Here is a 57671-nt window from a genome sequence, read left to right as displayed (position 1 = left end):
AGACGAAATCGCCTTTTTTAAGAGACAAGCTGATATCAGTCAATGCTTTTGCTTTCATATCTGGATACTGTACAGATAGATTTTTCACTTGAATCATATCGCCACTCCTTTAAATTACACGATTTCGAACCGTACTGGCCAAAAAATCGATAGCGATGACCATAATCATGATAATCAATACGTCTAGTGAAACAGAAGCGTATTGAAAGGTTTTAAAATCATTGAATAACCGTTGTCCGATTCCACCACCACCGATAAAGCCCAAGATAAGCGATGTCCGTATAGCTACTTCAAAACGATAAAAAAACTGCGACAATACGTTTGGCCAAATTTGTGGCAGAATGCTGAACAGATTCGCCAGCCATCTTTTTGCACCAACCGCTCGCATGGCTTCTTGGGGACCAGGATCTGCTGCTTCAATTAATTCAGAAACCAGTTTCCCGAAAACCCCCACGTTATGGAACATGATGGCAATAACGGCTGGAAAAGGTCCGAGGCCAAGTGTTGTTAATAAGATAAGACCGAAAACAATTTCCGGAATCGATCGCACAAAACTAAGTGCCACACGTGTGATATGGAAGAGCGACTTAGAAGGCGCTGTATTGCGTGCCGCCATAAAGCTGATTGGCAAAGCAATCAATAAACCAAAAACACTGCCAAGAAAGGCCATTGCCAATGTTTCAAACGTATCTTCTACCATACCTGGAAGCTTAGAAAAGTCCATTGGCCACCATTGAGACAGAAAATCGATCATATTGCGAAAATCTTTAAACTTGGACAGATCGAATTCTGTAATGCGCATGCTGAAATAAACGAGTACGAGAACAATTATGAGTGTAATGAAATTTCTTTTTTTAAACCACAAGCTAATCAACTCTATTCTTCAATGATTCCTTGCTTTATAGCGGCTTGTTTAATGCTTTCATAATCGGCATTCGTAGCTTCTGTAAAACCGGTTGCGCCAAACGCGTCCAGGATCTCAGGATCTTCAATCGCCAAAAATGCTTTCCGTAATTTTGCGATCGTTCCATCATCTGTACTTTCAAGAACAGCCCATGGGTATTGGAACAACGGCTCAGATTCCCAAACGATTTTTAATTGGTCCGCATCGATTTTGCCCGATTCTATTAATTGATTGTAAATAGCGCTATCAATAGCACCTGCATCAACTTGTTTGTTTTGAACGGCTAAGGCAGTAGCGTCGTGTGATCCAGTAAAACGAACATTTTTAAATTGGTTTTCTTGTTCGGACTCATAGACGCCTCGATCTTGTAATTCAATAGAAGGAATTAATGACCCGGAAGTAGAATTGAGATCACCAAAAGCAAATTGAACTTCACCAGGAGTTTTTAATAGTTCATCTAGAGACGTTGCTGGATTGTCTTTATGAGTGATGACATAGGAATGATAGAAAGGTTCGCCTTCGACCAGTTGGGTAATGATGGCTTCTGCATTGCTGTTCGCTTCAGCGATTACATAAGTCAATGGTCCAAGATAAGCCATATCAATCTGGTCGTAGTTCATCGATTCTACTACGCCGTTATAATCGGGATAAACTTCAATCTCAACTTTGCGATCCAGTTCTTTACTTAGAAGGGCTTGTAATTTTTCCATCGCGACTTCCATTTCACCTTCTGTTTGAGCAGGAATGACGCCTATTGTAAAGGGTTCTTGTTCATCTGAGGAGCTGTCATTTTCAGCTGACTCATTGCTACAGGCAGACAGGAATAACACAAGAAAAAGTGCAGAAATCGTACCAATCCATTTTTTCAATAAAATCACCTCTTTTTGAATTTGGGCATTGAGTTAACAGTAAAACAAGGACTCAAGCAGAGTCCTTGTAAAAAGCTTAAATAAGTTGTGCCTGACCTTTAAATAACACGAATACGTCCAGCATGTTCACTTGTTACATGACCAATGATAGCGGATTGAACTTTATTTTTTACTAACTCATTTTGTAATGCATCCGCATCTGCTTCAGGAACTGAAATCAGCAAGCCTCCTGAAGTGACCGCATCGCACAGAATCAATTGATCGATTTCACTAATGTTTTCAGCATAATCGATGTCATCAGCAAGCCATTTACGATTTTTACGAGTTCCGCCTGGAATGACGTCTTGTTCGGCAAGTTCTCTAGCGCGAGCCAGAACAGGAACATCTCGGTTAGTTACGGTCACGCCAACATTGCCGCCTTTAGCGATTTCCATTGTGTGACCAAGCAGGCCAAATCCAGTGACATCGGTGCAGGCATTAACGGTGAAATTTTCCATCACTTCTGCTGCAGTTTTGTTTAACGTAGCCATTACATTCATAACTTCATCCAAAGATTTTTGATCCAAAGTTCCTTGCTTGATGGCAGTAGTCAAAATACCGACGCCAATAGGTTTGGTCAAAATTAGACGATCACCCGGTTTCGCACCAGCGTTAGAGCGGATCCGATCGGGGTGGATTGTTCCTGTAACGGAAAGTCCAAATTTAGGTTCTTGATCATCAATTGAATGACCACCAACTAAAACAGCGCCAGATTCCTTCACTTTGTCAGAAGCACCAGCCAAAATATCAGCTAAAATACTTTTGTCTAAAGTATTGATTGGGAAAGCTACAATATTCATAACTGTTAAGGGTTTGCCACCCATAGCGTAAACGTCGCTTAAGGCATTAGCTGCACCAATCTGACCAAACATATAAGCGTCATCGACAATCGGAGTAAAGAAATCTAAAGTTTGAACCAATGCAGTTTCGTCATTAATTTTATAAACTCCCGCATCATCAGCTGTTTCCAAGCCGACCAGCAAGTTTGGATCGTCTACATTTTTCGGTAAGTGGCGCAGAACCTGCGCCAGGTCCTCAGGACCAATTTTGCAGCCTCAACCGCCTTTTGTAGATAAAGAAGTTAAGCGTACGTTTTCTTTTTCAACCATATTAATCTCTCCTTTTTCTCATCAGATTTATAAGTTAAATGAATCATTTTAGCCTGTGGATATTCCGCTGGGTTACTCCAACTCTCAATGACCATTGCTTCAATTCAACTTACTATTGTTTAATACTGACCAAAACCAAAATTACTTTAAGATGTTTTGATAAACTTTCAAGAACGTTTCAGCTTCGCGTTCACTTGAGTGATGTTGTTTCACATAAGCTTTAGCGGCATGGCCAATAGTTTCTCTTATTTTGTTATTATTCATGAGCTTTTCAGCATAATCAAGAAATTCGATCCGAGTTTTATATAAAAACCCTGTTTCCCCATCGGAAATGATGCTGCTGTTGCCTGGAATGTCTGAAGCGAGGACAGGTAAGGCATATCCCATGGCTTCTAAAATCGTAGCAGGCTGTCCTTCTGATAAAGAAGTATTTAAGACAACATCGGCCTGTTGGTAAATAGAACCCATGTCTTCGTGTGGTACTTGCCCGAGATAGCGAATCCAGTCTTCGTGCTGCTTGACGAGAGCCATCACGCGTTCGCTTTCCATTTCTTCAAGAACGGGGCCAATGAGCCACAATCGAAGTTGCGGGTTTCGCAGATATAAATCATGGAGCATCAGAATTGCTTCAGGAATATTTTTGACTTTCCGAATACCGGCAGGCAAAAAAAACAAAAAGCTACCTGGCTCTTTTGTAAAAGAAGATGTACCTGCAAAAGAAGGCTGATTGCCTTGTGGCATAATAAAAATTTTATCAGTCAACCAAGGAACTTCCTTTACGAGCAAGTCCTCTGCTTTTTTATCGAACACATGAATTGCGTCTGATTCATGCAAACAGGTTAAGACGTCCGTTCGTCTATCTGGATTAAACAAATCTTGATTCAAATCAGTACCAGTCATGGTCACAATGTAATGCGCAGGTTTTGTGTCTAGTTGTTGCAAGAACTGATAAAAATTATAAGCATGGAAACCGTGAACGATATCGGCAGGTGGAAAACAGCGAATGACGTCTTCGTCTGTCGTTGAAATGATTTCTGTGTCGATTCCTAATTTTGTTAGATTGTCTGAGATGCGTTGGACCGTTATGGTATTTCCGCGAAGTTGCGGATAGTTTGGTGAAGCTAAAACAATTTTCATTTTCATCCTCCTTTACTCCACAAATTGAAGGTTTGTTCACTTCTATTAAATTGAATTATCCTAAAGCCTAGTAAGTTTGTCACCTAACTTACCTTTCTGTTTGTAAAAAAAAGATTGCCTATAAGGCAATCTTTTTGGTGAATAGCAGTAGATACTAGGTCTAGGGCGCTGTCGCTTTTCTATGTCTAACTCAAGCGCCTAGCTCCTCGGGTCTTAAGCCAACCCGACTGTGTGGCAAAGAGCGCCACTTCGTCGGTCTGTCTTAAGCCTGTCGGAGCTACATAGGCGCTGTCGCTTTTCTATGTCTAGCTCAAGCGCCTAGCTCCTTGGGTCTTAAGCCAACCCGACTGTGTGGCAAAGAGCGCCACTTCGTCGGTCTGTCTTAAGCCTGTCGGAGCTACATAGGCGCTGTCGCTTTTCTATGTCTAGCTCAAGCGCCTAGATTCTAGGGTCGTAAGTCACCCCAGCTGCGTGGCAAAGAGCGCCACACTGCTGTGCTGCCTTACGCCCGTCGAATCTACATAGGCGCTGTCGCTTTTCTATGTATTTGGCGGGATTGTATGGGAATCGAACCCACCGAGCCTGACACGCAGGCCCCTCAGGGTTTTGAAGACCCAGGAGGACACCAGTCACCCATCCAACCCCAAAGTTCGTAATGGTGAACCTGTACAAGTTTATACCGAAAAAAAGATCTTCGCAAGAAAGGCGCTTAGTGAGAATCGGTGAAAGCGGTGCTCAGGCTTGAAACAGCCCTTCTTGAAGACTAAAGTAAAGAGAACAGCGATAAGAGAAGGCGTGTGAAAAAAATGGAAGAACGTTATTATACAATCGGCATGGCAGGACATATTGATCACGGCAAAACCACTTTGACAAAAGCATTGACTAACGTAGAAACAGATCGATTAAAAGAAGAAAAAGAACGTGGGATCTCTATCGAACTGGGCTACGCACCTTTAAATTTAGAAATGGGTGTTGCTATTTCGATTGTCGATGTACCAGGACATGAACGGTTTGTTCGGCAGATGATTGCCGGGGTTGCGGGAATTGATTTAGTTGTTTTGGTTGTAGCGGCAGATGAAGGCATCATGCCGCAAACCGAAGAGCATTTGGAAATTCTGCAGTTTTTAGGCGTGGAACATTGCATCGTGGCGATTTCGAAAATCGATCGTGTCGATGAAATTATGCTCGAATTGGTCATGGATGATGTTAAAGAACGGCTGTCAGAAACCATTTTTCGTGACGCACCGTATGTTGCGCTCGATAGTTTATCGGGAATCGGAATAGACGAATTAAAGCAAACGATTTTAACGAAACTGAAAGCAATCGATTTTCGTGACGCTTATGGTTCATTTCGTTTACCAATTGATCAAGTGTTTTCAGTCCAAGGTCAAGGCACTGTCGTCAGAGGAACCGTATACGAGGGGGTTGTCCAGAAATCCTCGCAGCTTCGTCTTTTACCAGAAGGGATTTCTGTGAAAGCGAGACAAATTCAAGTGCATCACGAAGAACGTCAGCAGGCGCGTGCAGGGCAGCGAACGGCGATTAATTTAGGCGGCATGGATCAGACAGCTGTAAAACGCGGAGATGTACTTGTCGATTCAGAACATTTTCTCGTGACAGATACGATCGATATTGCATTGCAAGTGATTGGTCGAAAGTTCGCACCACTTAAACAGCGGACGGCTGTCAGGCTTCACGTCGGAACCTCTGAAGTGATGGGCAAAATCGTCTTTTTTGACCGTAACGAACTGACGCAAACACCAAACGAAGTATTATGCCAAATTCGGTTAGAAGAAAAAATAGTCGTGCGTCGAGGAGATCGTTTTGTATTGCGGCGCCCGAGTCCCGTTGAGACCATTGGTGGCGGCTGGGTCATACAACCAAATGGTGGGAAATACTGCTTTGGTGAGGAGACAATCGAGATGCTTCGTCACCACCAGCAAGGAACACCGAAAGATTTAGTCGTAGATGCCTTAAGTAAATACTTATTGCTCGACGAGAAAAGCCTCATGCAACACACTTCATTAAACGAAAACACATTGGCGGAAATCTTAGAACAAGGAGTAGAATCGGATAGTTGGTTAGAAATTCCTCGCCAAGGCTATAGTTTGACCAAAACGTTTATCAAGATAAAAGATGAATTGTTCGACAGGTTGCAGCAGTATCACGAAGATTTTTCAATGCGTATGGGTATGAGCAAGGCCGAACTAATTCAGTCAGTGAGCATAAGCTATCCTAAACCATTACTGGAATTTAGTTTAAATTTATTGGTTGAACAAAATGAACTAAAGCGATTCGAACAGTTTGTAGCTCTACCTCTTTTTAACCCACATCTGCCACAAAAATGGCGCGTCCGAATGGAGCAGGTTATTAGTTCGCTGGAGCAAGACGCTTTTCAAGCGAAGAAATGGGAAGACTATTTTTTAGGTACACCCTTACCGAAGATGGAAATTGCTGAACTCACTGCCCATTTGATTGGAAGTAATCAAGTTTATCGTTTGAGAGAAGATACGTTGATTCACCATACTGCTTTCGATGACGCATTAAATCAACTGCGGCATCAAACAGATACTTGTTTTGATTTAAAGCAGGCCAAAGAAGTGCTAGATTTATCGAGAAAGTACATGATCCCGTTTCTCGAATTACTTGATGAACTTCATTATACGAAACGATCAGAAGATCAGCGTTATTGGACGGAGGATAAACGATGAAACAGTATTTGCGACTACTTCCAGCGGTTCATGAATTACAGAAAGATCCACGATTTGAAACGCTAAAAAAGAAATTTGATCTCCACGAAATGCAGTTGACTGAATTTCTACAACAAGAAGTTGGCAGTTTGCGAAAAAGCTTGTTAGCAGAAGAGGCTCTAATCGAAAAAGCAACTCCAGATTTCACTGGACAGATTTTCAAGTCTGCGGAACTTCATATACAAATATGGCAAGAAGACCGATTAGAAAGAGTAATTAACGGAACCGGGACCGTGCTGCATACGAATTTAGGACGGTCACGACTGAGCGATGCGGCCATTGCTCACGTAGTAAGAACAGCAGAGAATTACTCGAATTTGGAATATCAATTAGTAGCAGGAAAGCGAGGATCGCGCCATCAGATTATCGAAGATTTGGTAGTCCAAGCTACAGGCGCGGAAGCTGCGATGGTGGTGAACAATAATGCTGCAGCGGTATTTCTCATTTTGAGTGCGCTAGCAAAAAAACAGGAAGTGATTGTTTCCCGGGGACAATTGGTCGAGATCGGAGGTTCGTTCCGTGTGTCTTCCATTATGGAAGAAAGCGGGGCTCGACTAGTTGAAGTGGGAACTACCAACAAAACCCATTTAGTTGATTATGAACAGGCCATAACAGAAGAAACCGCTATGATGATGAAAGTCCACACGAGTAATTTCAAAATGATTGGATTTACAGAAACAGTAGAGACTGCTAAGCTCGTTGAACTTACTGGCAAACATCAACATGTTATCTTTTATGAAGATTTGGGGAGCGGTGCGCTTTATGATTTTAAACAACATGGTATTGGAGATGAACCGCTTGTTCGGGAAGTAATTGAAAGTGGCGTAGATCTTGTGTCTTTTAGTGGCGATAAATTATTAGGTGGACCACAAGCGGGATTGATTGCCGGTAAAAAAGAGTTGGTCGAGCGATTGAAAAAGCACCAATTGGCGCGTGTCTTAAGAGTCGATAAAATGACTCTTGCCGCAATGGAAGAAACCTTAAAAAGCTATTTAGCGGGGGCAGAGAAAATTGCTGAACTTCCCACAATCCGTGATATCATTCGCCCAGCAGAAGACATTAAAGTTCAAGCGCAATTATTTATCCGTAATTTACAGTCAAAGTCTAGTAACTATCACAGTGAACTTCAAGAAAGTACATCTCAAATAGGCGGAGGCACTATGCCAGGAGTAGAAATTCCGACGTATATTGCGGCTATAACACATAAACGGTTAAGTGCAGCGCAATTGTCGCTTTGCCTGAGAAAAGTAAAACCAGCCATCGTGTCGCGAATTCAAGAAGACCGGGTATGTATTGATTTCCGGACTATCAACTTTTCTGAGCTAGACGATTTATTGGCAGGATTTATCGCTTGCCAATAAATACAGTGAACAGACTCGTGACACTAGAAATCGTTGCTAAGCTTAGCGTACATCAATCGAAAAAGCACCTTTACTAATGTAAAGATGAACAAAAGGAGTCGGCGACTAGCTGACTCCTTTCATCTATCGGCAATCATCTATTCAAGTAGGAGTCGTTCCTCATAATCGATAACAAGATCAGGAAGAATAGAAGGTGTGACGTTGTCCCAAATCAGTTGTTCACGTGTTTTTTTATCTAGTCGGAAAGACAAGACACTTTGATAATCTACCTCGTTTTGTTCGTTTACAATAGGATACAACCATGAAAAGGACATATCTTCGAGTTGGTCGATTTCGGGTAGAGAGTCAAGTATCGCGATGGTTTGTGTTAACATTTTCTGTTTGGTTGAAATGACGGTAAGTTCTTTATCAGCATTTATGGAAATCTCGACATTCCAGCCTGTTGAACTGTGGGAAACTGATAGATTAGAAATGCGTTTCTTATTCATATTACTAGTTGCTCCCGTTTGGTCAATAATGATTTCCTGCAATGCGTTTTTTACGTTTGTTGCGTCTTGAGAGTCCGCTTTTAGTAGCCATCCACCGGTAGCGAGGAGAGCAGCTATTGTTAATAACAGCCAAGGTAAAGCAGCAAATCGCCAAAACTTCTGTTTATGTATTTTAGTCATTGTCTTGGCCCCCTTAGGTCAGTCATGCTTTTAGTATAAAGGAAAACTAGTTTTTTTAGAAAAAACTACGTGTAGATTTATAGCCAAAAGTCCCCTAATTTAAAGGACTTTGAAAATAACAGGAACATTAAATTGCGGAAAAGCTCTTTATTTCAAAAGACCATGGCTGGTAGATAAAAAAGCGTTATACTGAAAAAAGATTCGAATTATTTCTTGCGTGCAGTTCTATCATTCTTTAAAAAGTCAAAAGAATATACTTGTTTTGAAACGAGGGAATAGTATGAAGCAATACGAAAATCACCAGGCAATGCTTCAAGACTATATCAATTCACCAGAAAAGGTTAGAGGGTTGTATCGACGAACACTGTGGGTTGTTGTAATGGCGCAGGTTTTTGGAGGAGCTGGACTAGCGGCTGGTGTGACAGTTGGTGCGCTTCTAGCACAGGACATGCTCGGTACAGACCGATTTGCAGGTCTTCCAGTAGCCCTGTTTACACTGGGGTCAGCGGCAGCAGCTCTTATTATTGGAAGGCTTTCGCAGCGTTTTAGTCGACGGACCGGTTTGGCAACAGGCTTCCTTGCGGGTGCAATCGGTGCAATTGGTGTTGTTATGGCTGCTTTATCGGATAATGTCTTTCTGCTGTTTGCGTCGTTGTTAATTTATGGAGCAGGAACGGCTACAAATTTGCAATCACGTTATGCAGGCACAGATTTGGCAACTGTGAAGCAACGAGGAACTGCAATTAGTATTGCTTTGGTTTCAACGACTTTCGGTGCATTTGCCGGGCCCAATCTAATTGGTGTAATGGGCAGATTTGCTGAATCCATTAACGTTCCAGCTTTAGCAGGTCCTTTTATTTTAGCTGCTGTGGCATTTAGTTTAGCTGGTATCGTATTAGTCATTTTCTTAAGACCGGATCCTTTGCTAGTATCAAAAGCGATAACGGAGCACCAGCTAAATTTTAAAGCGAGTATAGTAGACACGGAGTCGGTAGGTTCTGCCATTAATAAAAAAGGAGTCGTACTAGGAGCGACTGTCATGGTGCTGACACAGTTGATTATGTTTGCAATCATGACAATGACGCCCATTCATATGGGTCATTATGGACATAATCTTGGAGACATCGGGTTAGTCATTAGCATTCATATAGCTGCCATGTATTTGCCATCGCTTGTCACCGGTGTCCTTGTCGATAAATTGGGTCGAATTATCATGACAGTAGCTTCAGGAGTGACGTTCATGGCTGCGGGAATCGTTGCGGCCTTAGCGCCAAGTGATTCTTTATGGGTGCTGATTGTCGCACTGGCTTTGCTGGGTCTCGGCTGGAACTTTGGGTTGATCAGTGGCACTACACTCATTGTTGACTCAACCCATCCATCGACACGCGCAAAAACACAAGGTACTGTAGATGTATTAGTTGCGCTAGCAGGAGCAACAGGCGGCGGGCTTTCGGGACTGGTCATGGCGCAGTCAAGTTATGCCGTCATGTCTTTAGGAGGAGGATTTCTTGCACTGGCAATGATTCCAGTTGTTTTTTGGTCGATGAAGACAGTAAAAGTGGATAATTGAACAGCTCTGAGAAAGGTTGTTTTTCAGTGCTCATGTAAAATAGCAGGAGGTTATTTTCTTTTTGGCTTCGCTAAGTTACGTAGTCAAAAGGCTCTGTTGATCAATCCGCATGAACGGTATACTATTTTCACACTTAACGTTAGTAAAGGGATAATTTTAGCTGTCATTTAAAAGAGCTCCGTTCACAATTTTGTGAACGGAGCTCTTTATACTAGGTTGAGTTTAAGGATTAGTCGACCAAAGTCCAGCCGATTTTAATAATACGCGTGGGTGTAGTTTTAACTGAGCAACCATCATTTCAGCCAAATCTTCTGGCTGCATCACTTTATCAGGATTGCCATCGGTTAAGTTTTCACCAATCGCTAGGTCAGTTGCAACTGTACTCGGTGTTAGTGCACTGACACGGATATTGTGTTTTCTTACTTCGAGCATTAACGATTCTGTTAATCCCATGACACCAAACTTCGACGCGCTGTAAGCACTTGTTACCGGAGCACCTTTTTGTCCAGCTGTTGATGAAATATTAATAATGTCACCTGATTGACGCTCGATCATTTGCGGCAAGACAGCACGTGTTACATAATACACACCCATCAAGTTGGTGTCGATAATGGCTTTAAATTCTTCAGGTGATAGATCAAGGAAGTTACCGAATTTCCCAATACCTGCATTATTGATCAAAATATCAATCGAGCCAAGTTCAGCCAAAACGTGTTCAACTGCTGCATTGACCGAATCTTGATCGGCAACATCAGCTACTGCAAAAACAGTTTTCACACCGTATTGCTCGAGTTCCGCAACAACTTTCTCCAAGTTTTCAGCAGTGCGACCTACAAGTCCAACGTTTATACCTTCTGCTGCAAAAGCAATAGCTGTAGAACGGCCGATCCCTCGTCCTGCTCCTGTAATTAACGCATTTTTTCCTGTTAAGTTTTGCATATGGATAGCTCCTCTTTATATAAAATTAATTTCCTATACTAGTGTAGCAAAGTCTAGTTGGAAATCCTAAATAGAGAACTCAGGAATAAAATAGAAACAAAAAACCAGCAGGCGACAAGCCTGCTGGTAGTGATTATCTTTTATTCATCAAATAAATTCATACTTAAGTAACGTTCACCGGTATCGGGTGCGATGCATAATACTTTGTTGCCGCTACCGAGGCGCTTCGCAAGTTCAATCGCTGCATAAATTGTCGCGCCTGCAGAGGGTCCGACAAAAATACCTTCTTCACGAGCAACTCGTTTAAAGATATCAATCGCATCCTCATCTTGGATTGCCATGATTTCATCGTAGATTTTAGTATTTAAGATGCTCGGAATAAATCCAGGGCTCGTGCCTACTAATTTATGCTTGCCAGGTTTTCCACCAGACAAAACTGGAGATCCTTTCGGTTCCACGACTGCGATGTACAGCTCTGGCAGATGCTCTTTTAATGTTTCACCAGTCCCTGTAATAGTACCGCCAGTGCCAGCAGATGCTACAAAGGCATCCAGTTTCCCGTCCATTTGTTCCAAGATTTCTAGCGCTGTCGTTGTCCGGTGGATATCGGGATTTGCTTTGTTTTCGAATTGTTGCGGGATAAAACTATTTGGAATCTCCTTTTGCAGCTCAAGTGCTTTGCCAATAGCGCCAGGCATCTTTTCGTCACTTGGTGTGAGGACAACTTCAGAGCCGTATGCTTTCAATAAATTGATTCGCTCTTTTGTTGCGTTGTCCGGCAGTACCAAGATAGAGCGATAGCCTCGTGCAGCAGCAACCATGGCTAAGCCAATACCGGTATTGCCACTTGTTGGTTCGATAATGGTTGCGCCTTCTGTTAATAACCCATCTTCCTCGGCCATTTTGATCATATTATAGGCAGCACGGTCTTTGACACTTTTCGATGGATTAAACATTTCCAATTTAACGTAGACGTCCGCTGCACCTTCTGGCACTATACGATTTAGTTTTACGACAGGCGTATCGCCAATCAATTCGGTAATATTATTATAGGGTTTCACGTAGATAACAACCTTTCTTAGTTTAAAAAATCAACACGCGAATTTTGTAGAAATAAACGGCGTCTTTCAATTGACGGCGTGCAACCTAGCTATTATTGTACTAGTATAACGCACATTTGTTAATCATATTGGATTTGTCGGCTTAAGAAAGGGATGTTAAAGAAATGGAAAAAATACCTTTAGTAGTTAGTACAGAATGGCTAGAACAGCGATTAGATGATCCGAAGTTACGAATTATAGATGCGACGGCCTTTATGGATATTCCAAGAGATGGAGGCCCACCTTCGATTTTGTCAGGCAAACCTTCCTATGAACAAGGGCATATTAGTGGAGCAGTTCATATTGATTTATTAAACGAATTGTCAGATCCTGAATCGTCGTTACCGTTTACAGTGCCTCCGCGCGATTATTTTTGCAGAAAGATGACTGAACTGGGCATAGGTGACGGCACTTATACCGTTATCTACGATCAAGGGGCATTGGTGGAAAATCCAGTTATCGCTGCTTATTGGGCTTCACGGCTAGCGTGGCAAATGCACTATGAAGGCTACGAAAATATCGCGATTTTAGATGGAGGACTGCCTAAATGGAAACAAGAAGGGCGTCCATTAACGACAGTTCCCGGGAATTACCCATCGACAGTTTGTACTGGACAGCGTCGTACCGAGCTGCTTGCGAGCAAAGAAGATGTTAAACGTGCGATGAACGATGACAATGTCATTCTCATCAACAGCTTGTCACCTGAAGATTTTAAAGGAACAACAGATGCCTATCCCAGAAAAGGGCATATTCCGAGCAGCGTCAATGTTTTTTTTGGTGATCATGCCGATCAACAGACACAAAAAATGCATGCCGATGCCGCACTGCGTCAACCATTTGAAAAAATAGGAGCGTTAGATCTAGATAAAAAAGTCATCACCTACTGCGGTGGTGGACTTGCGTCAACGTGGACCGCTTTGATACTTAATACACTCGGTCAAACAAACGTCGCTGTTTACGACGGGTCGTTAAATGAATGGATAAGTGATCCAACGTGTCCTTTAGTGATGGGAAATTGAAAGACCGAGCTGATGTCCATTGCGACAGCCGCTTTCCGCGAGTAGAGCCTCAGCCGGTTGCACTACTGTAATCTCGAAAAACACACATCGAGTTCGAGATTGTGGGCCGAGATTCAGAAAAACAGACGGAGAAAAAGAGCTCTTTTTCTCCGTCTGTTTTATTTTAGAGGGTTATGGGACAGCCTCATCTATTCGACTTTCAAGGACGTTTAAGGTTTTATGTAGCGTAACGACAAAGTAAATCACTCAGTAATGCTATCTAACAGATATGTGATGATTTTATATTAAGACCTGAAAAGCTATAATGAATACATCAGCTGTGAATGTTAAGAAAGAAGATGATCAAATGGTGATTTATCCAATGATGAAAACATTTCTAATTGGCTTAGCCGGTGCTGGGATTTTTATAATGGTTGGAGCACCCATGCCTTGGTTGCTAGGTCCGTTGTTCGCTGTCTTATTCATGCAATTGTTTACACCACTGCAGCTGAAATGGCATCCTCGCTTTCGCAATAGTGGATTGGTAATTGCAGGATACGTCATCGGCTTTGCTTTTACTGTGGAAGCATTGCAAGGAATGAAAGAATATTTTCTAGCGATGGTCGTAATCAATTTAGCGTTTTTTGTTCTTTTTTTATTTATCAGTTCATTAATGGCTTCTCAGACGAAAGTTGATCGGGCAACGGCGATGACGTGTTGTGTGCCGGGTGGATTGTCACAAATTGTCACTTTTACAGAAGAACAGAAAACAATTGATTTGACAGCCGTAACGTTTTATCATGTCCTACGCGTGTTGCTCATTGTCGCCATTGTGCCATTTATTGTTGCTGACGGTGGATCTTCACATGTTGAAAAATTAGGGCAGGGAAACTATTCGCTGTCATTGCTGATGTTACTAGCGCTTTGTTATGGCGCTGGAATGATCGCACAAAAAATAAACGTACCGACAGCTTTTTTGTTGGGACCTGTTTTTTTTATTATGTTGCTTAACTTGACTGGTGTGGTAGTTCCGGTCATGCCAAGTTCTTTTTTGCATATCGCGCAATTGTTTATTGGCATCTATATCGGCTTATTATTGCAAAAGAAAGATTTGAAATTAACTAAGCGCATGGTCTTCTACTCTTTTTTTTCAAGCAGTGTACTGATTGCTTTTGCTTTTATCGTGAGCCTAGTGTTGCAGAAGTTATACGGGTTAAGCTTTTCGACTAGTTTTTTAAGTGTAGTGCCGGGTGGCCTTGACCAGATGGGGATTATTGCCGCATCCGTGGATGCAGACGTCACAGTAGTGACAGCTTTTCAGCTATTCCGGATTTTGGTTGTCTCAACATTGATTGTGCCGTTTGTAAAAATTATTGCTAAACGCGGTGAACAACAGGAAAACTTGTATGCAAAAAATACAAAATAAACAACAACTATAAGTTAAAGCTAGTTGTTGTTTATTTCGCAGCTAGATTCTCTTTCATGATTCAGAAGTCGACAGCTCTTTTTGAAAATTAGGGAATGTAAAGTTCACCTCGTCCGACGACGACAGCAGTACCACCAATTTTAACTTCCTGATATGTTTCGCTGTTCTTAGTGATAGTGATATCGATAAAACTAGGTCTTCCCATTTCTATTCCTTGTTCACTGCGTATAAAAAAATGGCCTTCATCACCATTGTCAATAACACCGTGTTCAACTAAAAATGCACCCAGTGGACCACAAGCAGCACCAGTTGCTGGATCTTCTGAAATGCCCATAGCAGGGGCGAACATTCGACAGTGGACTGTTGAGTCATCGTGTTCGGTTTCTGTTGTGAAGGTGAAGATGTGTTGGCGATTGGAATCCCCACTAAAGTGGCGTTCCCAAACATCGGTTCGGAAATTTATTTCTCTCATGGCGGCGAGGGAACGAAGGGGTACGAACAGGAAGGGAATACCGGACGAAACGGTCTGGATAGGAAAGCGTGTATCTAATTCTCCTTTTGGCAATGACAGCAAGTCTGCAACCAAAGCTTGTCTTTCAAATACTTCTCCGAAAACTGGGAGAGGTTGAATCATTTCTACTGTTGTTATTTTCTCTCCTTCTTTGCGGACGGTCACCGCGATGTCGGTAAGTTCTTCTTCGATAATCCATTCATTCATTCCATCGTATAAAGGTAACATGTTTAGGTAGGCCATAACAAAAGCTGTTCCAATCGTAGGATGACCCGCTATCGGTAATTCTACTTGGGGCGTGAAAATCCGTAAACTTAGCTGGTGTTGTGGTTTGCGGGGAGGACAGATAAAAGCAGTTTCCGATAAATTCAGTTCGTTAGCAATCCGCTGCATGATTTTCGTGTCTAAGCCGGAACCATCATGAAAAACGGCTAATTGATTGCCACCAAAAAATTGTGCAGTAAACACGTCGACTAATGTATAGGTTAACGTTTGCATAGTAATCCTCCTTTTCTGAATAATTCTACTTATTAGTTTATTTTTATCAGTTATCCATCAAAAAGTCCAATGTCTTCGATTGCAAACAATTCGTTTTGGGAATAAAGTAGCTATATGAGAGAAAAGAGGGAAGCCTGTGAAAAAACAGATTGTGGTCGTCGGATTAGGTCGCTTTGGAAGCAGTGTCTGTAAAGAGCTACATAGCATGGGACATGAAATCATGGCGATAGATACAGACCCAGAAAAAGTGAATGCCTTAAGAGAGTATGCAGCTTTTACCGTGATTGCAGATGCTACTGATGAAAATCAACTGAAATCATTAGGCGTACGGAATTTTGAACATGCCATCGTAGCTATCGGAGATAATCTTCAAGCAAGTGTGCTATGCACTTTGATGTTAAAAGAACTTGGCTTGCCGAAAGTGTGGGTAAAAGCACGTGACCTCCAGCATGAGAAAATTCTTCACAAAGTCGGAGCAGATCGTGTCATTCAGCCGGAAAAAGAAATGGGAATCCGGGTGGCGCATCACGTCGATTCGGATAAAATTATCGACTACATCGATTTGTCCCACGATTACAGCATCATCGAGCTAGTAGCTTCTGGTAAGATGGCCAATAAAACATTGATTGACTTAAACATTCGCAAAGAATTCAATTGTATTGTATTGGCGATAAAAAAAGAGGAAGATGTTAATATCGCACCAGCAATTGACGATATGGTGGAACAAGACGATGTATTAATTGTTATGGGACATAAAAATGATTTAAAGCGTTTAGAAGAGAAAGCATTATAAAGACAGCCGGCTCCGCAATGGAGGCGGCTTTTTTGCTGCTTAAGTAGTCGTTTAGTGAGCTTACTGAATGGGAATCGTGCGTACAAGAGAAGTTGAGCAAGTAGACTAGTTTACAGAGAATGGAGGACGACGGATGGAGCTGCGGATAGAGTGGACGCATAAAACGCCTAAAGGCCCAGAAGTGAATTTCTTTTCAGAAGAACTACCAGCAGCTGCCGCGATTTTAATAGCCAAAGATCTGGAGCAAACAGGTCGAGCTAAAAATCTTCGTTTTGTAGATCGTTTTGATAGTAGCTGGACGTTAAAAGAAGTGAACGTATACTTAAAAGAAATAGAAACAGAACCGCATCATGTCATTGTTTATTTTGATGGAGGTTATGAACGTATTTCAAGAAGTGCCGGTCTTGGTTGTGTGATTTACTATGAGCAACATGGCAAATCGTATCGTCTTCGGACAAATACCAAATTGGATCAGCTGACTTCGAATAACGAAGCGGAATATGCAGCGTTGTATTTTTGTCTGCAGCAACTGGAACAGCTAGAAGTCCACCATCAACTCGTTCGCTTTGTCGGCGATTCTCGCATTGTCATAAACGGCATGACCAATGAATGGCTCGTAACAGAAAAACAATTAAAGCTTTGGATAGAACGAAGTAGAATAAAAATAAACGAGCTGGGCATTCAAACTGATTACCAATTAATACCGCGCAAAGAGAATTCAGAAGCAGATAAACTAGCTACGCAAGCGTTGAACGGTATAGCTATTGCAGCTTTAATTGAAATTACAAGTTAAGTTCGCTATGTGTAAGCGAAAAGAAATGGACAGGGTCATGCAACTCTGTCCATTTTTTTATAGGGAAAATGTTATTGTGTGTAAGCTAGTCATGCAGGAAGGTTGTACAGAGAGGAAATGCGAAAATATGGAATATTTTTAGGGTAAGCTACTAGTTATGTAGATGATGTATAGTACTATTAGTTTAAAAAACAGAATAGTCTGATTTTGGTGTTGTAAAAACAACGGAAATAGGTTATAAATAAGTTGTACAATAATTGTGCAAAAACTACACACGTGAAGGAGAGGAAAAAATGAAGAAAATTTTAGTTTCATTCTCAGTTGCTATGGCACTTGTATTCTCACTGCTCGCTGCTGGTGTGTTAGCAGATAGTCATACTGCTAAAGTCAGAGTGGTTCACGCTTCACCAGATGCACCTGCTGTCGATGTGTATGTTAATGGTGATTTAACGCTCGAAAATGTACCATTTAAGGCAGATTCAGGCTACCTAGAAGTGCCAGCCGGAACACATGATGTAGAAGTTTTTGCAAACGGAACGGAATATGCAGCGGGTGAAGGCGTATTGCAGGCAGACCTTACTGTTGAAGCAGGCAAAGCTTATACGGTTGCTGCAGCAAACTTGCTGGAATCTATTGAATTTGTAGTTGCTGAAGATTCAATGGAAGTAACAGAAGGGAAAACAAAAGTACGCGTTGGACACTTGTCTCCAGACGCTCCAGCAGTTGATGTTGGTGTAATTGGTGGAGATGCTTTGTTCAGTGGAGCAGAATTCCCTGGAATTACAGATTATGCAGAGTTAAATGCCGGTACTTATGACTTGGAAATCCGTTTACCAGATGGCACACAAGTGTTGCCACTCGAAGGCACGGAGTTAGCTGCAAACACTGTTTATAGTGTCTTTGCAGTAAATACGGTTGATTCATTGGAAGTAATTGCGCTTGTTGATTATGAAGCAGCTGGATCACCGGACGGCATGCCAACTACAGGTCTTGGTACGCCTGATCAATCTCAGGCTACTTGGTTGTTGTTAGGTGGAGCGCTTGTTCTTATCGGAGCTAGTACGCTTATATGGAAAAAACGGTTTCAATAAAGAGCTCCTGGTAGTTCCAACTCTTTTGTTGTTAGCGGGTTGTCAGCAACCTGTGGATGAAGTAAGTGTCCGTTCAGAAAGCGTAGGGTTTACGCTCGATGAACCGGCTACAGTCGATGTCCAGCAGGCGGCTCCAGCCCAAAACCCGATTAATGGGTTAAAGCGAACAGGTATTGAGCCCAGTTCATTAAAAATTCCTTCTATTAATGTGCAAGCGGAAGTCCAACATCTGGGGGTAACAGAGAATGGTGATATGGCAGTGCCGGATAATATCGAAGACGTTAGTTGGTTTTCTCCAGGATACCAACCTGGTCAAAATGGTCGCGCTGTAATTGCCGGTCATGTCGATGGTATTGACGGTCCTGCAATTTTCTGGGATCTTTCTAAACTCCAGTTAGGGGACAAAGTGGTAGTTGAAGGGAAAGACAGAACGTTGATATTCAAAATTCATACGATGGAGTCTGTCGCGCTTGATTTGGCGGATGTCTCGAATGTTTTTGGCTATACTTCTTCTCCTGAATTGGTACTGATTACTTGTTCAGGAACTTACGATTTTGATCGAGGAACACGAGAAGAACGTTTGATTGTCTACGCAAGTCTTGTAGAAGAATAACTGGAAAGACGTTGTAATGTGCTAATAAGAGCATATCGCAACGTCTTTTTAGTTTGAACTACGTGTGCATCTCGTTTTTTATTGGGATAGATGCAACCTTTTTCTGAATACAGCGTTCTATAGTAATTGAACAAAAGTCTATACGTTCTTTCTTAATCGTTGCAGTACAAATGCTTTAAAAAGAAAATCAAAATGACAAAAATTCAGCAACTCATACGCCTTTATTGACCGTATAATAGATACAGCATTTATTTTATTACAGAAAGCAGGATTCGTTTACATGGAATGGTTTGACTTGTTAAAAGCATTAATATTAGGGTTTGTTGAAGGGATGACAGAATTTGCTCCTGTTTCTTCTACAGGTCATTTAATCATCGTTGATGACATGTGGTTAAAATCACAGGAGTTTTTAGGGAAATACCCAGCGAATACATTTAAAATTGTTATTCAGCTAGGATCAATACTGGCAGTTGTTGTGGTCTTTTGGAAACGTCTATTCAGTTTAGTAGGCCTTTATAAAATAGAGGGTCAACAAGCAAGCTCGAGCTTCAATTTACTACACGTTATTATTGGCATGCTGCCAGCAGTGATTTTCGGATTTGCTTTTAAGGATTTAATCGATGATCACTTGTTTGGTGTTGAGACCGTCATCTATGCACTAGTTGCCGGAGCCATCTTGATGATTGTTGCAGACAAGTTCGGACCTAAAAAGCCAACAGTCAATTCTTTAGATGAAATTACCTATTTTCAAGCATTGAAAATAGGCCTCGTGCAATGCTTATCGCTATGGCCGGGATTCTCTCGCTCTGGTGCCACAATTTCAGGTGGTGTGTTGTTTGGGTTAAATCACCGAGTTGCGGCGGACTTCACGTTCATCATGGCTGTTCCGATTATGTTTGGGGCGAGCCTTGTATCGGTAATGAAAAACTGGGATACGTTATCGATGGATTATTTATCCTTTTACGTCGTCGGCTTCGTATCTGCTTTCGTCTTTGCGTTAATTTCCATTCGTTTCTTCTTAAAACTGATTTCTCACATAAAGCTTATGCCGTTTGCTATTTACCGATTGGTCTTGGCTGCAGTGTTGGCGATTATTGTTTTCTTATAATAAGCAAAAAAGGAGCTTCCAAGTGGAGGCTCCTTTTTTGTATCAAACAATCGGTAACTTTTCTACTAAAGAAATAAACTCGCGCGATACATAAGGGACATAGCGATTTTTCGCTAAAATAATGCCCAGTCTCCAAGGAAAAGTATGAGTCAGTGAAATCATTTTAAATGGACCATCTTTAACGCGGTCGCAAATCAATTTGGGCATTAACGTAACACCTAAGTTTTTTTCTACCATTCCGACAATAAAATCCCATTGCGAACTTTCATAGGCAATTTTGGGCGTAAATCCTTCACTTATACAAAATTCAATCGTTCGGCTGTTCAAAGTAAATTCTTTGCTAAGGAGCAAAAATGGATCATCTTTAAAATGAATTAAATCAATAACATCGTGACAGGCAAGAGGATGTGATTCGTGAACGAGCAATTTAATTTCTTGGTCAACAAAGGGGACGACATCGAATTTTTCTTGATCAACTGGCAGCATAACAAATCCCAAATCAACTTCGCCTTCGTATACTTTTCTCTCTACTGTTTTGGCACCATCTTCTGCAAGAATGACGGTAACGTCGGGATAAGCGTATTGAAATTCGGCGATGATGGTCGGAAAGAATAACGTACTGATAACTGGTGGAAGACCAATTTTTATTTTGCCTTTTTTCAAATTCATGACATCGTACAGAGAAGCCGATAAATCATCAATACTGTGAATGATTTTCTGAGCTTGTTCATAAACAACAACGCCTGCGTCAGTTAAATTGATTTGACGGGCTGACCGATCGAACAACATAACTTCCATTTCGTCCTCTAGGTTTTTTACCATTTTACTCAAAGTTGGCTGTGTCACGTGAAGAGTAAGTGCAGCTTTTGTAAAACTTCGATGTTTGGCAACTTCAACGAAATACGTTAATTGACGAATATCCATACTATTCTCCTCTACTTATAACTAATTATTATAAAACTTATAGTAATTATTCATTTTACCTATCTTTAAGAGAGTTGTACACTAATAAAAGCAAACAGCTCTAAATTTTCAGAAATTTAAATCGCTTTTTGAAAACAAGTAAGTAAGCGTTTTTATTTGGTAAGTAAAAGAAAAGGGGGATTTTAAATGTTGAGTATGATTGGAATGGTTGGTGGACTGGTACTTCTTATTGTTTTAACGATGAGAGGTATGAACTTATTGATTGCGGGTCCATTGTCCGCATTATTTGTAGCACTTTTCAGCGGACTACCATTATTTCCGCAATTGGTAGGAGAAGGAGAAGCAAACCTATTAACAAATTATATGACTAGTTTTTCTGGATTTATCACTGCTTGGTTCCCGATGTTCCTACTCGGTGCAATTTTTGGTAAAGTAATGGAAGATAGTGGAGCTGCTGATAGCGTCTCAAGATGGTTAGTTGGGAAATTTGGTTTATCGAAAGCTGTACTTGCGATTGTTATCGCCTGTGCTGTCTTGACCTATGGTGGAGTGAGTTTGTTCGTTGTCGCGTTCTCGGTTTTTCCAATGGCGCTTAGCTTGTTCAAACAAGCCGATCTTCCACGTCGCTTTATTCCTGCAGCTTTAGCTTTGGGCTCAGTAACATTCACAATGACGTCCGCGGGTTCACCTGAAATTCAAAACTGGATTCCGATTGACTACTTAAAGACGAGCCCGTATGCAGGGTGGGAAGTTAGTATTTTAGTCGCTGTCTTTATGGCCGTGTTTGGTTACTGGTGGTTAAAACGCATGATTAGTAAAGCTGTTAAGAAAGGCGAGCGTTTTGAAGCTCGTTCAACAGATCCAGTTGTTAAGAATCGAGAATTGCCGAACCCGATTATGGGCTTAATCCCACTAGTTGTCGTTCTTGGAATCTCCTTTATTTTCCATGATTCATTAAAAACATCTGCGTTGATTATTGCTTTACTAGGCGGCGTTTTGACAACGTATTTATTGAACCGTACGTATTTTTCTAATCTAGGCAAAGCTTTATCAGATGGAACAATCGGTGCATTAATTGCAATCGGTAATACGGCGGCTGTCGTTGGTTTTGGTGGTGTTGCCAAATCTGTCCCAGCGTTCCAAGTAGCAGTAGATGCGATGACAAGTATTCCCGGAAGCCCATTAATCGGTGGGGCGATTGCTGTCAGTGTCATTGCTGGACTAACTGGATCGGCTTCAGGTGGGCAAGTTATCGCCTTGCCACTTCTTGCACCACATTATATCGACATGGGTGTTAATACAGAAGCGCTTCACCGAACAATTGCTATTTCATCAGGAGCACTTGATTCATTACCTCACAACGGGTACGTCGTTACAACGATTCGAGGGATTTGTGGCGAAACACATCAAGCCGCTTATGGACCTGTTGGTGCTGTGACAGTCATTGTTCCGTTACTGGGACTTGCAATTGCCATCATTTTATTTTCACTAGGACTTGGAATTTAACAACAGCTACGGAGGGAACAAATGATGATAGACAACAAAGTAGTATTGATAACAGGCGCCGCTAGTGGAATAGGTTATGAAATCAGCTCAGATTTTGCACAAGCTGGAGCAAAAATTGTGTTATCGGATATTGATGAGCATGCAGTACAAAAAGCAGCAGAAAATTTGAGAGCCAAAGGGATGGATTGCCTCGGCATCAAATGCGATGTAACAAATGAAGAAGATATTAAAAATGTTATTGAACAAACAGTTGCTCATTATGGCTCACTGGATGTTCTTATCAATAATGCCGGAATGCAGTACATCTCACCGATTGAAGAATTTCCAACAGAGAAGTATGAATTATTGATTCGGATTATGTTAATTGCACCGTTTATCGCGACAAAGCACGCTTTCCCAATTATGAAAAAACAAGGTTCTGGACGCATCATTAACATGGCATCCATCAATGGACTTGTTGGTTTTGCAGGAAAAGCTGCATACAATAGTGCCAAGCACGGCGTCATTGGCTTGACGAAAGTTGCAGCACTCGAAGGCGCTGAGCATGGCATTACCGTAAATGCCATGTGTCCAGGCTACGTCGACACGCCACTTGTCCGAAATCAGATGAACGATTTAGCAAAAACGCGTCAAGTGCCAGTTGAAAAAGTATTTGAAGAAGTGCTATATCCTTTAATTCCTCAAAAGCGTCTACTGGCGGTAAAAGAAGTATCAGATTATACGATGTTCTTAGCTAGTGACAAAGCGTCAGGTATTACGGGACAAGCTGTTGTGCTAGATGGTGGCTATACCGCTCAATAAACTAAACCCGTTCAGCATAATAGGTGCCGAACGGGTTTTTCTTGTCGTTTTATAGACGTAGCTAGGGCAGATTAGTCAAGGAAATTGTCAATAATTCCAAGGAAAAGTTTGGGTTGCTCCACATTTGGTGCATGTCCAGAACGTTTAAATTCCATAAAAGTAGCATCGGGAATGGCAATTGCTGTTTCGCGTCCTTTATCAGGCGGGTTTAATCCGTCGAATTTGCCGCTAATGATCAATGTCTCGGCAGAAATTTGGGGAAGTTGTTGACGAAAGTCGAATTTCTTTAAAGCATCCGCTGCAATAGCTTGCTCTTTCATAGTCAATTGACGGCTTTTTTGAGCCGTTTTTTTGAGCCATTCATCAATCCGATTTTGGTTGTGATAGATATAGCTAGAGGAAGTCTTGAATTTTTCAAGAATGCTCAAACCGTCAAACTCCTCAGGATAACGATCAAAAAGCTCAGCCATAGAGGATTGTTCGCCGTAAGATTTAGTCGCAACTAGTACAAGCTTTGCAACTTTTTCCGGTTGTTGAGCTGCAATTCCCTGTGCAATATAACTGCCCATCGATACACCAATCACATGAACCGCATTAAGTGTGAGATGAGCAAGAAGAGCAAGGGCATCGTCTATATGATCTTGCAAAGTGTATTGTTCAAGACGGCTGGAATTGCCGTGTCCGCGTGAATCCAATGCAATAATGCGGTGTTCACTTTTGAAAAAGTCCATTTCGCGATAAAACATCGCTGAATTACTTGTCAGTCCATGAAGCAAGAGAAGTGGTTGTCCTTCTCCGATATCTTCGTAAAATAATTCGATTCCGTTGTGGGTGAAAACGGGCATAATCATTCTCCTTTATCAATCATCTATGACATGTAATACCCTGTAATTAAGAAAATTAAAAGCACAACTTTAAGTTGTACTCGTTAACTATCGTAGATATCAGTGCCATAGTTCTACTACGGACTGCCTCTATTTAATCAGACTGCGGACGAGAATTCTGCCATTTTTCAATAAAGCTGAATATCGCTGCAAGCAATATGAACATACTTGCGGTGACATACCAAGGAAACTCTGAAATAGACTGCCCAAATGCGGTATACAGAATGGCAGGTGCAATTAATCCAAGAGCAGAAATAGCCATGTATTCCTTAAGTGACTTAGTCATTTCCATCAAGTACCAAGATAATAAATGAAAATGAACAAAAGGCATAATCCGAAGAATCATCACTTGAGCAACAGACAAAGTGCGATTGGGGAATATTTTATCTTTCAATTTCCCCATTTTTTCTTGGAATTTCGGAAATTTATTGATTAATACGTAAGATACCCAACTCATTAACGTTAAGCCGATAAACGACAAAAGAGCTCCTTCAAAAAATCCAAAAAGGTAGCCTCCAGCAATACAAACAGCGATAACCGGTATGAATAACAGTGGCCGTAATAAATGCAAAAGTATAAAAAGAAGCGGTGCCAACCAACCGACGTTATCCATGAATGTTTCGAGGGATTGATCGAATTGCTCCATACGATCCCAACCTCTCTAATTATGTTTACTAATAAGGTAGGATAATCTAAAAAGACTGTAAAAGCAAGGAGTTTTTTTATGTGGTATATTCATGCTAGATATATCGACTGAATAATTTTGCTTGTCGATCTTCCAAAATTAACTATACTATTTTTCATATAAAGTCGCTAAAGGTAGATAGAAAAGAGGGATTGCATGAATGTATTAATTATCGGAGCGGGAGCAATGGGGAGTTTGTTCGCGGGACGTTTAAAAGAACAAGGAGCTAATGTCTTTCTATATAATAGGAGAAATTCTCATGTTGATAAAATCAATCAAAGTGGATTAACGATTGTTGAACGAGATAACCAGGAGACAATGGTTCCTTTGACAGTCGTACACGAAGTTTCAGGTGCTTCGTATGATCTTGTATTAGTGATGTTGAAAACGCATGCTACGAAAAATGTGTTAACCCAATTAAAGGATTCATTTTCTGTGAATACCTTATTTGTGACCATGCAAAATGGTCTTGGAAACTTAGAAACTATTTCAGCCATTTTCCCGAACAATCCTGTGGTTGCCGGTACGATGGGCTGTGGTGCTAGTGTAGAAAGTGCTGGACGGATTCTTCACCGGGGCTGGGGGAAAAATTGGATTGGTCATTCTAAAGATGTTGCTGCTCAAAAGAAAATAGGAGGATTCATCGAAGCGTTGAATTGCTCCGGTCTGGAAACGGAGTTAGCAGAAGATGTTCAAACCGTTATTTGGAATAAACTGTTTGTTAACGTTGCTTTTAATTCATTGACGGCAGTAACGCGCTTGAGAAATGGTGATATTCTCCATACAAATGAAGGACAACAGTTGCTCGAACGTATCATAACAGAAGCACTGCAGGTAGCTAAAGCGGAAGGTGTCTCTGTAGACGCACAACAGACAATCGCCAAGTGCATAAAAATGGGCAACGAAGAAATTGCCACCAATAAATCTTCTATGTTAATGGATATTCTACATAAGCGAAAAACAGAAATTGACGCGATCAATGGCGCTGTATCCAAACTTGGCAAATACCACGGCATACCAACTCCATACAATGAAATGATCACGAGAATCATTCGAGTCATTGAAGCAAATTATGACCTGCAAGTCGACTAACTTCTGAAGAATTCTGCTATACTTAGGAGATGTTGTCCTGAACAAAGGGGCAGATAAGGACGGGATGAATTGAAACAATTAACTGCAACAGGCGATTACATCTACACGTATGCTTATACAAATGATGAAAAAAATTTATGTCAATTAGAAATGCGATCTTTTTTCGAAAAAGACACCAGTAGCAAAATTATCAAAAGCGGAGTCGCAATCGATCCGAGTCGGAGCCCGTTTATTAAAGAACGAGTTGAAGTATTGCTTGAAGGCGATAGCTTGCAAGAAATTTTGAGACAATCAGCAGAAGTAGATATGGACCAGTTAACATTCAAGGTCATTTTTTTGAAAATCAATGGCTTGACTGAGCAGGACCAAGTTGATTATTCAGGTAAACGAAACATTGAGCGAGAAATTGGTTCCGCTATTACCGGTGAAGCAGACGTCCATCATCCAGATGTAACATTTGGGTTGATTCCTTTTGAAGGTCGCTGGTATCTCGGGCGCTATCTTCAAAGCGAGCCTGTTTGGTTTAAGCATATGAAAAAACCGCGCGAATATTCAACGGCATTAAGTACGCGCGTTGCTCGCGCAGTTGCTAATATTGCCGTACCACAACCAGAAGGTATCAAAGCCATTGATCCGTGTTGTGGTATTGGTACAGTTTTAGTGGAAGCACTATCAATGGGAATCGACATTGTTGGGCGTGATATGAATCCACTAGTTGTCGATGGATCTAGAGAAAATATCGCTCATTTTGGATTGACTGGTGAAATAGCATTAGGCCCGATTGCGGAAGTCGAAGCTATTTATGACGTGGCCATCATTGATATGCCGTATAACCTATACACACACGCAACGCCCGCAGACCAATTAGGGATTTTAAAAGCTGCATATCCGATTACTGAAAAGTTAGTGGTCGTCACGATCGAGACAATGGATCATATGATCAAAGAAGCGGGATTTGCCATTACTGACCGCTGTATTGCTAAAAAAGGGTTGTTCTTGCGGGAAATCGTCGTCTGTCAAAAAGCTGTTTAAACGTCGCGATAAGCGGCGTTTTTTGGTTGAAATCGGGTTTGGCAAGTATTTGCTCCCAATCGGACAGTATTTCAGCCCAATCGGACAGTATTTTCAAAAACATTAAAAAATAAAGGGAATTGCGTTCGAAAATTGAATATGGTAACAGTACCTTACTCGAAAAGGAGCTGCAAGCAATGAAAATAGCCACAACAACGAATTATCCAATTGCTAAAGTACGTGAACAATTTCCGGCTTTAACGAGAACTTATAACGGGAGAACGGTTGCTTATTTTGATGGTCCAGGCGGATCGCAAGTTGTCAGTTCAGCGATTCAAGCAATCGCTCGTTATATGGAAAGAGGCGGAGGTAATCTCCATGGTGCTTTTCCATCTAGTTGGGAAACAGAAGAAGTGATTTCAGAAGCAAGACTTGCGGTCGCAGACTTTCTAAATGTCCAAGCCAAGGAAATAGCGTTTGGAGCGAACATGACAACATTAACGATTGCCATCGCCAACGCACTCGGTAAAAAATTCAAAGCAGGTGACGAAATCGTGGTCACTGAAATGGATCATCGTGCCAATGTCGATCCGTGGATCATGATGGCAGAAGACCGAGGATTAACGGTTCGCTGGGTCAAAGTTGATACTGAAACAAAAACACTCGATTTGACAGAATTAAACGAACTCATCAATGAAAAGACAAAAATTGTCGCTATTGGGATGGCATCTAACGCGATTGGCACAATCGTCGATCTTAAACCGTTTGCGGAACGAGCAAAAAAGGTTGGAGCCCTATTAATAGCTGATGCTGTTCATGCTGCACCACATGTACTGATGGACAGAGACGACATGGAAATTGATATTTTATTATGCTCAGCTTACAAGTTCTTTGGACCGCATATCGGCATCGTCGCAATCAAAGAGGAAATTTTCAAAGATTTGGAGCCGTACAAATTGACCACTTCTCCAAGTTATTACCCAGATAAGCTAGAAACCGGTACGCAAAATCATGAAGGCATTGCCGGAATTCGCCCAGCTATTGAGTTTTTTGCAGGTTTTGGAGAAGGCGAAACGCGAAGAGCGCGTATTTTGAGTGGTGTGGCGCATATTGAAAGTTACGAAAACAGTTTGGCAAATCGACTGCGGGAAGGCTTATCAGCTATTGAAGGTGTGATAGTTACACAAGCTGCAGCAAATGTACCCAAAACGCCGACAGTCGCTTTCCAAGTTGCTGGTGTTGAACCAGGAGAAATTTGCAAAAAGCTAGCTGAAGACCATAGTATTTTTGTTGCCGCAGGTCATTTCTACGCATCGACACTTGGTGAGGTTCTAGGCGTCAATGACAGTGGTGGCTGGGTGCGTGCAGGTCTTGCTCCATATAGTACAGAAGAAGAGGTAGATCGTTTAATTGGCGCTATTAAAAATCTATAAATCAATAAAATAAACAAGGCAACGACTGATGACGCATCAGTTGTTGCCTTGTTTATTTTAGAGTAGTTTTGTGAGTCGAAGTTAATTCCGCTTGTACGATATAACGATCAGGCGCATAGCCAATAAAATCAAACGGATAACAAGTGGTTAGTGTCAATGTTGACTGTTGTTTTTCAACAATGACTGTTTTGTCATCTTCATGCGTAATCCAAATATCATTGATCTCATAGACAAAAGTCTCTCCATTGTATTCTACTATCAGTTCATCTTTTTCTTCAAGTTTACTTAAGCCGGTGAACACTGTATCACGATGTCCGCTTAATACCGTATGCCCATTTCCTCCGGGAACCGTCGTTAAGTCGCTGACAAATAGACCGACACCTTTTTCTAACGTTTTCTCGTCTGCTCCCCAATAAACCGAGTACTTTTGACCGGTTTTAGGAATCAGCAAATCCGCTGTTTTTTCTCCAAGTTCTTTCTCTACAGAAGTGGTCAATAGAGGTTCGGGTTCCTTAGTAGGAACGGAGACTGCTGTTTGCTCGGCTATTTCAATAGGTTCTTCAAAGACTTCAACTACAGGAAGTTCTTTCAATTCCTGAATTGTTTTCAATTCTTCTTCAGACAGATCTTGTGCAGAGCTTGTGGCGGTATGCCATTCGGATAAATTGTAAATGCCGATTGTCAGCCCTGAAACAAGTAAAAAAACACCCAACCATTTTTTCATAAGCCTTCACCTCAAAGAAAACTGGCAGGAAGCTTCCTGCCGGTAATTTCATTCTATACGTTCTGATTTTTGCGGCGGAACAATAGAAGTGAACCAGCGCCAGCAAGTCCAGCACCAAACAGCATCATCAAGGGACCGTTTGAAGCAGTTTTTGGCAATGCAGCACCTTCTTCTGTTTCATCCTTTTCAGTTGCTATTTCTTCTTCAGTAGCTGTCTCATCGGATAAATCATCAGATTTCTGGGTTGCTACGTAACTATCGTATTCACTTTGAGTAGTTTCGCAAGGCAAGCCATCACTGTCACCATCGAGGTTATGAGGGTCATTTTCAGCAGTGTAGCCATTCTCATACCAGAATGCTACTGCACCATCACCTTCAAAATCTCCACAATTTTTAGTGTCTTCTTCTGCGCCTACAGTTACAGCTGAACTTAGAACCAAAAATGAACCGAAAATAACTCCAACTAACTTTTTCTTCATAAATATTCCTCCTTTTTAGTAAAATATGTAACCTAGGTTCATCTTAACTATAGTTTACTTAATTTTCAATCAATTTTTAATATTATTGTCAAAAAATAACTAGAAAAGGTAAAAAGGCTTATGGAAAATACAGATGCGACAACCTTTAGTCCCCCTAAATATTCTGTGTTCTTCGACTGAGATACCGACTTGCAGAATAATCGACTTTTTTCCTTTTGCTCTAGATGATGGTATACTGGTAGGAACTTGTTCCGCCAACGGAGAGCATTACGTTATTTCCCACAAAGGGACATAAACAAAGGAGAATGAAATTTTGACACAAACGAACAGCAACTCTGATAACAAACCGACGAATTTACCACCGAATTACGACGAATTGAAAAAAGCGGCGAACCGGCAGGCTAACTGGAAAGAGCGTTTGGCTGCGGTTGAAGAGCTTGGTAACTGGAAGAGCGAGCCAACAATCGACCTTTTGACACATCGCATGAATCACGATTCTGTTTATCAAGTACAAGAAGCTGCTTATGAACAACTTAAAAACTTTGGTGAAAACGTTCATATGCCAGAGCGTAAGAAATTTGATTTGATCAAAGACACTTCGAAAGTACTTGTGCGAATCAAAAAAAGTTTGCCAGTAGGGCATAGCTATGAAGAATTTAAAGAAAAGTTGCAAAAAATGCGTAGCGATATTTACGATACGTATAAAGGCGACAAAGGCGAAGATTTCGAAAAATGGTTAGAAGAGCAATGGAAAGCAGCTCCATTCAAACAACCACGCCGCAGATAATAAAACCAAAACCCGAATGCCACCGAGGCATTCGGGTTTTTTTAAAGGTATTTTTGAATAATAGGTTTTAAACGGTAACCGAACAAACCGGCAAGTACAGCGAGGATTAAATCTTTTGGAAGCGGTACAGCCATCCAAGCCCAAGCCATTTTATACGTAAAGCCTTCAGGCGCTGCAAACCATAATTTGTAGGCTGCATACATCCAGTTGGTACCAAACAAATAATTGACCGTCATGCCGACGAGTGCCGCAATAACAAATCCTTTTTTAGTAGACCATTTTTCAGCAATGAGTCCAGCTAAATAAGCGGTAAAAACATAAGACACAATAAATCCAAAAGTTGGACTAATCAACGTGTCCATGCCACCAGAAAATTTTGCGAAAACAGGGACGCCTGCAAGACCGATAAATGCATAAACAATCATAGAAACGGCACCCATGCGACTACCAAGAAGAATGCCTGCTAAAATTGCAAAGAAAGTTTGAAGCGTAATCGGTACGCCGCCGATAATCAGAAACGAAGCAATATTTGCGCCAATGGCCATTAAGGCAGAAAATAACGCGATATGTACCAATTGCAGAGTGCGGGAGTGATTAGCCGATCTAGTCGTCGTTGTGGTCATTATATTTCCTCCTACTTTTTTCATATAAATTGAGTATAAAGAGATGATTTATTTAAGTCAACTTATTTATTTTTATGGTTAACTCATTTAAAAGGAGAAAAATACAATCAAAAAAAGCTGACTCGTTACAAGTCAGCTTTTTGCTATAATTTTAAAATCCTGGTTTATTTAATAACTTAAAGATATTATTCTTGTAGTCTTCTACGCCCGGCTGGTCAAATGGGTTAATATCGAGCATATATGCACTGTAGGCACATGAAAGCATATAGAAATACAATAAATGACCTAGATGGTATTCATCGATTTTAGAAATCGTTAAACTAAGCTGCGGTACACCACCGTCTAAGTGAGCACTTGATGTTCCTTTGTACGCGACGTGATTAAACTCCTGTAAAGAAAGTCCCGCCATATAATTCAATTCATCGTCGTCATTTTCAGCTTCAACAATCGACAAGTCTTCGTTTGCTTCTTGAACGAGTAAGAAAGTTTCAAACAAATTGCGTTTGCCATCTTGGATATACTGTCCCATCGAATGCAAGTCGGTTGTAAAGGAAACAGATGCCGGGAAAATACCTTTGCCTTCTTTGCCTTCACTTTCGCCAAACAATTGCTTCCACCATTCCTGAACGAACGATAGTTTCGGTTCGAATGTTGCCATTACTTCTGTCGTATAGCCTTCTACATAAAGCTGGTGACGAACTGCTGCATATTGTGCTGCTGCATTGTCATCAAAGTTCGTATTGTTGTAAAGTTCTTCTGCATTTGCAGCTCCAGCCATCAACTCGCGTATGGAATAACCCGCAGCGGCAATCGGAACAAGTCCAACAGCAGTGAAAACAGAATAGCGTCCGCCTACGTCAGCAGGAACGACAAAACGTTTATAACCATTTTCTTCAGCAAGTGTTAATAAAGCACCTTTTTCAGCATCAGTCGTTACAATAATTCGCTCTGCTGCTTCTTGGCCGTAGCGCTTTTCCATATAGTCTTTTAGGAAGCGAAAAGCGATAGCAGGCTCTGTTGTTTTCCCTGATTTGGAGATCACATTGACCATTATGCGTTTGCCATCAAGATGAGCAAGCAATTGCTTTAAATACTCACCGCTAACTTGGTGACCTGCAAAAACCACTTCGAGTCCTGATTCTTTACTGAAATAAGGAGCGAGTGCGGACAACACAGCTTTAGCGCCTAAATAAGATCCGCCAATACCAATCACTACTAATACATCTGCCTTATTCTGAATTTCCACTGCTGTTTTTTCAACTTTCTTCAAAAACTCTTCATCGAGTTTGCTCGGCCAGTCTAGCCACCCAAGAAAGTCAGAGCCTTTCCCTTTTTTGTTGTAAAGGTTTTCGTGAATCTGTTTTAAATGCGCTCTTTTTTCAAGTGTTAAACCTGCTCCAATTGACTCTGAAAATGTAAGTTCAACCATATTCATCCTCCTATCATTTGTTTATCAGTTTACCATATTTAAAGCGGCAATTGCGCAGCCAGCTAATGCAATAAGCAAAAAAACAGAAATCCATTACGCTGATCACAAGATAAATTTAACGCTAAAAGTTAGCAAGAAAAAAGCGATTCTTCGAGTCATTTTTACTCTAGAGCTTTTATTCTTTTAACTTATTGTTTTTTTTTGGTAAAATGAAGAAAACAATTGGGGGTTATCATGTGACTAAGAAATTAGCAGTCATTCTAGCACTGGCTTTCTTGGTTTTTCTTGCAGGTTGTCAACCAAAAGCGTCACCTGAAGAAAGGCTGAAGGAATACATAGGGCATTGGAACAAGGAAGAGTTCTCAGAAATGTACAGTACGTATTTAAACCAAGGCACGAAAGAAGCTTATGCTTCAGAAGATTTTGTCGAACGACAGCAAAAACTGTATACAGACTTGGCAATTGAAAATATTGAAGTGACTTATACCAAGCCCTCGAAAGATGAAAACTGGGATACTGAAAAACCTGCAGATTTTCCGGTACAGGTGAAGATGGATACGATGGCTGGACCAATCGAGTTTGAAAAAAATATGACTTTGTTGTATGAAACAGCAGAAGACAAAGAAGATTGGTTTATTGAATGGGATCCTTCTTTTATCTTTGAGCAATTGGCAACAGGAGACGAAGTTCGTGTCTCGGCAACACGTGCAAAGCGCGGTGAAATTTTAGATCGCAATGAACAACCAATTGCCATTAATGGAACAGGCTATAACGTGGGTGTGGTTCCTGAAAACTTCAAAGATGCATCTGCTAAAAAAGAACTAGCCACAGTTTTGGGAGTGTCAGTAGCATCTATAGACGAAAAATTAAACCAAAGTTGGGTTCAAGAAAATCAGTTCGTGCCCATATCAAAAGTAGCTAAAGACAACACGCAATTACTGGAGAAAGTAAAAGCTGTTCCAGGAGCAACTTATCAAGAAACAACTATGCGCGAATATCCATATGGAGAAGCTCTTGGCCATTTAAGCGGTTATATCGGACCAATGACTGCCGAAAAATTAGAAGAACTTAAAGACCAAGGGTATACGTCTACGGACTTGATTGGTAGAAGAGGACTTGAGCAAACGCTTGAAGAACGTCTTCGTGGCGAAAATGGTCTAAAAATTCTGATTAAAAAACAAGGCGATACAGGAGAAGAGTTAACGATCGCTGAAACTCCCGCAAAAGATGGAGAAACCGTTGTGCTAACGATTGATGCCGAATTGCAAAAATCCACTTATGAAGCGATGGAAGGCGAAGCTGGCACAAGTGCTGCGGTCAATCCAAAAACAGGAGAAACTTTAGTATTGGTCAGTTCACCAGCGTACAATCCAAACGAATACATGCTAGGGATTAGCGAGGATCGCTTTAAAGAACTAAGTGAAGATCCGTTAAATCCGTTATTCAATCGTTTTGGTGCAGCCTATGCACCGGGGTCAACAATCAAGCCTATAACGGCAGCAATCGGAATGGAAGCAGGAACACTAGAACCATCAGTTGGGTTACAGATTGATGGAGCAACCTGGCAAAAAGACGGTTCCTGGGGAGATTACCGAGTTACTCGTCTTCATCCAGAAGCACCGAATCCAGTTGATTTGAATACAGCGTTAGTCTATTCCGACAATATTTACTTTGCACGACAAGCACTTGAAATGGGCAATCAAGCATTTGTTTCTGGTTTGCAGCGCTTTGGTTTCGGAGAAGAAATTCCCTTTGCTTTAGAATTGCAATCGTCTCAAATTTCAAATGAAGGTACACTCGGGTCACAAGGACAGTTGGCCGATACATCATTTGGTCAAGGTCAAATGCTGACGAATATCCTTCACCTGGCTTCTATGTATGAGCCCTTCTTAACGGACGGTACGATGTACAAACCGTTATTGTTTATGGATGAAGAAAAAAGCCAAGTTTGGAAAGAAGGATTGCTTAGCGCAGAAAATGCAAAAGTTCTCCGCACTGGGATGCGTAATGTCGTCGTAGATGGCTATGCACAATCGGCAAACAGTAAAACGGTCAAGATTGCTGGCAAAACCGGTACAGCTGAGTTGAAAGGTGCGATTGGAGAAGAAGGACAAGAAAATGGCTTTTTTGTTGCTTATGATTCCGAAAGCCCGGATTTTATTTTAGCGATGATGATTGAATCAATTGAAGAAAACGGTGGCAGTGATTATGTTGCTGGATTTGCAACCAAGGTATTTGAAAACTATAAAGCTGAGTAAAAGAAAAAAGCCACCGACATCTATTGTTGGTGGCTTTTTGTATATAAGAAGGCTACGAGCCAAAACCAAATTTTAATTGCAGGGATTTTCATCAGAATATTGAATATAAACCAATAATAAATCATTCCATAATTTCAATGGCAGCCTGTAAGTATGCTCAACTAGATTTAGAAAGTCGGTTTAACAACAGCACATTCTAGTATCGGGAAGAGGGAGATGACGTTGAAGGAAGTATGGTGGAAAGAAGCAGTCGTCTATCAAATTTATCCAAGGAGCTTCAACGATTCGAATGGCGATGGCATGGGCGATTTAAATGGCATAACAGCAAAACTAGATTATTTGGATGAACTGGGCATTACCATCATCTGGATCTGCCCGATTTACCAATCTCCAAATATTGATAACGGGTATGACGTTAGTGATTACCAAGCGATTATGGAAGAGATGGGGACGATGGCAGATTTTGATCGCTTGCTAGAGGAAGTGCATAAAAGAGGAATGAGACTTATTCTTGATTTAGTAGTGAACCACACGAGTGATCAGCACCCGTGGTTTATAGAATCCCGTTCCTCTAAAGATAATCCAAAGCGTGATTGGTACGTATGGCGTGATCAGCAAACTAATTGGGAAAGTATTTTCGGAGGACCGGCCTGGACATTTGATCCGAAGACAGCGCAATACTACTTGCATATTTACACTAAAAACCAAGTAGATTTAAACTGGGAAAGTAAAGCTATGCGTAATGCCATATACAAGATGAGCCATTGGTGGCTAGCTAAAGGAGTGGATGGCTTCCGCGTAGATGCCAGTAATCATCTGAAAAAAGATTATCGGGACATGCCTCCTTCTCAATCTTCTCCTTATGTTCCTGCTTGGGAAAGATTTACTGACGTAGAAGGGTTACAGGACATATTGGCAGAGCTGCGAGATCGCGTTTTTTCGAATAATGATATTGTCACGATAGGCGAAGCGAATAGCGTCACGTCACAAAATATGGGGCTATGGATCGGTGAGCAGGAAGGGAAGTTCAATATGATTTTCCAACTAGAAGCGATAAAAGCGGCCAGTGGTGGTTTGAATAGCGGATTAAACGTAGAGGGATTACGAGAGGTTTTAGACCGTTGGCAAAAAGCAACATATGGCATTGCGTGGAATTCTCTTTATGTGGAAAATCATGATCGCCCAAGAACAGTTTCTATTTGGGGAAATGACCAAGATTATTGGTTCGAAAGCGCTACAGCACTAGCTTGTATGTACTTTTTCATGCAGGGTACGCCTTTTATCTACCAAGGTCAAGAAATTGGGATGACCAATGCACCCTTTGATGATATTGACATGTACGAAGACATCGAAACAAAAAACATCTATCGGTATAAGCGACAAGAAGGACTGTCTCACGAAGCAGTAATGGAAATTATTAAGAAAATTAGCCGAGATCATGCTCGGACACCGATGCAATGGAGCAATCAGAAGTTTGCTGGATTTTCTACAGTTACGCCGTGGCTTTCAGTAAACCCAAATTACAAATGGTTGAATGTAGAGGCTCAAAAAGATGACCCGAAATCTATTTGGGCCTACTATAAAAAAATGATTCATTTACGCCAAAACTGGAAGGTTCTGATTTATGGGACGACCGATTTAGCGGATTCTGGATGTCCAGATGTATACGCCTACATCCGTGAAGATCAATACACAAAAATGCTCATTGCTTCAAATCTAAGTGAACATGTCTGTACGTGGAATACCCCTTACGATGCGGAACTTCTTCTAAGTAACTATGACAAGCGTGAAAAAGGCGTATTACAGCCATACGAAGCCTGTGTTTACTTTTTGAAAAAAGAAATTTACTGAAGTTACTAAGCCACAAAGCCATCGTTTCAAGATGGCTTTGTGGCTTGTTTTGTTGGTTTATAAATAAAAACGGAAAGCTTTAACGAAAATTCCGTCATCTAAAGGTGAAAAATCAAGTGAAGAAATTCGCTCAAATCCCATTTTTTCATAAAGTGCAATGGCGTGCTTCATGAAACAGCCAGTATATAGACCAATGAATTTTTGTTTGCGAATTTTAGAAATATCAATGCAATGTTCGACCAACAACTTGCCGATTCCATGGGAACGGAAATCGGGATTGACAGCCAACATTCTAATCTCAGGACATTCAACTGCTTGGGAAGTTCCTGCGTAGGATTTGGAGTCAGCAGGAAATAAGGCTACACTCCCAACAATTTGCCCATCCATTTCTGCAACAAACACTTCAACGCCTGGCTGGTGGTTAATGTCAGAAGATAAATGAGTTTCTAGCATAGCCCATTGTTTTGATGATAGTTTTTCTTTGTGAATTTTATAGGAAGCAAGTCGTTGATTTTTTAGTAAAAAAAACTCATTTTTTTTGGCTTCGCGAATCAACAAAAGACCATCTCCTGTTACTCAGAATTCCGACCGGTGTTCAAGGTCTTAGAAAAGGTAAAATGACAAGTGCGTGAAGAGGCATGTAAAAAAATCTGCAGTTCAATGTCTAAAAAGTTATTGTAGACATGGTAATTATAAAGCTATATATTGCATACATCAAGAGTGAGTACGTTATAATAACATGAAAACGGATACATTTGTGACTTGTTAGACAAATAAAAAAATATCTAACTATTATTTTTTTATTCATTGAATTCTGATAAATGTGTTCTATAATAAATAGAAAAGAAAGGATTGGATAATTATGAAAAAGGATTTGCGCATCAACAGTAAGGTTTTTGATGGAGCCATGAAAGCACCTAACCGAGCGATGCTTCGTTCAGTAGGTGTAACAGACGAAGATTTTAAAAAGCCGATGATTGGCGTCGCTAGTACGTGGAGTGAAGTGACACCGTGTAACATACATATTGACGACTTAGCGATTAGCGCGAAAAAAGGTGCTAGAGATGCTGGAGGCGTCCCGTTTATTTTTAATACAATTACTGTTTCTGATGGAATTTCAATGGGAACAGAAGGCATGAAGTATTCTCTTTCCAGCCGAGATGTGATTGCCGATTCAATTGAAACAGTCGTAGGAGCAGAAAGCTTGGATGGGTTAGTCGCAATTGGGGGCTGTGATAAAAATATTCCCGGCTGTTTGATTGCGATTGCGAACTCTGAAGTTCCAGCTGTTTTTGTTTACGGAGGAACCATTGCTCCAGGACGCCATAACGGACAAGATATTGATATTGTTTCAGTGTTTGAAGGTGTAGGTCAGCATAATAACGGCGACATCAACGACAATACACTTCGCAGTATTGAATGTGGGGCTTGCCCAGGAGCTGGATCGTGTGGCGGCATGTATACAGCGAACACGATGGCATCTGCTGCTGAAGCAATGGGAATGAGTTTACCAGGAAGTTCTTCTAATCCGGCAGTATCAGCAGCGAAATTAGCTGATTGCGAAAAGGCTGGAGCAGCAGTACATAATCTTTTAGAACTGGATATATATCCGAAAGATATTATGACAAAAAAAGCCTTTGAAAATGCGATTACCGTTGTCATGGCACTTGGCGGATCGACAAATGCGGTTCTTCATTTATTGGCGATTGCTCATGCAGCCGAAGTAGACTTAACAATTGACGACTTTAATCACCTACAACAAAGGGTACCCCATTTGGCTGATTTGAAGCCGAGCGGCAAATACGTCATGCAGGATTTGCACGAGGTCGGTGGCGTTCAAGCTGTGATGAAAATGTTGCTTGAGGGAGGTTATATTCACGGAGATTGCATGACGGTTACGGGTAAAACGGTAGCAGAAAATCTGCAGGAAGCACCAGCTCTTAAGGAAGGTCAAAAAGTCATAATGCCTTTTGAACAGCCAAAACGTAAAGATGGGCCTTTAATCGTCTTGAAAGGAAACCTTTCTCCAAGTGGGGCCGTAGCAAAAGTTTCGGGCGTGAAAGTAAAACGTCATACGGGCCCAGCTCGCGTTTACAATACAGAAAAAGAAGCAACAGAAGCTGTAATGGCAAATGAAATAAACGAAGGCGATGTGCTAGTTATTCGTTACGTGGGACCAAAAGGTGGACCAGGCATGCCAGAAATGTTGTCAATTTCGGCAATTCTTGTTGGGAAAGGTATGGATGCATCTGTAGCGTTATTAACTGATGGACGTTTCTCAGGCGGAACCCACGGCCTCGTAGTTGGACATATTGCACCAGAAGCACAAGTTGGCGGACCAATCGCCTTGCTAGAAGAAGGAGACATTGTTACGATCGATTCTGACTTGCAGGAAATTTCGATGGAAGTATCCGAAACAGAACTAGAAGAACGTCGCAAACACTGGGTAGCACCGCCACTTCATAAAAAAGGCGTACTTGGCAAATATGCGCATAATGTATCTTGCTCTTCTCAAGGAGCAGTAACCGATTATTTGAATCGATAAGTAAGGTAGGTCACTGCATTAGTACGTTCTGCATCCACTGCGCATTTTCGCTTGCTTGAACAAGTATAAACAGAATTCAGCGGGATACTGCATCCCGCTAAATTTTTATAAAATATAAAAAACGGAATATTTTGTCTTTTTATAGACAATTTCTTTTATTGTAAAAGTAGAATCTATTAAAGCGCTAGAGCAAGATGAAAAAAGGGGGAAACAAAGATGGCAAAGAAGAAATTGGGATTTGTTTCAATAATGTTGGCAAGTACATTGGCTTTAACGGCATGTGGTGATTCTGATAGTGATTCTTCATCAGGAGGAAAAGACTCAGAAGAAAAATTTGTTTTGCAGGCAGGACATTCGTTGCCGGATGATCATCCGTACCATCTTGGACTTTTGGAAATGGCTGATGCTGTTGAAGAACGGACAGACGGTCAAGTAACGATTGAAGTTTTCGCAAACAGTGAAATTGGAGCTGAGCGAGAATTGACAGAAGGTATGGGTCTTGGAACTGTCGATTTGGTGGTATCTTCAACTGCTCCTGTTACGAACTTTGTACCGGAGTTAGGTGTTTTAGATGTACCATTCTTATTTAAAGATCGAGAATCGGCAGTAGAAATTCTAGAAGGTGATATAGGAGATGAATTATTCGCCAAAATGGAAGAAAATGGTATAATAGGTTTGTCTTGGGGAGAAAATGGTTACCGTCACATTACCAATGCAAAACGTCCAATCGAAACACCGGAAGACTTGAAAGGGTTGAAAATCAGAACGCAGGAAAATGAAATTCATTTAGCTGCTTTTGAAGCACTTGGTGCACAACCGACTCCAATGGCTTGGACAGAAGCAATTACAGCATTGCAACAAGGTGTAGTAGATGCTCAGGAAAACCCAGCAATTGTTGCTGACCAGTTTAGTTTGTATGATGCGAACCAGAAATACATGAGTTTAACAGGTCACGTTTATTCTGTAGCCATCTATATGATGAGTCAGCAAACATACGATGAATTGCCAGAAGATTTGCGTGACATTGTTGTGGAAGAAGGACAAAAAGCAGGCGCAAGAGAGCGTGAATTAATCGTAGAAATGGAAAAAGAATCGATTCAAACATTGAAAGACAATGGCATGGAAATAATAGAAGATATTGATACAGCGCCATTCCAGGAAGCTGTAAAGCCAGTTTACGAAACAATTGAGTATCAAGATCTATTAAATGAAATTCTGGATGCTCAGTAAAAAAATAATTAACTCAAAAAAGAGAGAATCCTTTCTCTCTTTTTTATATCGGAGGCATGACGATGAATAAATGGATCGGTTATATGAACGTTGGTATTAAGCATGTATTGAATCTGATTATGGCATTATTGGTCACCGTCGTTTTTCTTCAAGTAATTTTCCGTTTTATCCTCAACTCGCCTCTTGCTTGGACTGAGGAGTTAGCGCGCTATAGTTTGATTTGGCTAACGTTTTTAGGGGCATCGTATGCTATGTCATCAAAGGCGCATATCGGAATGGAGTTTTTTGTGAAATTATTTGCAGTTACTGTACGCAAGGTATTCTACACTATCGCCACGTTTGCAAGTTTGCTATTTTTCTTGTTAATGGTAGTTGAAGGCTATGATTTAGCGATGCAAGGCATGTCTCAAACCTCGCCAGTTTTACGGATTCCGATGGGGATGATCTACATGATCATTCCAGTAAGTGGTGTAATTTTGATTATTAACATGACCTCGCAGTTTTCAAAAGACTTTAAAAGCGGGGGTGTCTAAAGATGGCGTTGGTGTTATTTGGTTTATTAATCGTTTTATTTTTAATAAATGTTCCAATTGCTGTGGGACTTGGACTGGCTTCAACACTCGTTTTCTTTATTGATGGAAACGTTTCATTGATCGTGATTATCCAACGAATGTTCAATTCGGTGGACTCCTTCCCACTTATGGCAATTCCCTTTTTTATTCTTGCCGGTAAATTAATGGAAAGTGGCGGGATTTCTCGCAGGCTGATTCACCTAGCCAATGTTATTTTTGGTCGTGTTCGAGGAGGACTCGGAATCGTCTCGATTGTTGCCTGTGCGTTTTTTGCAGCTATTTCAGGTTCAGCAGCTGCAACAACAGCGGCAGTAGGAGCGTTGATGATTCCTGCGATGGTCAATAAAGGCTATGACAAAAGCTTTGCGACTGCTATTCAAGCGGCTGGAGGGACAATTGGAATTATGATTCCGCCGAGTGTGCCACTCGTTCTGTACGGAGTAGCGGCAGGTGTTTCCGTTAGTGAATTATTCATCGCAGGAATTGTGCCGGGCTTGTTTGTAATGGTGTCATTGATTTTACTGGTGTATTTGATTTCTTTAAAGGAAGGATACGGGGGCGGCGAAAAGTTCGGTTTTAAAGACTTTTTCAAAGCATTTTTAGATGCATTTCTCGCATTGATGATGCCTGTTATTATATTGGGCGGAATTTATGGAGGAATTTTTACGCCAACAGAAGCTGCTGTTGTGGCAGTTGTTTACGGCTTGTTTGTAGGGATTTTTGTGTATAGAGAAATTAAGCTGCCAGACTTGGCAAGTATTTTTTCTTCTTCTGTTGTAGTAACAGCAGTGATTATGTTCATCATTGCGGGTGCTTCAGTATTTGGCTATTACTTAACGCGACAGCGGATTCCGGCTGAGTTGACTGAGTTAATGCTTAGCGTGACGGATAATTGGATTATCGCATTATTGATCATCAATCTTTTACTATTGATTTGCGGAGTTTTCTTGGAAACTTCTGCGGCAATCATTATTTTGACACCAATTCTCGTACCCATTGCTAGTGCACTTGGAATCGATTTGGTGCATTTCGGAATTATTATGATTGTTAACTTAGGAATCGGATTTATTACACCGCCAGTTGGACTCAATTTATTTGTAGCTGCAAATATCGCTGGAACAAAGTTTGAAAGTTTGTTGAAAGCGATTATTCCATTCATCCTGGTGATGATTGTCGATGTACTTATTATTTCATTTATTCCAGGAATTAGTTTATTCCTTCTTGGAGAGTAAGCAATTGGAGGAGAATATATGACAACTTATAAGATAGCTGTCCTTCCTGGAGACGGAATTGGACCAGATGTTACAAAAGAAGCTATCAAAGTATTAGAATCTCTTAAGCGACAAGACCCTACTTTTAACATTGATTTTCAGCAATTCGAGTGGGGCAGTGAATATTACTTGGAACATGGGCACATGATGCCTGCGGATGGACTAGATCAGTTAAAGAACTTTGATGCTATTTTGTTCGGTGCTGTTGGAGACAAACGGGTGCCAGATGAAATTACTATATGGGAACTAATCATGCCGATTCGCAAAAAATTTCAACAGTACGTCAACATGCGACCAATTAAACGATTGGCCGGTATTGAATCTCCTTTGAAAAATGATTTGCCAATTGATTTCATGGTATTCCGTGAAAATGCAGAAGGTGAATACTCGAATATCGGCGGTCGCTTATACCAGCAACAGTCGCAAGAGATGGCCATTCAAAACACCGTGATCACCAAACAAGGCGTCGAGCGAATTGCAAAATACGCATTTGAATATGCTCGAAAAAACAACAAATCGAAAGTGACGAGTGCGACAAAATCCAACGCTATCATCCATTCAATGAAGCTATGGGACGAAGTCGTGGAAGTGGTCGCGAAAGATTACGAGGATATTGAACTTGAAAGCAATTTTATTGATGCCTTGGCTGCGTATTTCGTCATGCGACCAGAATCGTTTGAAGTGGTTGTTGCATCCAATTTATTTGGGGATATTTTGACAGACCTCGGAGCCGCCTTAGTCGGAGGGCTAGGTGTATCCCCGTCAGGCAATATCAATCCAGAACGTAATTTCCCTTCTATGTTCGAAGCAATACATGGTTCGGCACCAGATATTGCGGGTAAAAGAATTGCCAATCCGATTGCGCAAATTTGGTCAGCTGCATTAATGTTGGATCATTTAGGACGTGCAGATTTATCGACTGCAATTGTAAGCGCCATCGAACAAGTAATTCAAGAAGGCAAAGTGCTGACACCGGATTTAGGTGGTATTGCCACAACGCAACAAGTCGGATCAGCAATTGCAGAAAAAGTCTATCATTTGCTGACCAAAGAGGGGGAAAGATAGATGAATCTAGAAAATAAAGTAGCAATCATTACGGGTGCCGGCGGTGGAATGGGTAAAGTAGTTGTCGAACAATTTTTAACACATGGCACAAAAGTAGCGGCAATCGATCTCGACTTAGACGGTCTTAATGAATTAAAGACTCAATATCCGCAGCAGTTACTAGTTATTCAAGGAGACTTAACAGACGAACAAAGTGTGGAAGATGCGGTGAAAAAAACGGCTGAAACATTTGGGCAGATTGATGTCTTGGCAAACGTTGCCGGAATTGCACAGGCAGCGACAGATATTGAAAAAGTGTCTTTAAAAGATTGGGAACGCATTATGGCAATTAATTCAACGGCGGTTTTTTTAACTTCACGCGCGACCGTTCCATATATGAAACAGCAAAAAAGTGGATCGATTATTAACATTGCTTCTGTTTCCGTAGACCGGCCGCGTCCGGGTTTGAATGCTTATGTAGCTTCCAAAGGTGCAACGATTTCTTTGACAAAAGCGTTGGCCATTGAACTAGCTCCTTACAACATAAGAGTAAATGCCATCAATCCAGGTCCAGCCGATACGAAGATGCTTGGTGAATTTACAGCATCCGGCAGTGATGAAGGAGATACAAAAGAGCGTGTATTCCGCAAAAGTGTACCATTAGGTGAATTGATTACACCTGAAGCAATTGCGAACTGTGTGCTATACCTCAGTTCTGATTTAGCAAAAATGATGACGGGCAGCGTAGTAAACGTTGACGGAGGACGTGGAATCTAACAGAGAAGGGGAACAGGAAAGTGAAAAAACAGCAAATGTATGTAAATGGGAAATGGCTAGATAGTCTAACCGAAGAGCGATTTGAAACAAAAAATCCGGCAACTGGCGAAATACTAGCAGAAGTACCAAGAGGCAAAAAAGAAGATGTGGATGCCGCGGTTCAAGCGGCTCGCACAAGGTTCGAGTCCGAAGAATGGCAGTTGTTTCCACCAATTGAAAGAGGACGAATTTTACATAAAGTAGCCTGTGCTTTACGCGCAGACATAGAAGAAATCGCCTTGTTAGAAACACTTGATACGGGAAAACCACTGACACAGGCACGTAAAGATGTGGAGGCTTCTGCTCTCTATTTTGAGTATTACGCTGGAATGGCGGATAAAATTTTCGGCGAAACCATACCCGTTCAACCTGGGATTTTAGATTACACACTGCGCGAGCCGATTGGCGTAACGGCACATATCATTCCATGGAATTATCCATTACAAATCATTTCTCGTTCAACAGCCGCAGCGATTGCAACAGGCAATACGGTCGTTGCAAAACCAGCAGAAGACACACCGTTAACTGCGATCAAATTAGCTGAAATTTTTGATCAAACGGACCTGCCCAAAGGTGTGTTTAATCTGGTGACAGGCTATGGCTTTGAAGCGGGGTCCGCAATTTCTGAACATCCAGATGTGGATCATATTACTTTTACCGGCTCTGTTCAAACAGGTTCTGCTGTCATGACGGGAGCAGCGAAAAATGTTAAGCCAGTTACGCTAGAACTTGGCGGAAAATCGCCGAATATTGTTTTTGATGATTGCGATCAAGAAGAAGCGGTGGATTGGGTTGTTCGGTCGATTATTCAAAATGCCGGGCAAACCTGCTCAGCGGGATCTCGTCTTTTGGTTCAACAAACCATCAAGCAAGAGTTTTTAGCAAAGGTAGTAGAAAAAATGAAAACAATTCAAATTGGCAAAGGATTAGATGATTTGGATCTTGGCCCAATTTTAAATGAAAAACAATTTACGCGTATCCTTGAATTTATGGATATAGCTAAAAAAGAAGGTGCCACATTTTTAATAGGAGGTGAACGACAGAAGACGGTTGGACTCGAAGATGGTTACTTTTTTCAACCCACTGTGATTGATGGACTGTCACCAGACAGCTACGTTGCTCAAGAAGAAATTTTTGGACCCGTGGTTACAGCTTTTTCATTTGAAACGGAACAACAAGCAATTGACTTAGCCAATGGCACAGATTACGGACTTGTGACAGGAGTTTGGACAAAAGATGGGGCTAGAGCACATCGAGTAGCCAGTAAAATTCGTGCGGGACAAGTATTCATTAATAATTATGGAGCGGGTGGTGGAGTACAGATGCCGTTTGGAGGATATAAAAAAAGTGGATTTGGACGTGAAAAAGGACTTGAAGCTTTGCGCAATTACACCATTTTAAAAAATGTAGCGCTCAAATATTAACAGCTAAAGAATTGGAAAAGGGATGCCCTCAAGTAGAGGACATCCCTTTGTTTGTTTAAGGTAACCATAATTTGTTTTGACTCAATTTTTCAACCCATGTTACTGGGGAATCATTTCCATTGAAAGTATTACTTTCAGTACCGCGGTCATTGTTCCACTGGGTGCTTTCTAACCTAAGCAACGTAAACCCTACCTTCTTTTACGTCCTTGCGATCCTTAAATCGCTCCAGTGTGAATAAGTATTCTCAAAAACATTATCGTAGAATGCCAGATTATCAAAATTTACCAGTTACCTTTGTGTTAACCAAGTAAGTATCTCATGTTTGGTGAAAAGTGTCAAGGCATATGATTAATTGTGGGTAGTCATATACTTTTTGTCAATTGTGTAGAAAAAGCATATACATTTGTAGTCGATAGATTAACTAGAAGATTGAAATGTGAGATTACAGATTTTTGCAAAAAAAGTGTTGATTTGAAGGGGTTAGAAGAAAAGTAGCATTAGTTCTCTACATATGAATGACTTTTATTTTTGTCTTTGGATTATTGGTGTATAATTGGAAGCATTACTGATGGTGGAAGAAGGAGAATCTTATGGATAAGCATTATGCGGATGACAGTTTGGCGCTACATACAGATTTATATCAAATCAATATGTCGGAGACTTATTGGGCAGATGGGATGCATGAACGAAAAGCGGTATTTGAATTATTTTTCCGCAAACTGCCTTTCGGCAACGGTTATGCACTGTTCGCTGGATTGGAACGTGTTTTGGATTACTTGAAAAACTTTAAATTTACAGAAAGTGATTTGAATTATCTTCAAGAAGAACTCGGCTACAAGGAAGATTTTATCGAATATTTACGTACCGTCCGATTTACCGGAGATGTTTACTCGGTAGTAGAAGGCGAACTAGTCTTTCAAAATGAAGCGTTGATCCGTGTCGAGGCTCCTCTCGTAGAAGCGCAATTAATTGAAACTGCACTATTGAATATCGTTAATTACCAAACCTTAATTGCCACGAAAGCCAGTCGCATTAAACAAATCGTAAAAAAAGAACGGGTCATGGAATTTGGAACAAGACGTGCCCAAGAAATGGACGCTGCAATTTGGGGTTCTCGAGCTGCGTATATCGGCGGACTTGAAGCGACTAGCAACGCACGAGCTGGAAAAAAATTCGGTATTCCAGTAGCAGGTACGCACGCTCATTCAATGGTGCAAGCATACAAGGATGAATATGCTGCATTTCATGCATATGCTAAACGTCACAAAAACTGTGTGTTTTTAGTTGATACATACGATACCTTGAAATCTGGACTGCCCATTGCCATAAAGGTAGCGCAAGAATTAGGCGATAAAATCAACTTCCAAGGAATACGCTTAGATAGTGGAGATATCGCTTTCTTATCGAAAGAAGCGCGGAAAATGCTAGATGCTGCAGGCTTCACGGATACAGAAGTTGTAGTTTCAAATGATCTCGATGAATACACGATATTGAATTTAAAGGCACAGGGTGCTCGAGTAGATACATGGGGTATTGGGACAAAGCTAATCACGGCATACGATCAGCCAGCATTAGGAGCTGTTTATAAATTAGTAGCTATTGAAAACGACAGTGGTGAAATGGAAGATACCATTAAAATTTCCGGAAACGCTGAGAAAGTTACGACGCCGGGCCTGAAAAAAGTTTACCGAATTATTGATAGAGAAAATGGTAAATCTGAAGGCGATTATATTGCTATGCACGACGAAGATCCGGCTTCTCAAGAACGTTTAAAAATGTTTCATCCGGTTCATACCTTCGTATCAAAGTTTGTGACGAATTTCGATGCAATCAATATCCATCAAAAAGTTGTTGAAAATGGTGAAATTATTTATGACAATCCAAGTGTGCAGGAAATGCAAAGCTATGGAATTAAAAATATGGATTTATTGTGGGATGAATACAAACGGTCATTAAATCCTGAAGAGTACCCAGTCGACTTAAGTCAGAAATGCTGGAACAATAAAATGAAAAATATTCAAGAAGTACGGGAAGCAGTTCATGACTTTATTGAAGAGGAAGGAGGAGTTTAATGTCTACTTTGCAACAGCGAATTATTGATGAGTTAAAAGTAGAGCCTCTGATTCAACCGCAACAAAAGATTGAACAGATTGTAGTATTTTTAAAAGAGTATTTAAAGCATCATCCATTCTTGAAAGGATATATCTTAGGTATTTCTGGCGGACAGGATTCTACCCTGCTCGGTAAGCTAGCACAACTAGCAGTCAATCAGTTAAATGAAGAATCAACTGACGTTAAATACGGTTTTTATGCCATGCGCTTGCCATATGGTGTGCAGGTAGACGAACACGAAGCACAAGACGCTTTGGAGTTTATTCAACCGACTAAACTGTATACCATCAATATAAAAGAAGCAGTTGATGCGAGTGAACGTGCTTTAGAAAACGCCGGCATTATGTTGACTGACTTTGCCAAAGGCAACGAAAAAGCCCGTGAACGAATGAAAGCCCAATACTCAGCGGCAGCGATGCACAGTGCAGCCGTGCTCGGAACAGATCATGCAGCAGAAGCAATAACTGGGTTTTACACAAAATTTGGCGACGGTGCTGCTGATTTAACGCCATTATTTGGCTTAAACAAACGACAAGGACGAGCAATGTTGCAAGAACTTGGTTGTCCTGAACACCTGTACATGAAAATTCCGACCGCAGATTTAGAAGACGATAAACCAGCGCTCCCTGACGAAGTGGCTTTGGGAGTGACTTATGAATTGATCGATGATTATTTGGAAGGTAAGAAAATTCCGCTAGATGCGCAGGAAAAGTTAGAAGGCCATTACTTGAGAACGCAGCATAAACGTCATTTGCCGATTACTATTTTCGATGATTTCTGGAAATAAATAATAAAAAGCAGGAAACCTTAAGGGATTCCTGCTTTTTATTTTAGGGAAATCGTGGGAAAAGATCTTATGCAGTTGAGTTATCACTTGTTTTTCGTTATGATTACGATAAGATTGCGATAATTCAAAACATTTTTGATTTATATTGGAGGAACCTATAGATGGATGCCAAACAACTATTGGAAAGAGTAATAGACAATATCGAAAAAGTTATTATCGGCAAACGCGATATTGCTGAATTGAGTATCGTGGCCATGCTGTCTCATGGTCATGTTTTACTAGAAGACGTACCGGGTGTCGGTAAAACGATGCTTGTCCGAGCATTAGCAAAATCAGTAGGCGCCGATTTTAAACGAATCCAATTTACGCCTGACTTATTGCCATCGGACGTGATTGGTGTGTCGATTTATAATCCGAAAGACATGGAATTTCATTTTCGAGCAGGGCCAATTATGGGCAATATCATATTGGCTGATGAAATAAACCGAACTTCTCCGAAAACACAGTCCTCTCTTCTTGAAGCGATGGAAGAAGCTTCCGTCACAATTGATGGAGTAACAATGCAAATTCCTAAACCATTCTTTGTGATGGCTACGCAAAATCCCATCGAATATGAAGGCACCTATCCGTTACCTGAAGCACAGCTTGATCGGTTTTTATTGAAAATTAAAATGGGCTATCCTACACCGAAAGAAGAAATGGAAGTATTAAATCGAGCACGCGCTGCGGCGCCAATCGAAGAGTTAACTTCGGTCATTTCATTGAGCGAACTTTTGGAGCTTCAAGAGCAAGCGAAATTGATCAAAGTGAATGAAACAATACGCAGCTATATTGTCGATTTGTCTAGACAAACTCGTCAAGACGCTTATGTCTATTTAGGCGTGAGTCCGCGAGGGTCGATTGCATTGATGAAAGCCTCACAGGCTTACGCATTATTGAAAGGACGAGATTATGTAACGCCAGACGACGTCCAGTATTTGGCAAAATTCGTTTTCGGTCACCGAATTATGTTGCGTTCGGAGGCTCGTTATGATGGTATTACTGCAGAAGAGATCACAGAACGAATATTGGCAAAAACCCATGTACCTGTTCAAAGGCTTGTCGGTCAATGAGCCGAATGAAAAAAAATATTGGTTTATGGGGACGTTTGACTTCAGTAGTGCTGATTCTTTTTTTAACTTTCTCCTTTGCTATGTTTCAAGGAGGCTTTGTCAGCTGGTTTATTTTTTATATGTCTCTGCCGTTTACTATTTATTCGGTGTTACTGGCATTATATCCCATACAACACATTGTCGCTTCGAGAGAAATTCACACGACTCAGGTCAGAAAAGGCGGAAGTTTTTCTGCTACCGCCACTATTTACCGGAAAATTCCTTTTCCGCTACTTTATACTGTTGCCAGTGAACAAACCCACTCTCCTTCTCTCAACAAGCAAATGGCAGGGCAACATCAAAAGATGGTAGTTCCAGGATTTCGAAAAGTCTCTTCTTGGACATATGTTATTGATCAAATGCCAAGAGGGGAACATGTGCTAGAAGGTATTCACCTAGAAGTTGCTGATTTTTTTGGGTGGGTAAAAAAGACTGTATTATTGCCAGTTCAGCAAACAATTTTAGTATATCCGAATACAGTGGATATCGTTTATCGGCCGATGGAGTCACGTTACGATCAGGGAACGATGGCTGCCCCTTTCACATTAGTAAAAGACCCGACCATGACTAGTGGACTTCGTGATTATCAACCCGGAGACCGTGTATCATGGATTCATTGGAAATCCTATGCGCGAACGCAAACATTGCGGACGAAAGAATTTGAGGATCGCCAGTCGCAAGAACTTTTTTTGCTAGACGATCGAAGAAATTCTGAGAAATTTGAACTTCAAGTAGAATTAGTTGCTTCTATTTTGCAATCGATCGTACGTGCAAATTCGAGCGTAGCTTATCTATCAGTGGGTCGAAACCGTAATCATTTCCCTTTAGTTCAAACCGAAGAGCACTTGCAGCGAGTTATGTATCATTTGGCGAAAGTGCAAGATGATTTGGATAAACCAGTTGACCAAGCGATTGGTCGTGAGTTGCAGCAGATGAATACATCGAGTTTACTATATGTCACGAGTCAACTCTCGATGGATATGGTTCAGTCTATTCGGAAGAACGCTAAAAATTTGAGCAATTGCATGTGTTTAGTTGTCGCAACTAAAGGCGAGAATTTGCTGGCAGAGGAAGAAAAGGTACATCAATATGCTCGCTCAAAAGGATTTGTTGTTAAACGTGTAAGTCCTGAAAACTTTGCAACAGTGTTTACGGAGGTGAGCCGCCAATGACTTCCATAAGAAAGAATAAAGTCTTTATGGCTATTTTATATGTACTGGTTTTTTTCATGCTAGCCGAATGGCTGACGCCAGTTATTGTATTAACCGAAACAGGGCATAAAGCGCTGTTTTTGATTTTTATTGCTGTTGGGTTGTTGATGGCTTTTCTGCGGGTTCCATGGTGGTTTTCCGGACCGATAAAAATTCTTTATATTTTATGGTTCGTTGTCTATGTCTATACCGGTCACGTGTTTTTTACAGCTGATGCCATTGCGTTTCTTCAAACTGATGTCGGTTTGAATTTCTCAGCTTTAACGAGTCAGAACTGGGAGCAAACGACAGATGTTTTCCGAACGGTCTTGTTTTTTGTTTTGTTGTGGATGGCTATTTACTTAATCCATTACTGGGTTAGTGTTAGGTTAAGTATTTTCTTGTTCTATCTATTAACAGTTATTTTTATCGCTGTGCTGGATACCTTTAGTCCGTATTCAGGAGAAACGGCGATTGTTCGAATTATGGTCATTGGACTTCTTCTTGCGGGTCTATTGTATTTGGTACGCTGGATGGAAGGGCATCTTATTTTAGAACGTACGGATAAAATGGCTTTGTTTGCTGTACCCCTCGTGTTGCTGGTAGCGGCTTCGACAGCACTGGCGTTATATTTGCCCAAAGCAGATCCAGTTTGGCCGGATCCTGTGCCATTTCTCACCACCTTTTCTGGCCAAGGTGGGGCTGGTAGTGGAGGAACCATTGGTAGAATTGGCTACGGAGTAGATGATTCACGACTAGGCGGATCTTTTGTCGGAGACGATACCGCTGTTTTTCGTGCCGAAGTATCAGAAGGTCAATATTGGAAAGTCGAATCGAAAGACATATATACAACAAAGGGATGGGAATTGACAGGAAATATAGGGGAATCTGTTGTTTATGGAAACAGCGATACGGTTGATACTGATTTTGTTCCCGCAGAAGAGCTCGAATCAGCTCAATTGGCGATGGAGCAAGAGTTCCCGTTTGTGCTATATCCCTATGGAACAAAATCTTTTTCAATGGAAGAGTCACCGGACTATCAATACAGTACAGCAGATCAACGTTTTGAGACTTACCGAAACGGTGAAGAATTCGAACCTAAGGCATACGAAGTATCCTTTAACGAACCGAATTTTAGTTTGACGGCATTGAGGGAGACAAGCCAAGTCGACTTAGCTGAATTGCCTATCGAGTTCGACCGGTTTTTGCAATTGCCGGACGAGTTGCCGGAACGTGTCCGAGATTTAGCTGTTGAAATTACAGGCGGTACTGAATCAGTTTATGATCAAGCACGTGCCATAGAACGATATTTCAGTACTGCTGGATTTGAATACAGTCAAACAGACATTCCGGTTCCTGAAGCGAACCAAGACTATGTAGATCAATTTTTATTTGAAACAAAAAGAGGATATTGCGATAATTTTTCAACCTCGATGGTGGTAATGCTCCGTTCTCTTGATATTCCAGCTCGTTGGGTCAAAGGATTTAACGAAGGAGAACTCATCAACTCGGGAGGAGACACCAACGTTTATCAAGTAACAAACAATAATGCACATTCATGGGTTGAAGCTTATATGCCAGGAGTTGGTTGGATGTTGTTCGAACCAACAATTGGGTTTACAGGATCTTCATCTATCGACTTCGACTTGGAGCTGGATGCAACAGACCCCGAACAGCCTGATCAGCAAGAACAACCGTTAGCTGAAAAACCCGATACCGCAGAAGCCGAAGAGACCACTGTAGTTTCTGGGCCTTCTTTTTGGGATCGATTGACTGATTTTATTTCTATGAATCGGTGGAAACTTGTCTGGATGATTGTGGGGACGGTTCTACTTGCAGCGATTCTTTTCAAAATCCGTCATAAATGGATGCCAAAGTTATTAGTTGCTTATTACCGAATGAGCGGAGATAGACCCGAACGTTTTGAAAAGGCTTATCTGCGGTTATTAAAGCAATTGGAATTGTATGGCATTAATAAGAGACCCGGACAAACATTAAAATCTTATGCAGCATATATCGATGCGTTTTTCGGCACGAAAGAAATGACGGAATTAACCGATGCCTATGAGCGGATGATTTACGGCAATGATAGTGAATCCATTGACTGGCATGAGTTGAGGGAAAGTTGGGAAAACTTAATCAATCGGACAAGCGGTTGATTTTACAAGCTTTAACTTGTACAATTGATTAAATTATAAATTACAGGTGCCCTCATATATGTCCGGTAATATGGATCGGATGTCTCTACCAAGTCCCCGGAAATGACTTGACTATGAAGGTGGATGACGCATGCTTTTTGACATGTGCATTCGCCTTTTTGATGTAGAGCAGAAGAACGCGAGGTCCAATTTTCGCGTTCTTTTGTTATTTTGAAACCTAAATTAAATAGAAGAGGTGAAGGTTTTGCCAGTTAGTCCAATGTTGAAAGAACAGAAAAAAATCGTCGTTTTGGATTTTGGAAGTCAATACAATCAGTTGATTACTCGTCGCATCCGCGAAATCGGTGTATACAGCGAGCTTCATCCGCATACAGTTACTGCTGAAGAAATCAAAGACATGAATGCTACAGGGATTATTTTCTCAGGTGGACCAAATTCCGTTTATGACGACAATGCATTTTCAATCGATGATGCTATTTTTGAAATGGGCTTGCCGATTTTAGGGATTTGCTACGGTATGCAATTAATGGCGTTGCACCTTAAGGGCAATGTAGAAAAAGCGCAAAACCGAGAGTACGGCAAAGCAGAATTAAAGCTGACTAAGGAAAGTAAAATTTTCAATGGTCTTCCTGAAGAACAAATTGTTTGGATGAGTCATGGTGACTTAGTTACGGCTGCACCTCCAGGTTTTGATGTTATTGGAACAAGTGCTAGTTGCCCAATTGCTTCGATGGCTGACGAAAGTCGCGGATTCTACGGCGTTCAATTTCACCCAGAAGTCCGCCATACAATGCATGGCAACGATTTGCTTCGCAAATTCGTCTATGATGTTTGTGGCATGAAGGATGACTGGTCGATGGAAAACTACATTGAGTTGGAAATCGAAAAAATTCGTGAAGAAGTCGGCGACAAAAAAGTACTTTGTGCACTTAGCGGTGGAGTAGATTCGTCGGTAGTCGCTGTACTGATTCATAGAGCGATTGGCGACCAGTTGACTTGTATGTTCGTCGACCATGGCCTTCTTCGTAAAGGAGAAGCGGAAAGTGTCATGAAGACTTTTGCTGATGGTTTCAATATGAACGTGATCAAAATCGACGCGCGCGATCGTTTCATGAGCAAACTTGAAGGTGTTACAGATCCAGAGAAGAAACGTAAAATTATCGGCAACGAATTTATCTATGTATTCGATGACGAAGCTTCAAAATTAGAAGGTATGGATTTCCTTGCACAAGGAACGCTTTACACGGACATTATTGAAAGTGGCACAACAACGGCACAAACCATTAAATCTCACCACAATGTTGGCGGATTGCCAGATGACATGCAGTTTAAATTGATTGAGCCATTGAACACATTGTTCAAAGACGAAGTGCGCGTACTTGGAGCTGAACTTGGTATGCCAGACGAAATCGTTTGGCGCCAGCCATTCCCAGGCCCAGGATTAGGAATACGTATTATGGGAGCAGTTACAGAAGAAAAGTTGGAGATCGTTCGCGAGTCTGACTGGATCTTGCGTGATGAAATCAAAAAAGCGGGTCTTGATCGTGATATTTGGCAATACTTCACTGTTCTGCCGGACCTTCGCAGTGTAGGTGTAATGGGCGATGCCCGCACATATGATTACGCAATCGGTATCCGTGCAGTAACGTCAATTGACGGCATGACATCTGACTGGGCTCGCATTCCTTGGGATGTTTTAGAGAAAATCAGTGTCCGTTTAGTCAATGAAGTCGATCACATTAACCGTGTCTTGTATGATATTACGAGCAAGCCACCTGCAACAATTGAGTGGGAATAATTTTTTTGAGGTGTCAGCTAAACTAGCTGACACCTTTTTTTACGAACTTTTTTCATTTATTCTTTATAAATGTTCGTGTTTGGTATTGTTTAATGATTTTATACATGATATATTACGATAGAAATCAAATAAGCTTGTCGTATAATGTCGGGAATATGGCCCGAAAGTTTCTACCGAGTCACCGTAAATGACTCGACTACGATTTTAATCCGCTCCTAGTTGAGTAGGATGCCCTTCACTTCTGTTGAAGGGGTAAATCGAACGCATACGGCAAACTGCTGTATGCGTTTTTCTTTTGTAGAAATTATGCACAGGCATTCGGAGGAATCAATATGAAAAAATATTTTCAGTTTGAAGAACTGGGAACAAATTACCGTCGGGAAATTATCGGCGGCTTAACAACATTTTTAGCGATGGCTTATATCTTAGTCGTCAATCCGTTAACTTTAACGCTGGAATCGGTTCCGGATTTTGATGATGCACTACGCATGGATTACGGAGCTGTATTTATGGCAACCGCTCTGGCTGCAGCTGTCGGATGTTTAATGATGGGAATACTGGCGAGATATCCAATCGCACTTGCTCCAGGAATGGGGTTAAATGCATTTTTTGCTTACACAGTTATCCTGACTTACGGAATTCCATGGCAAACGGCCTTAACAGGAGTTTTGTTTTCAGGTCTTATTTTTATTCTTCTTACGTTAACAGGTCTTCGTGAACTCATCATCAACTCGATACCTGCTGAATTAAAATATGCGGTTGGAGCAGGAATCGGACTTTATATAACTTTTATCGGATTGCAAAACGCTAATATTATTGTCGATAATCCGGCTACTTTAGTCGGATTAGGTGATCTATCAGATAGCTCAGCACTACTGGCTATTTTTGGTTTAATTATTACTGTCATCTTCATGGTCCGTGGTGTTCAAGGCGGAATCTTTTTTGGGATTTTAATTGCAGCAGTTGTCGGTATGATTTTTGGTGTAGTTAATTTGCCAAGCGCGATTATTGATCTTAATGTTCCGAGCATGGCACCGACTTTCGGTGTTGCGATTGATCCAATCATTAACGATTTTGGTTCATTGTTGAATATTCAATTCCTTGTTATCGTATTAACATTTTTATTCGTCGACTTTTTTGATACAGCCGGAACACTAGTAGCTGTTGCCAATCAGGCAGGTTTGATGAAAGACAACAAACTCCCGAGAGCAAGCAAAGCATTATTGGCAGATTCAATTGCGACGGTCAGTGGAGCAATCTTCGGAACGTCAACAACGACTTCCTATATCGAGTCGACTGCAGGAGTTGCAGCTGGAGCACGCTCTGGATTTTCAGCCGTAGTCACGGGACTGCTGTTCCTCATTTCGATTCTCTTCTATCCGGTACTCGAAGTCATCACTAGTGCTGTGACAGCTCCAGCTTTGATTATTGTTGGGGTGTTAATGGTTTCAGCTTTAGGAAAAATAGATTGGACGAAATTTGAAATCGCTGTTCCGGCATTCTTAACGATGATAGCTATGCCACTTGGTTATAGTATTGCAACAGGCATCGCGATTGGATTTATCTTCTATCCAATTACAATGGTCGTAGCAGGAAAAGGCAAGCAGGTTCATCCAATCATGTATGGCTTGTTTGTGATTTTTGTTCTTTACTTCATTTTCTTGGTGTAATTATAAAGGGGCTATCTCATAAGTCTCAAACATAAAACAGACGGAGAAAAAGCAACTCTTTTTCTCCGTCTGTTTTATGAATCGTCGCCGAGAATGCAGCAAGTAGCTAAGGGATGCCAGCTGCTTATAGAAGAGTGTGGACCAATCCCACAATCTCAAACTCGATATGTACTTTTTGAAGGTTCTAGAGGTGAATTCTATGGAATGATCGCTTGTCCTTGATAGGCACGAACACACTTTATCGGTTAATTTTGCGTGCTCGTGTCATTTTTAAGAGCGGCTTTGTCCTTTACAGAAGTGGACTTTTTTAGATTCCCAGGGGGATGATGACAATAAAGACGGTGACTCCTGTAAGAACAGTGTATCGTGAAGGTGGTGCAATCGGCTTAGGTAGGGCTAACAAAAAATGTCCATCGCAATAGACATCAACTTACGCTGCTACAGTTAAAAAGGTTGCACTCAAAAGTCGTTGTTCGAGACCTTTTGAGTGCAATGCTTTTTGTATTAGCGAAATTAAAAGTTATATTCAATATACTATTATAGAAGGAACTCAAAAACCTTCTCTTGTTTTAGGTTGTGCTAGAAAGAATTAGAACTTATGAAACGGGAATAGAGCAGTCTTGTCAGGACTTATTTACAGAAAAACTTCAATTGACGACCAACAGTGGGAATACCTTAAATATAAGGAGTAGTCTTCAATGTAAAGAGAGGATCTCCTTTCAAATTTGTAACAATTTCGTAATCTAATTATTGAGAGTTTTCTGTTATAATAAAGTTGTGAAAAAAACTTTATGAAAGTGTTGACTCTATATATGGAACCGTGTTATATTAATTGAGTCGCCAATGAGCGCGGCAAACTGAACCTTGAAAACTGAACAGCAAAACGTCAACGAAAGACGTCACGTGCACTTCGGTGCGAGAACGGCTTTTGCGAAGGTTGCCTTTGGCAATCAGAGCAAAGTTGTTTTCCTTCTCGGTGTTCGTGACGACAACTTACTGATCAGCATTGCGCAGATCAAAGCGAATCGTGCGTCTTCGGACGGCGATACGCCAGCAGTATTGAGCAATCAACACTACTCTATAATGGAGAGTTTGATCCTGGCTCAGGACGAACGCTGGCGGCGTGCCTAATACATG

The 57671-nt window shown here is 41.1% G+C and carries 50 protein-coding genes, 1 tRNA gene and 2 riboswitches (1 of these 53 running past the window's edge); of the genes, 33 read left to right on the top strand and 18 right to left on the bottom strand.

Features of this window, described 5'->3' with window-relative positions; translation table 11 throughout:
- From phnC to QMF37_RS07105, 6 genes are all read right to left on the bottom strand, one after another.
- Positions 1-97 carry the 5' portion of a phosphonate ABC transporter ATP-binding protein gene (phnC, locus tag QMF37_RS07130; protein ID WP_078080197.1) on the bottom strand. 674 nt of this gene lie to the left of the window's left edge, so the window shows 97 of its 771 coding nt (coding positions 1-97); its start codon is at positions 95-97; its stop codon lies beyond the left edge, outside the window.
- Between the two features lie 12 nt (positions 98-109).
- Positions 110-865 (bottom strand): phosphonate ABC transporter, permease protein PhnE, encoded by a 756-nt coding sequence (gene phnE / locus QMF37_RS07125; protein WP_058386951.1) that lies wholly within the window; start codon positions 863-865, stop codon positions 110-112.
- Positions 866-876: 11 nt separating this feature from the next.
- Positions 877-1773: a phosphate/phosphite/phosphonate ABC transporter substrate-binding protein gene (gene phnD / locus QMF37_RS07120; RefSeq protein WP_283477509.1), complete on the bottom strand. Its 897-nt coding sequence runs from the start codon at positions 1771-1773 to the stop codon at positions 877-879.
- 98 nt (positions 1774-1871) lie between these two features.
- Entirely contained in the window at positions 1872-2921 is a 1050-nt protein-coding gene (gene selD / locus QMF37_RS07115) for a selenide, water dikinase SelD (RefSeq protein ID WP_078080199.1), read from the bottom strand.
- A 141-nt stretch (positions 2922-3062) separates the two neighbouring features.
- A complete protein-coding gene (locus QMF37_RS07110; protein WP_283477506.1) occupies positions 3063-4058 on the bottom strand; it encodes a glycosyltransferase in 996 nt (331 codons plus the stop codon).
- A 548-nt stretch (positions 4059-4606) separates the two neighbouring features.
- Positions 4607-4703: transfer RNA gene (locus QMF37_RS07105), tRNA-Sec, on the bottom strand.
- 161 nt (positions 4704-4864) lie between these two features.
- Here QMF37_RS07105 and selB point away from each other — a divergent pair.
- Complete coding sequence (gene selB / locus QMF37_RS07100) at positions 4865-6769, top strand: selenocysteine-specific translation elongation factor (RefSeq protein WP_283477674.1); 1905 nt, start codon at positions 4865-4867, stop codon at positions 6767-6769.
- On the top strand, positions 6766-8169 hold the full coding sequence (selA, locus tag QMF37_RS07095) for an L-seryl-tRNA(Sec) selenium transferase (RefSeq protein WP_283477505.1): 1404 nt from the start codon (positions 6766-6768) through the stop codon (positions 8167-8169). Before selB ends, selA begins: the two co-directional genes overlap by 4 nt.
- A 137-nt stretch (positions 8170-8306) precedes the next feature.
- Here selA and QMF37_RS07090 read toward each other — a convergent pair whose 3' ends face one another.
- Positions 8307-8837 carry a hypothetical protein gene (locus tag QMF37_RS07090; RefSeq protein ID WP_283477503.1) on the bottom strand — a complete coding sequence of 177 codons (531 nt, stop codon included), beginning with the start codon at positions 8835-8837 and terminating at the stop codon, positions 8307-8309.
- A gap of 280 nt (positions 8838-9117) precedes the next feature.
- Between QMF37_RS07090 and QMF37_RS07085 the strand changes: the two genes are divergently transcribed.
- Positions 9118-10407, top strand: a complete 1290-nt coding sequence (locus QMF37_RS07085; RefSeq protein ID WP_071153713.1) for an MFS transporter — start codon at positions 9118-9120, stop codon at positions 10405-10407.
- A 222-nt stretch (positions 10408-10629) separates the two neighbouring features.
- On the opposite strand, the gene QMF37_RS07080 is transcribed toward QMF37_RS07085, so the two are convergent.
- Both QMF37_RS07080 and cysK read right to left on the bottom strand, forming a co-directional pair.
- Positions 10630-11346 carry a 3-ketoacyl-ACP reductase gene (locus QMF37_RS07080; protein WP_058386099.1) on the bottom strand — a complete coding sequence of 239 codons (717 nt, stop codon included), beginning with the start codon at positions 11344-11346 and terminating at the stop codon, positions 10630-10632.
- A gap of 140 nt (positions 11347-11486) precedes the next feature.
- Positions 11487-12407: a cysteine synthase A gene (gene cysK, locus QMF37_RS07075; RefSeq protein ID WP_071153712.1), complete on the bottom strand. Its 921-nt coding sequence runs from the start codon at positions 12405-12407 to the stop codon at positions 11487-11489.
- A gap of 164 nt (positions 12408-12571) precedes the next feature.
- On the opposite strand from cysK, the gene QMF37_RS07070 reads away from it, so the two are divergent.
- A complete protein-coding gene (locus tag QMF37_RS07070; protein WP_071153711.1) occupies positions 12572-13465 on the top strand; it encodes a sulfurtransferase in 894 nt (297 codons plus the stop codon).
- A 361-nt stretch (positions 13466-13826) separates the two neighbouring features.
- A complete protein-coding gene (locus QMF37_RS07065) occupies positions 13827-14870 on the top strand; it encodes an AbrB family transcriptional regulator (protein WP_349307298.1) in 1044 nt (347 codons plus the stop codon).
- A gap of 88 nt (positions 14871-14958) precedes the next feature.
- On the opposite strand, the gene QMF37_RS07060 is transcribed toward QMF37_RS07065, so the two are convergent.
- Positions 14959-15879, bottom strand: coding sequence for a PhzF family phenazine biosynthesis protein (locus QMF37_RS07060; RefSeq protein WP_078080201.1), 921 nt, complete (start codon positions 15877-15879; stop codon positions 14959-14961).
- A gap of 136 nt (positions 15880-16015) precedes the next feature.
- On the opposite strand from QMF37_RS07060, the gene QMF37_RS07055 reads away from it, so the two are divergent.
- The 5 genes from QMF37_RS07055 (at position 16016) to QMF37_RS07035 (ending at position 20277) form a co-directional block, all read left to right on the top strand.
- Positions 16016-16672: a potassium channel family protein gene (locus QMF37_RS07055; protein WP_058386095.1), complete on the top strand. Its 657-nt coding sequence runs from the start codon at positions 16016-16018 to the stop codon at positions 16670-16672.
- 133 nt (positions 16673-16805) lie between these two features.
- Positions 16806-17465, top strand: coding sequence for a reverse transcriptase-like protein (locus tag QMF37_RS07050; protein WP_283477495.1), 660 nt, complete (start codon positions 16806-16808; stop codon positions 17463-17465).
- A gap of 293 nt (positions 17466-17758) precedes the next feature.
- On the top strand, positions 17759-18556 hold the full coding sequence (locus QMF37_RS07045; RefSeq protein WP_283477493.1) for a DUF4397 domain-containing protein: 798 nt from the start codon (positions 17759-17761) through the stop codon (positions 18554-18556).
- Positions 18557-18608: 52 nt separating this feature from the next.
- Positions 18609-19169 (top strand): class F sortase, encoded by a 561-nt coding sequence (locus QMF37_RS07040; RefSeq protein ID WP_245830235.1) that lies wholly within the window; start codon positions 18609-18611, stop codon positions 19167-19169.
- A gap of 280 nt (positions 19170-19449) precedes the next feature.
- Complete coding sequence (locus QMF37_RS07035) at positions 19450-20277, top strand: undecaprenyl-diphosphate phosphatase (RefSeq protein WP_283477492.1); 828 nt, start codon at positions 19450-19452, stop codon at positions 20275-20277.
- Between the two features lie 42 nt (positions 20278-20319).
- Here the strand turns inward: QMF37_RS07035 and QMF37_RS07030 are convergent, their stop codons facing one another.
- Positions 20320-21201, bottom strand: coding sequence for a LysR family transcriptional regulator (locus QMF37_RS07030; protein ID WP_078080202.1), 882 nt, complete (start codon positions 21199-21201; stop codon positions 20320-20322).
- 186 nt (positions 21202-21387) lie between these two features.
- Here QMF37_RS07030 and QMF37_RS07025 point away from each other — a divergent pair, with 186 nt between their 5' ends.
- Together QMF37_RS07025 and QMF37_RS07020 are read left to right on the top strand one after the other, a co-directional pair.
- Positions 21388-22707 carry a GntP family permease gene (locus QMF37_RS07025; RefSeq protein WP_071153707.1) on the top strand — a complete coding sequence of 440 codons (1320 nt, stop codon included), beginning with the start codon at positions 21388-21390 and terminating at the stop codon, positions 22705-22707.
- Between the two features lie 24 nt (positions 22708-22731).
- Entirely contained in the window at positions 22732-23508 is a 777-nt protein-coding gene (locus QMF37_RS07020; RefSeq protein WP_283477670.1) for a 3-hydroxybutyrate dehydrogenase, read from the top strand.
- A 71-nt stretch (positions 23509-23579) separates the two neighbouring features.
- On the opposite strand, the gene QMF37_RS07015 is transcribed toward QMF37_RS07020, so the two are convergent.
- Both QMF37_RS07015 and QMF37_RS07010 read right to left on the bottom strand, forming a co-directional pair.
- Positions 23580-24353, bottom strand: a complete 774-nt coding sequence (locus QMF37_RS07015) for an alpha/beta fold hydrolase (protein WP_283477490.1) — start codon at positions 24351-24353, stop codon at positions 23580-23582.
- Positions 24354-24486: 133 nt separating this feature from the next.
- Positions 24487-25038 carry a TVP38/TMEM64 family protein gene (locus QMF37_RS07010; protein ID WP_071153705.1) on the bottom strand — a complete coding sequence of 184 codons (552 nt, stop codon included), beginning with the start codon at positions 25036-25038 and terminating at the stop codon, positions 24487-24489.
- A 195-nt stretch (positions 25039-25233) separates the two neighbouring features.
- On the opposite strand from QMF37_RS07010, the gene QMF37_RS07005 reads away from it, so the two are divergent.
- From QMF37_RS07005 to QMF37_RS06995, 3 genes are all read left to right on the top strand, one after another.
- Entirely contained in the window at positions 25234-26169 is a 936-nt protein-coding gene (locus tag QMF37_RS07005; RefSeq protein ID WP_283477488.1) for a ketopantoate reductase family protein, read from the top strand.
- 69 nt (positions 26170-26238) lie between these two features.
- Positions 26239-27201: a TRM11 family methyltransferase gene (locus tag QMF37_RS07000; protein ID WP_283477486.1), complete on the top strand. Its 963-nt coding sequence runs from the start codon at positions 26239-26241 to the stop codon at positions 27199-27201.
- 176 nt (positions 27202-27377) lie between these two features.
- Positions 27378-28613 (top strand): cysteine desulfurase-like protein, encoded by a 1236-nt coding sequence (locus QMF37_RS06995; RefSeq protein WP_283477485.1) that lies wholly within the window; start codon positions 27378-27380, stop codon positions 28611-28613.
- A 52-nt stretch (positions 28614-28665) separates the two neighbouring features.
- On the opposite strand, the gene QMF37_RS06990 is transcribed toward QMF37_RS06995, so the two are convergent.
- Entirely contained in the window at positions 28666-29337 is a 672-nt protein-coding gene (locus QMF37_RS06990; RefSeq protein WP_283477483.1) for a class D sortase, read from the bottom strand.
- Positions 29338-29390: 53 nt separating this feature from the next.
- Positions 29391-29816 (bottom strand): LPXTG cell wall anchor domain-containing protein, encoded by a 426-nt coding sequence (locus QMF37_RS06985; RefSeq protein WP_283477481.1) that lies wholly within the window; start codon positions 29814-29816, stop codon positions 29391-29393.
- Between the two features lie 313 nt (positions 29817-30129).
- On the opposite strand from QMF37_RS06985, the gene QMF37_RS06980 reads away from it, so the two are divergent.
- On the top strand, positions 30130-30603 hold the full coding sequence (locus tag QMF37_RS06980; protein ID WP_058386084.1) for a HEAT repeat domain-containing protein: 474 nt from the start codon (positions 30130-30132) through the stop codon (positions 30601-30603).
- 41 nt (positions 30604-30644) lie between these two features.
- Here the strand turns inward: QMF37_RS06980 and QMF37_RS06975 are convergent, their stop codons facing one another.
- Both QMF37_RS06975 and QMF37_RS06970 read right to left on the bottom strand, forming a co-directional pair.
- Positions 30645-31226: a biotin transporter BioY gene (locus QMF37_RS06975; RefSeq protein ID WP_058386083.1), complete on the bottom strand. Its 582-nt coding sequence runs from the start codon at positions 31224-31226 to the stop codon at positions 30645-30647.
- A gap of 151 nt (positions 31227-31377) precedes the next feature.
- Complete coding sequence (locus QMF37_RS06970) at positions 31378-32661, bottom strand: glucose-6-phosphate isomerase (protein ID WP_071153701.1); 1284 nt, start codon at positions 32659-32661, stop codon at positions 31378-31380.
- 230 nt (positions 32662-32891) lie between these two features.
- Here QMF37_RS06970 and QMF37_RS06965 point away from each other — a divergent pair, with 230 nt between their 5' ends.
- Positions 32892-34913, top strand: coding sequence for a penicillin-binding transpeptidase domain-containing protein (locus QMF37_RS06965; RefSeq protein ID WP_078080203.1), 2022 nt, complete (start codon positions 32892-32894; stop codon positions 34911-34913).
- 216 nt (positions 34914-35129) lie between these two features.
- Positions 35130-36764 (top strand): alpha-glucosidase, encoded by a 1635-nt coding sequence (locus tag QMF37_RS06960; RefSeq protein ID WP_283477475.1) that lies wholly within the window; start codon positions 35130-35132, stop codon positions 36762-36764.
- Between the two features lie 57 nt (positions 36765-36821).
- Here QMF37_RS06960 and QMF37_RS06955 read toward each other — a convergent pair whose 3' ends face one another.
- Positions 36822-37322 (bottom strand): GNAT family N-acetyltransferase, encoded by a 501-nt coding sequence (locus QMF37_RS06955; protein ID WP_283477473.1) that lies wholly within the window; start codon positions 37320-37322, stop codon positions 36822-36824.
- A 304-nt stretch (positions 37323-37626) separates the two neighbouring features.
- On the opposite strand from QMF37_RS06955, the gene ilvD reads away from it, so the two are divergent.
- The 15 genes from ilvD (at position 37627) to QMF37_RS06880 (ending at position 57665) form a co-directional block, all read left to right on the top strand.
- A complete protein-coding gene (ilvD, locus tag QMF37_RS06950; RefSeq protein WP_283477471.1) occupies positions 37627-39309 on the top strand; it encodes a dihydroxy-acid dehydratase in 1683 nt (560 codons plus the stop codon).
- Between the two features lie 216 nt (positions 39310-39525).
- Entirely contained in the window at positions 39526-40539 is a 1014-nt protein-coding gene (locus tag QMF37_RS06945; RefSeq protein ID WP_283477469.1) for a TRAP transporter substrate-binding protein, read from the top strand.
- Positions 40540-40601: 62 nt separating this feature from the next.
- Positions 40602-41072 (top strand): TRAP transporter small permease, encoded by a 471-nt coding sequence (locus QMF37_RS06940; RefSeq protein ID WP_283477467.1) that lies wholly within the window; start codon positions 40602-40604, stop codon positions 41070-41072.
- 2 nt (positions 41073-41074) lie between these two features.
- Positions 41075-42343: a TRAP transporter large permease gene (locus QMF37_RS06935; RefSeq protein WP_058386075.1), complete on the top strand. Its 1269-nt coding sequence runs from the start codon at positions 41075-41077 to the stop codon at positions 42341-42343.
- An 18-nt stretch (positions 42344-42361) separates the two neighbouring features.
- The gene (locus QMF37_RS06930; RefSeq protein ID WP_078080205.1) at positions 42362-43447 is read left to right on the top strand and encodes a tartrate dehydrogenase; all 1086 of its coding nucleotides are present in this window, start codon (positions 42362-42364) and stop codon (positions 43445-43447) included.
- On the top strand, positions 43448-44203 hold the full coding sequence (locus QMF37_RS06925) for an SDR family NAD(P)-dependent oxidoreductase (protein WP_071153698.1): 756 nt from the start codon (positions 43448-43450) through the stop codon (positions 44201-44203). It abuts the gene before it with no gap.
- 20 nt (positions 44204-44223) lie between these two features.
- The gene (locus QMF37_RS06920; RefSeq protein WP_078080206.1) at positions 44224-45666 is read left to right on the top strand and encodes an aldehyde dehydrogenase family protein; all 1443 of its coding nucleotides are present in this window, start codon (positions 44224-44226) and stop codon (positions 45664-45666) included.
- Positions 45667-46257: 591 nt separating this feature from the next.
- Complete coding sequence (locus QMF37_RS06915) at positions 46258-47739, top strand: nicotinate phosphoribosyltransferase (RefSeq protein ID WP_283477461.1); 1482 nt, start codon at positions 46258-46260, stop codon at positions 47737-47739.
- On the top strand, positions 47739-48566 hold the full coding sequence (nadE, locus tag QMF37_RS06910; protein ID WP_071153697.1) for an ammonia-dependent NAD(+) synthetase: 828 nt from the start codon (positions 47739-47741) through the stop codon (positions 48564-48566). The genes QMF37_RS06915 and nadE overlap by 1 nt, the downstream gene beginning before the upstream one ends.
- Before the next feature lie 161 nt (positions 48567-48727).
- A complete protein-coding gene (locus QMF37_RS06905; protein ID WP_283477458.1) occupies positions 48728-49678 on the top strand; it encodes an AAA family ATPase in 951 nt (316 codons plus the stop codon).
- A complete protein-coding gene (locus QMF37_RS06900) occupies positions 49675-50889 on the top strand; it encodes a DUF58 domain-containing protein (RefSeq protein ID WP_283477456.1) in 1215 nt (404 codons plus the stop codon). Before QMF37_RS06905 ends, QMF37_RS06900 begins: the two co-directional genes overlap by 4 nt.
- Positions 50886-53066 (top strand): DUF4129 domain-containing transglutaminase family protein, encoded by a 2181-nt coding sequence (locus QMF37_RS06895; protein ID WP_283477455.1) that lies wholly within the window; start codon positions 50886-50888, stop codon positions 53064-53066. Before QMF37_RS06900 ends, QMF37_RS06895 begins: the two co-directional genes overlap by 4 nt.
- Before the next feature lie 32 nt (positions 53067-53098).
- Positions 53099-53200, top strand: a riboswitch (purine riboswitch).
- Between the two features lie 125 nt (positions 53201-53325).
- Positions 53326-54864, top strand: a complete 1539-nt coding sequence (guaA, locus tag QMF37_RS06890; protein WP_058386946.1) for a glutamine-hydrolyzing GMP synthase — start codon at positions 53326-53328, stop codon at positions 54862-54864.
- Positions 54865-54981: 117 nt separating this feature from the next.
- Positions 54982-55083, top strand: a riboswitch (purine riboswitch).
- Positions 55084-55196: 113 nt separating this feature from the next.
- A complete protein-coding gene (locus QMF37_RS06885) occupies positions 55197-56534 on the top strand; it encodes an NCS2 family permease (RefSeq protein WP_071153695.1) in 1338 nt (445 codons plus the stop codon).
- A gap of 864 nt (positions 56535-57398) precedes the next feature.
- Positions 57399-57665, top strand: coding sequence for a hypothetical protein (locus QMF37_RS06880; RefSeq protein ID WP_283477451.1), 267 nt, complete (start codon positions 57399-57401; stop codon positions 57663-57665).
- Positions 57666-57671: the final 6 nt, after the last annotated feature.

Source organism: Planococcus sp. S3-L1, assembly GCF_030063085.1.
GTDB lineage: Bacteria > Bacillota > Bacilli > Bacillales_A > Planococcaceae > Planococcus > Planococcus kocurii.
The sequence above is the reverse complement of the archived record's forward strand: the minus strand, read 5'-3'. Positions and strand labels throughout refer to the sequence as shown.

Excerpts from the sequence above, each read along its gene's own strand:
- QMF37_RS07005 (WP_283477488.1), top strand. The coding sequence starts at position 25,234 with ATGAATGTATTAATTATCGGAGCGGGAGCAATGGGGAGTTTGTTCGCG.
- QMF37_RS07080 (WP_058386099.1), bottom strand. The coding sequence starts at position 11,346 with ATGCAAAACTTAACAGGAAAAAATGCGTTAATTACAGGAGCAGGACGA.
- QMF37_RS06885 (WP_071153695.1), top strand. The coding sequence starts at position 55,197 with ATGAAAAAATATTTTCAGTTTGAAGAACTGGGAACAAATTACCGTCGG.
- QMF37_RS06990 (WP_283477483.1), bottom strand. The coding sequence starts at position 29,337 with ATGAAAAAATGGTTGGGTGTTTTTTTACTTGTTTCAGGGCTGACAATC.
- QMF37_RS07060 (WP_078080201.1), bottom strand. The coding sequence starts at position 15,879 with ATGCAAACGTTAACCTATACATTAGTCGACGTGTTTACTGCACAATTT.
- QMF37_RS06915 (WP_283477461.1), top strand. The coding sequence starts at position 46,258 with ATGGATAAGCATTATGCGGATGACAGTTTGGCGCTACATACAGATTTA.
- QMF37_RS06940 (WP_283477467.1), top strand. The coding sequence starts at position 40,602 with ATGAATAAATGGATCGGTTATATGAACGTTGGTATTAAGCATGTATTG.
- QMF37_RS06985 (WP_283477481.1), bottom strand. The coding sequence starts at position 29,816 with ATGAAGAAAAAGTTAGTTGGAGTTATTTTCGGTTCATTTTTGGTTCTA.
- QMF37_RS07020 (WP_283477670.1), top strand. The coding sequence starts at position 22,732 with ATGATAGACAACAAAGTAGTATTGATAACAGGCGCCGCTAGTGGAATA.
- QMF37_RS06930 (WP_078080205.1), top strand. The coding sequence starts at position 42,362 with ATGACAACTTATAAGATAGCTGTCCTTCCTGGAGACGGAATTGGACCA.
- QMF37_RS07030 (WP_078080202.1), bottom strand. The coding sequence starts at position 21,201 with ATGGATATTCGTCAATTAACGTATTTCGTTGAAGTTGCCAAACATCGA.
- QMF37_RS07085 (WP_071153713.1), top strand. The coding sequence starts at position 9,118 with ATGAAGCAATACGAAAATCACCAGGCAATGCTTCAAGACTATATCAAT.
- ilvD (WP_283477471.1), top strand. The coding sequence starts at position 37,627 with ATGAAAAAGGATTTGCGCATCAACAGTAAGGTTTTTGATGGAGCCATG.
- QMF37_RS06905 (WP_283477458.1), top strand. The coding sequence starts at position 48,728 with ATGGATGCCAAACAACTATTGGAAAGAGTAATAGACAATATCGAAAAA.
- QMF37_RS07025 (WP_071153707.1), top strand. The coding sequence starts at position 21,388 with ATGTTGAGTATGATTGGAATGGTTGGTGGACTGGTACTTCTTATTGTT.
- QMF37_RS07110 (WP_283477506.1), bottom strand. The coding sequence starts at position 4,058 with ATGAAAATTGTTTTAGCTTCACCAAACTATCCGCAACTTCGCGGAAAT.
- QMF37_RS07070 (WP_071153711.1), top strand. The coding sequence starts at position 12,572 with ATGGAAAAAATACCTTTAGTAGTTAGTACAGAATGGCTAGAACAGCGA.
- selA (WP_283477505.1), top strand. The coding sequence starts at position 6,766 with ATGAAACAGTATTTGCGACTACTTCCAGCGGTTCATGAATTACAGAAA.
- QMF37_RS07010 (WP_071153705.1), bottom strand. The coding sequence starts at position 25,038 with ATGGAGCAATTCGATCAATCCCTCGAAACATTCATGGATAACGTCGGT.
- nadE (WP_071153697.1), top strand. The coding sequence starts at position 47,739 with ATGTCTACTTTGCAACAGCGAATTATTGATGAGTTAAAAGTAGAGCCT.
- QMF37_RS06945 (WP_283477469.1), top strand. The coding sequence starts at position 39,526 with ATGGCAAAGAAGAAATTGGGATTTGTTTCAATAATGTTGGCAAGTACA.
- QMF37_RS06975 (WP_058386083.1), bottom strand. The coding sequence starts at position 31,226 with ATGACCACAACGACGACTAGATCGGCTAATCACTCCCGCACTCTGCAA.
- QMF37_RS06995 (WP_283477485.1), top strand. The coding sequence starts at position 27,378 with ATGAAAATAGCCACAACAACGAATTATCCAATTGCTAAAGTACGTGAA.
- QMF37_RS07090 (WP_283477503.1), bottom strand. The coding sequence starts at position 8,837 with ATGACTAAAATACATAAACAGAAGTTTTGGCGATTTGCTGCTTTACCT.
- QMF37_RS06895 (WP_283477455.1), top strand. The coding sequence starts at position 50,886 with ATGACTTCCATAAGAAAGAATAAAGTCTTTATGGCTATTTTATATGTA.
- QMF37_RS06935 (WP_058386075.1), top strand. The coding sequence starts at position 41,075 with ATGGCGTTGGTGTTATTTGGTTTATTAATCGTTTTATTTTTAATAAAT.
- QMF37_RS07050 (WP_283477495.1), top strand. The coding sequence starts at position 16,806 with ATGGAGCTGCGGATAGAGTGGACGCATAAAACGCCTAAAGGCCCAGAA.
- selB (WP_283477674.1), top strand. The coding sequence starts at position 4,865 with ATGGAAGAACGTTATTATACAATCGGCATGGCAGGACATATTGATCAC.
- guaA (WP_058386946.1), top strand. The coding sequence starts at position 53,326 with ATGTTGAAAGAACAGAAAAAAATCGTCGTTTTGGATTTTGGAAGTCAA.
- QMF37_RS06970 (WP_071153701.1), bottom strand. The coding sequence starts at position 32,661 with ATGAATATGGTTGAACTTACATTTTCAGAGTCAATTGGAGCAGGTTTA.
- QMF37_RS06925 (WP_071153698.1), top strand. The coding sequence starts at position 43,448 with ATGAATCTAGAAAATAAAGTAGCAATCATTACGGGTGCCGGCGGTGGA.
- QMF37_RS07065 (WP_349307298.1), top strand. The coding sequence starts at position 13,827 with ATGATGAAAACATTTCTAATTGGCTTAGCCGGTGCTGGGATTTTTATA.
- QMF37_RS06900 (WP_283477456.1), top strand. The coding sequence starts at position 49,675 with ATGAGCCGAATGAAAAAAAATATTGGTTTATGGGGACGTTTGACTTCA.
- QMF37_RS07015 (WP_283477490.1), bottom strand. The coding sequence starts at position 24,353 with ATGCCCGTTTTCACCCACAACGGAATCGAATTATTTTACGAAGATATC.
- QMF37_RS07045 (WP_283477493.1), top strand. The coding sequence starts at position 17,759 with ATGAAGAAAATTTTAGTTTCATTCTCAGTTGCTATGGCACTTGTATTC.
- QMF37_RS07035 (WP_283477492.1), top strand. The coding sequence starts at position 19,450 with ATGGAATGGTTTGACTTGTTAAAAGCATTAATATTAGGGTTTGTTGAA.
- QMF37_RS06960 (WP_283477475.1), top strand. The coding sequence starts at position 35,130 with ATGACGTTGAAGGAAGTATGGTGGAAAGAAGCAGTCGTCTATCAAATT.